Origin of the sequence: Nesterenkonia sedimenti (assembly GCF_012641515.1) — a bacterium.
GTDB classification, from domain to species: domain Bacteria; phylum Actinomycetota; class Actinomycetes; order Actinomycetales; family Micrococcaceae; genus Nesterenkonia; species Nesterenkonia sedimenti.
Genome location: NZ_JABAHY010000001.1, coordinates 398,501 through 452,628, shown reverse-complemented (window position 1 = coordinate 452,628; position 54,128 = coordinate 398,501). Strand labels below are relative to the sequence as shown.

58 protein-coding genes and 1 pseudogene (2 of these 59 running past the window's edge) are annotated in these 54,128 nt (G+C 63.6%); 37 read left to right on the top strand and 22 right to left on the bottom strand.

The genetic code is table 11. From position 1 onward, the window contains the following. Window positions 1-808: the 3' portion of an alpha/beta fold hydrolase gene (locus tag HGQ17_RS02215; protein ID WP_324615150.1), read on the top strand. The gene continues 2 nt to the left of window position 1, outside the view; only the last 808 of its 810 coding nucleotides appear in the window; only part of the start codon is in view: it crosses the left edge, with 1 base visible at window position 1; its stop codon occupies window positions 806-808. Next, on the top strand, window positions 724-981 hold the full coding sequence (locus HGQ17_RS15815) for a DUF4440 domain-containing protein (RefSeq protein WP_407670726.1): 258 nt from the start codon (window positions 724-726) through the stop codon (window positions 979-981). The genes HGQ17_RS02215 and HGQ17_RS15815 overlap by 85 nt, the downstream gene beginning before the upstream one ends. Here the strand turns inward: HGQ17_RS15815 and HGQ17_RS02205 are convergent. Further along, window positions 876-1,196, bottom strand: coding sequence for an NAD(P)H-dependent oxidoreductase (locus HGQ17_RS02205; protein WP_168886310.1), 321 nt, complete (start codon window positions 1,194-1,196; stop codon window positions 876-878). The genes HGQ17_RS15815 and HGQ17_RS02205 overlap by 106 nt on opposite strands. A gap of 70 nt (window positions 1,197-1,266) precedes the next feature. On the opposite strand from HGQ17_RS02205, the gene HGQ17_RS02200 reads away from it, so the two are divergent. The 5 genes from HGQ17_RS02200 to HGQ17_RS02180 are packed head-to-tail and all read left to right on the top strand — an operon-like array spanning window position 1,267 to window position 3,573. Beyond that, a complete protein-coding gene (locus HGQ17_RS02200; protein WP_211090334.1) occupies window positions 1,267-1,614 on the top strand; it encodes a winged helix-turn-helix transcriptional regulator in 348 nt (115 codons plus the stop codon). A gap of 10 nt (window positions 1,615-1,624) precedes the next feature. Further along, the gene (locus tag HGQ17_RS02195; protein WP_324615149.1) at window positions 1,625-2,194 is read left to right on the top strand and encodes a pyridoxine/pyridoxamine 5'-phosphate oxidase; all 570 of its coding nucleotides are present in this window, start codon (window positions 1,625-1,627) and stop codon (window positions 2,192-2,194) included. Between the two features lie 4 nt (window positions 2,195-2,198). Continuing rightward, window positions 2,199-2,825 carry a pyroglutamyl-peptidase I gene (locus HGQ17_RS02190; RefSeq protein WP_168886308.1) on the top strand — a complete coding sequence of 209 codons (627 nt, stop codon included), beginning with the start codon at window positions 2,199-2,201 and terminating at the stop codon, window positions 2,823-2,825. 28 nt (window positions 2,826-2,853) lie between these two features. Next, window positions 2,854-3,123: a hypothetical protein gene (locus HGQ17_RS02185; protein WP_168886307.1), complete on the top strand. Its 270-nt coding sequence runs from the start codon at window positions 2,854-2,856 to the stop codon at window positions 3,121-3,123. A 3-nt stretch (window positions 3,124-3,126) separates the two neighbouring features. Further along, the gene (locus tag HGQ17_RS02180; protein ID WP_168886306.1) at window positions 3,127-3,573 is read left to right on the top strand and encodes a peptidoglycan recognition protein family protein; all 447 of its coding nucleotides are present in this window, start codon (window positions 3,127-3,129) and stop codon (window positions 3,571-3,573) included. 5 nt (window positions 3,574-3,578) lie between these two features. On the opposite strand, the gene HGQ17_RS02175 is transcribed toward HGQ17_RS02180, so the two are convergent. Next, window positions 3,579-3,725, bottom strand: a complete 147-nt coding sequence (locus HGQ17_RS02175) for a RidA family protein (protein ID WP_211090333.1) — start codon at window positions 3,723-3,725, stop codon at window positions 3,579-3,581. Window positions 3,726-3,778: 53 nt separating this feature from the next. Beyond that, the gene (locus tag HGQ17_RS02170) at window positions 3,779-4,720 is read right to left on the bottom strand and encodes a GlxA family transcriptional regulator (protein WP_168886305.1); all 942 of its coding nucleotides are present in this window, start codon (window positions 4,718-4,720) and stop codon (window positions 3,779-3,781) included. 107 nt (window positions 4,721-4,827) lie between these two features. On the opposite strand from HGQ17_RS02170, the gene HGQ17_RS02165 reads away from it, so the two are divergent. From HGQ17_RS02165 to HGQ17_RS02155, 3 genes and pseudogenes are all read left to right on the top strand, one after another. Next, window positions 4,828-5,139 (top strand): putative quinol monooxygenase, encoded by a 312-nt coding sequence (locus tag HGQ17_RS02165; RefSeq protein ID WP_168886304.1) that lies wholly within the window; start codon window positions 4,828-4,830, stop codon window positions 5,137-5,139. 621 nt (window positions 5,140-5,760) lie between these two features. After that, window positions 5,761-5,916: pseudogene (locus HGQ17_RS15645) on the top strand (ISL3 family transposase); the annotation flags it as partial. Next, window positions 5,870-6,223, top strand: a complete 354-nt coding sequence (locus HGQ17_RS02155) for a DUF5979 domain-containing protein (protein ID WP_168886303.1) — start codon at window positions 5,870-5,872, stop codon at window positions 6,221-6,223. The pseudogene HGQ17_RS15645 and the gene HGQ17_RS02155, both read left to right, overlap by 47 nt. On the opposite strand, the gene HGQ17_RS02150 is transcribed toward HGQ17_RS02155, so the two are convergent. Continuing rightward, window positions 6,220-7,539 carry a DEAD/DEAH box helicase gene (locus HGQ17_RS02150; RefSeq protein ID WP_324615148.1) on the bottom strand — a complete coding sequence of 440 codons (1,320 nt, stop codon included), beginning with the start codon at window positions 7,537-7,539 and terminating at the stop codon, window positions 6,220-6,222. The genes HGQ17_RS02155 and HGQ17_RS02150 overlap by 4 nt on opposite strands. 257 nt (window positions 7,540-7,796) lie before the next feature. On the opposite strand from HGQ17_RS02150, the gene HGQ17_RS02145 reads away from it, so the two are divergent. Both HGQ17_RS02145 and HGQ17_RS02140 read left to right on the top strand, forming a co-directional pair. Next, window positions 7,797-8,879: a lipoate--protein ligase family protein gene (locus tag HGQ17_RS02145; protein WP_168886302.1), complete on the top strand. Its 1,083-nt coding sequence runs from the start codon at window positions 7,797-7,799 to the stop codon at window positions 8,877-8,879. Window positions 8,880-8,896: 17 nt separating this feature from the next. Next, window positions 8,897-10,057 (top strand): acyl-CoA dehydrogenase family protein, encoded by a 1,161-nt coding sequence (locus tag HGQ17_RS02140; RefSeq protein ID WP_168886301.1) that lies wholly within the window; start codon window positions 8,897-8,899, stop codon window positions 10,055-10,057. A 69-nt stretch (window positions 10,058-10,126) separates the two neighbouring features. Here HGQ17_RS02140 and glnA read toward each other — a convergent pair whose 3' ends face one another. Next, entirely contained in the window at window positions 10,127-11,551 is a 1,425-nt protein-coding gene (gene glnA / locus HGQ17_RS02135) for a type I glutamate--ammonia ligase (RefSeq protein WP_168886300.1), read from the bottom strand. A 140-nt stretch (window positions 11,552-11,691) separates the two neighbouring features. On the opposite strand from glnA, the gene HGQ17_RS02130 reads away from it, so the two are divergent. Beyond that, window positions 11,692-12,096, top strand: a complete 405-nt coding sequence (locus HGQ17_RS02130) for an RDD family protein (protein ID WP_407670722.1) — start codon at window positions 11,692-11,694, stop codon at window positions 12,094-12,096. A gap of 10 nt (window positions 12,097-12,106) precedes the next feature. After that, entirely contained in the window at window positions 12,107-13,384 is a 1,278-nt protein-coding gene (locus HGQ17_RS02125; RefSeq protein WP_168886298.1) for a YncE family protein, read from the top strand. On the opposite strand, the gene HGQ17_RS02120 is transcribed toward HGQ17_RS02125, so the two are convergent. From HGQ17_RS02120 to HGQ17_RS02110, 3 genes are read right to left on the bottom strand one after another with little or no spacing between them, the layout of a single operon-like run. Continuing rightward, window positions 13,360-14,331, bottom strand: a complete 972-nt coding sequence (locus HGQ17_RS02120; protein ID WP_168886297.1) for a COX15/CtaA family protein — start codon at window positions 14,329-14,331, stop codon at window positions 13,360-13,362. The two genes, HGQ17_RS02125 and HGQ17_RS02120, sit on opposite strands and share 25 nt — an antisense overlap. Beyond that, window positions 14,322-15,089 carry an ABC transporter permease gene (locus HGQ17_RS02115; protein ID WP_168886296.1) on the bottom strand — a complete coding sequence of 256 codons (768 nt, stop codon included), beginning with the start codon at window positions 15,087-15,089 and terminating at the stop codon, window positions 14,322-14,324. Before HGQ17_RS02115 ends, HGQ17_RS02120 begins: the two co-directional genes overlap by 10 nt. Further along, window positions 15,086-16,057, bottom strand: coding sequence for an ABC transporter ATP-binding protein (locus tag HGQ17_RS02110; RefSeq protein WP_324615147.1), 972 nt, complete (start codon window positions 16,055-16,057; stop codon window positions 15,086-15,088). The genes HGQ17_RS02115 and HGQ17_RS02110 overlap by 4 nt, the downstream gene beginning before the upstream one ends. A gap of 108 nt (window positions 16,058-16,165) precedes the next feature. Between HGQ17_RS02110 and HGQ17_RS02105 the strand changes: the two genes are divergently transcribed. The 3 genes from HGQ17_RS02105 (at window position 16,166) to HGQ17_RS02095 (ending at window position 18,326) form a co-directional block, all read left to right on the top strand. Further along, window positions 16,166-16,732, top strand: a complete 567-nt coding sequence (locus HGQ17_RS02105) for a hypothetical protein (RefSeq protein ID WP_168886295.1) — start codon at window positions 16,166-16,168, stop codon at window positions 16,730-16,732. A gap of 224 nt (window positions 16,733-16,956) precedes the next feature. Next, window positions 16,957-17,400: an NUDIX hydrolase gene (locus HGQ17_RS02100; RefSeq protein WP_168886294.1), complete on the top strand. Its 444-nt coding sequence runs from the start codon at window positions 16,957-16,959 to the stop codon at window positions 17,398-17,400. Continuing rightward, window positions 17,397-18,326 carry a GmrSD restriction endonuclease domain-containing protein gene (locus HGQ17_RS02095; RefSeq protein WP_168886293.1) on the top strand — a complete coding sequence of 310 codons (930 nt, stop codon included), beginning with the start codon at window positions 17,397-17,399 and terminating at the stop codon, window positions 18,324-18,326. The genes HGQ17_RS02100 and HGQ17_RS02095 overlap by 4 nt, the downstream gene beginning before the upstream one ends. On the opposite strand, the gene HGQ17_RS02090 is transcribed toward HGQ17_RS02095, so the two are convergent. Beyond that, complete coding sequence (locus tag HGQ17_RS02090) at window positions 18,323-18,811, bottom strand: hypothetical protein (RefSeq protein WP_168886292.1); 489 nt, start codon at window positions 18,809-18,811, stop codon at window positions 18,323-18,325. The two genes, HGQ17_RS02095 and HGQ17_RS02090, sit on opposite strands and share 4 nt — an antisense overlap. Before the next feature lie 85 nt (window positions 18,812-18,896). Here HGQ17_RS02090 and HGQ17_RS02085 point away from each other — a divergent pair, with 85 nt between their 5' ends. The 7 genes from HGQ17_RS02085 to HGQ17_RS02055 all read left to right on the top strand — a co-directional run bounded on the left by HGQ17_RS02085 (window position 18,897) and on the right by HGQ17_RS02055 (window position 25,526). Next, the gene (locus HGQ17_RS02085; protein ID WP_168886291.1) at window positions 18,897-19,799 is read left to right on the top strand and encodes a helix-turn-helix transcriptional regulator; all 903 of its coding nucleotides are present in this window, start codon (window positions 18,897-18,899) and stop codon (window positions 19,797-19,799) included. Beyond that, the gene (gene sufB / locus HGQ17_RS02080; protein ID WP_168886290.1) at window positions 19,796-21,274 is read left to right on the top strand and encodes a Fe-S cluster assembly protein SufB; all 1,479 of its coding nucleotides are present in this window, start codon (window positions 19,796-19,798) and stop codon (window positions 21,272-21,274) included. Before HGQ17_RS02085 ends, sufB begins: the two co-directional genes overlap by 4 nt. A gap of 71 nt (window positions 21,275-21,345) precedes the next feature. Beyond that, window positions 21,346-22,638 carry a Fe-S cluster assembly protein SufD gene (sufD, locus tag HGQ17_RS02075; protein WP_168886289.1) on the top strand — a complete coding sequence of 431 codons (1,293 nt, stop codon included), beginning with the start codon at window positions 21,346-21,348 and terminating at the stop codon, window positions 22,636-22,638. Window positions 22,639-22,699: 61 nt separating this feature from the next. Beyond that, window positions 22,700-23,464 carry a Fe-S cluster assembly ATPase SufC gene (sufC, locus tag HGQ17_RS02070; protein ID WP_168886288.1) on the top strand — a complete coding sequence of 255 codons (765 nt, stop codon included), beginning with the start codon at window positions 22,700-22,702 and terminating at the stop codon, window positions 23,462-23,464. Window positions 23,465-23,480: 16 nt separating this feature from the next. Beyond that, window positions 23,481-24,740: a SufS family cysteine desulfurase gene (locus HGQ17_RS02065; RefSeq protein ID WP_211090330.1), complete on the top strand. Its 1,260-nt coding sequence runs from the start codon at window positions 23,481-23,483 to the stop codon at window positions 24,738-24,740. A gap of 4 nt (window positions 24,741-24,744) precedes the next feature. Then, complete coding sequence (gene sufU, locus HGQ17_RS02060; protein ID WP_168886287.1) at window positions 24,745-25,203, top strand: Fe-S cluster assembly sulfur transfer protein SufU; 459 nt, start codon at window positions 24,745-24,747, stop codon at window positions 25,201-25,203. Further along, on the top strand, window positions 25,200-25,526 hold the full coding sequence (locus HGQ17_RS02055) for a metal-sulfur cluster assembly factor (RefSeq protein ID WP_168886286.1): 327 nt from the start codon (window positions 25,200-25,202) through the stop codon (window positions 25,524-25,526). Before sufU ends, HGQ17_RS02055 begins: the two co-directional genes overlap by 4 nt. On the opposite strand, the gene HGQ17_RS02050 is transcribed toward HGQ17_RS02055, so the two are convergent. Next, window positions 25,523-26,224, bottom strand: coding sequence for an energy-coupling factor ABC transporter ATP-binding protein (locus HGQ17_RS02050; RefSeq protein WP_324615146.1), 702 nt, complete (start codon window positions 26,222-26,224; stop codon window positions 25,523-25,525). The genes HGQ17_RS02055 and HGQ17_RS02050 overlap by 4 nt on opposite strands. A 22-nt stretch (window positions 26,225-26,246) precedes the next feature. On the opposite strand from HGQ17_RS02050, the gene HGQ17_RS02045 reads away from it, so the two are divergent. Beyond that, window positions 26,247-27,845 carry an ABC-F family ATP-binding cassette domain-containing protein gene (locus HGQ17_RS02045; protein WP_168886285.1) on the top strand — a complete coding sequence of 533 codons (1,599 nt, stop codon included), beginning with the start codon at window positions 26,247-26,249 and terminating at the stop codon, window positions 27,843-27,845. A gap of 12 nt (window positions 27,846-27,857) precedes the next feature. On the opposite strand, the gene HGQ17_RS02040 is transcribed toward HGQ17_RS02045, so the two are convergent. The 3 genes from HGQ17_RS02040 to HGQ17_RS02030 are packed head-to-tail and all read right to left on the bottom strand — an operon-like array spanning window position 27,858 to window position 29,427. Continuing rightward, window positions 27,858-28,772, bottom strand: a complete 915-nt coding sequence (locus HGQ17_RS02040; RefSeq protein ID WP_168886284.1) for an SURF1 family cytochrome oxidase biogenesis protein — start codon at window positions 28,770-28,772, stop codon at window positions 27,858-27,860. Next, window positions 28,769-29,005, bottom strand: a complete 237-nt coding sequence (locus HGQ17_RS02035; RefSeq protein WP_168886283.1) for an acetone carboxylase — start codon at window positions 29,003-29,005, stop codon at window positions 28,769-28,771. The genes HGQ17_RS02040 and HGQ17_RS02035 overlap by 4 nt, the downstream gene beginning before the upstream one ends. Then, window positions 29,005-29,427, bottom strand: a complete 423-nt coding sequence (locus tag HGQ17_RS02030) for a DUF3099 domain-containing protein (protein ID WP_168886282.1) — start codon at window positions 29,425-29,427, stop codon at window positions 29,005-29,007. The genes HGQ17_RS02035 and HGQ17_RS02030 overlap by 1 nt, the downstream gene beginning before the upstream one ends. A gap of 132 nt (window positions 29,428-29,559) precedes the next feature. On the opposite strand from HGQ17_RS02030, the gene HGQ17_RS02025 reads away from it, so the two are divergent. Together HGQ17_RS02025 and HGQ17_RS02020 are read left to right on the top strand one after the other, a co-directional pair. Continuing rightward, entirely contained in the window at window positions 29,560-30,267 is a 708-nt protein-coding gene (locus HGQ17_RS02025; RefSeq protein ID WP_168886281.1) for a beta-ketoacyl-ACP reductase, read from the top strand. A 2-nt stretch (window positions 30,268-30,269) separates the two neighbouring features. Beyond that, a complete protein-coding gene (locus HGQ17_RS02020; RefSeq protein ID WP_168886280.1) occupies window positions 30,270-31,025 on the top strand; it encodes an SDR family oxidoreductase in 756 nt (251 codons plus the stop codon). Window positions 31,026-31,040: 15 nt separating this feature from the next. On the opposite strand, the gene HGQ17_RS02015 is transcribed toward HGQ17_RS02020, so the two are convergent. The 3 genes from HGQ17_RS02015 to HGQ17_RS02005 all read right to left on the bottom strand — a co-directional run bounded on the left by HGQ17_RS02015 (window position 31,041) and on the right by HGQ17_RS02005 (window position 35,077). Continuing rightward, a complete protein-coding gene (locus HGQ17_RS02015; RefSeq protein ID WP_324615145.1) occupies window positions 31,041-31,988 on the bottom strand; it encodes a M56 family metallopeptidase in 948 nt (315 codons plus the stop codon). Window positions 31,989-32,130: 142 nt separating this feature from the next. Beyond that, on the bottom strand, window positions 32,131-32,469 hold the full coding sequence (locus tag HGQ17_RS02010; RefSeq protein WP_168886279.1) for a BlaI/MecI/CopY family transcriptional regulator: 339 nt from the start codon (window positions 32,467-32,469) through the stop codon (window positions 32,131-32,133). A gap of 79 nt (window positions 32,470-32,548) precedes the next feature. After that, complete coding sequence (locus HGQ17_RS02005) at window positions 32,549-35,077, bottom strand: DNA gyrase/topoisomerase IV subunit A (RefSeq protein ID WP_168886278.1); 2,529 nt, start codon at window positions 35,075-35,077, stop codon at window positions 32,549-32,551. A gap of 79 nt (window positions 35,078-35,156) precedes the next feature. On the opposite strand from HGQ17_RS02005, the gene HGQ17_RS02000 reads away from it, so the two are divergent. Continuing rightward, a complete protein-coding gene (locus tag HGQ17_RS02000) occupies window positions 35,157-37,877 on the top strand; it encodes a GNAT family N-acetyltransferase (protein WP_168886277.1) in 2,721 nt (906 codons plus the stop codon). 75 nt (window positions 37,878-37,952) lie between these two features. Here HGQ17_RS02000 and HGQ17_RS01995 read toward each other — a convergent pair whose 3' ends face one another. Further along, window positions 37,953-38,552, bottom strand: a complete 600-nt coding sequence (locus HGQ17_RS01995) for a DUF559 domain-containing protein (RefSeq protein ID WP_168886276.1) — start codon at window positions 38,550-38,552, stop codon at window positions 37,953-37,955. Window positions 38,553-38,994: 442 nt separating this feature from the next. On the opposite strand from HGQ17_RS01995, the gene HGQ17_RS01990 reads away from it, so the two are divergent. Next, the gene (locus HGQ17_RS01990; RefSeq protein ID WP_168886275.1) at window positions 38,995-39,546 is read left to right on the top strand and encodes a DUF4269 domain-containing protein; all 552 of its coding nucleotides are present in this window, start codon (window positions 38,995-38,997) and stop codon (window positions 39,544-39,546) included. Window positions 39,547-39,613: 67 nt separating this feature from the next. On the opposite strand, the gene HGQ17_RS01985 is transcribed toward HGQ17_RS01990, so the two are convergent. The 3 genes from HGQ17_RS01985 to HGQ17_RS01975 are packed head-to-tail and all read right to left on the bottom strand — an operon-like array spanning window position 39,614 to window position 44,516. Next, complete coding sequence (locus HGQ17_RS01985) at window positions 39,614-40,639, bottom strand: NAD-dependent epimerase/dehydratase family protein (protein ID WP_324615144.1); 1,026 nt, start codon at window positions 40,637-40,639, stop codon at window positions 39,614-39,616. Beyond that, a complete protein-coding gene (locus tag HGQ17_RS01980) occupies window positions 40,636-43,479 on the bottom strand; it encodes an alpha/beta fold hydrolase (RefSeq protein WP_168886274.1) in 2,844 nt (947 codons plus the stop codon). The genes HGQ17_RS01985 and HGQ17_RS01980 overlap by 4 nt, the downstream gene beginning before the upstream one ends. Beyond that, on the bottom strand, window positions 43,473-44,516 hold the full coding sequence (locus HGQ17_RS01975) for a 3-oxoacyl-ACP synthase III (RefSeq protein WP_324615143.1): 1,044 nt from the start codon (window positions 44,514-44,516) through the stop codon (window positions 43,473-43,475). The genes HGQ17_RS01980 and HGQ17_RS01975 overlap by 7 nt, the downstream gene beginning before the upstream one ends. A gap of 54 nt (window positions 44,517-44,570) precedes the next feature. Here HGQ17_RS01975 and HGQ17_RS01970 point away from each other — a divergent pair, with 54 nt between their 5' ends. Together HGQ17_RS01970 and HGQ17_RS01965 are read left to right on the top strand one after the other, a co-directional pair. Further along, window positions 44,571-45,188 (top strand): DUF5998 family protein, encoded by a 618-nt coding sequence (locus HGQ17_RS01970; protein WP_168885927.1) that lies wholly within the window; start codon window positions 44,571-44,573, stop codon window positions 45,186-45,188. Window positions 45,189-45,196: 8 nt separating this feature from the next. Next, a complete protein-coding gene (locus HGQ17_RS01965) occupies window positions 45,197-46,375 on the top strand; it encodes an alkaline phosphatase family protein (RefSeq protein WP_168886272.1) in 1,179 nt (392 codons plus the stop codon). A 15-nt stretch (window positions 46,376-46,390) separates the two neighbouring features. Here the strand turns inward: HGQ17_RS01965 and sepH are convergent, their stop codons facing one another. Continuing rightward, on the bottom strand, window positions 46,391-47,689 hold the full coding sequence (gene sepH / locus HGQ17_RS01960; RefSeq protein WP_168886271.1) for a septation protein SepH: 1,299 nt from the start codon (window positions 47,687-47,689) through the stop codon (window positions 46,391-46,393). Between the two features lie 248 nt (window positions 47,690-47,937). Here sepH and HGQ17_RS01955 point away from each other — a divergent pair, with 248 nt between their 5' ends. Next, the gene (locus HGQ17_RS01955) at window positions 47,938-48,237 is read left to right on the top strand and encodes a DUF4193 domain-containing protein (protein WP_168886270.1); all 300 of its coding nucleotides are present in this window, start codon (window positions 47,938-47,940) and stop codon (window positions 48,235-48,237) included. A gap of 10 nt (window positions 48,238-48,247) precedes the next feature. Here HGQ17_RS01955 and HGQ17_RS01950 read toward each other — a convergent pair whose 3' ends face one another. Beyond that, window positions 48,248-48,727 (bottom strand): DUF3093 domain-containing protein, encoded by a 480-nt coding sequence (locus HGQ17_RS01950; protein WP_168886269.1) that lies wholly within the window; start codon window positions 48,725-48,727, stop codon window positions 48,248-48,250. A gap of 6 nt (window positions 48,728-48,733) precedes the next feature. Between HGQ17_RS01950 and dut the strand changes: the two genes are divergently transcribed. From dut to HGQ17_RS01925, 5 genes are all read left to right on the top strand, one after another. Beyond that, on the top strand, window positions 48,734-49,213 hold the full coding sequence (gene dut, locus HGQ17_RS01945) for a dUTP diphosphatase (RefSeq protein WP_407670735.1): 480 nt from the start codon (window positions 48,734-48,736) through the stop codon (window positions 49,211-49,213). Window positions 49,214-49,259: 46 nt separating this feature from the next. Next, complete coding sequence (locus tag HGQ17_RS01940; RefSeq protein WP_168886267.1) at window positions 49,260-50,105, top strand: DUF3710 domain-containing protein; 846 nt, start codon at window positions 49,260-49,262, stop codon at window positions 50,103-50,105. Then, window positions 50,102-50,824, top strand: coding sequence for a DUF3159 domain-containing protein (locus HGQ17_RS01935; protein WP_168886266.1), 723 nt, complete (start codon window positions 50,102-50,104; stop codon window positions 50,822-50,824). The genes HGQ17_RS01940 and HGQ17_RS01935 overlap by 4 nt, the downstream gene beginning before the upstream one ends. Next, window positions 50,821-52,176 carry a class I SAM-dependent RNA methyltransferase gene (locus HGQ17_RS01930; RefSeq protein WP_168886265.1) on the top strand — a complete coding sequence of 452 codons (1,356 nt, stop codon included), beginning with the start codon at window positions 50,821-50,823 and terminating at the stop codon, window positions 52,174-52,176. Before HGQ17_RS01935 ends, HGQ17_RS01930 begins: the two co-directional genes overlap by 4 nt. Window positions 52,177-52,299: 123 nt before the next feature. Further along, window positions 52,300-54,128, top strand: partial view of an aconitate hydratase gene (locus tag HGQ17_RS01925; protein ID WP_168886264.1) — the 5' portion only. The gene runs 1,000 nt beyond the window's last position; only the first 1,829 of its 2,829 coding nucleotides appear in the window; it begins with the start codon at window positions 52,300-52,302; its stop codon lies off the right edge, out of view.

Sequence of the window (54,128 nt, the reverse complement as noted above, 5' to 3'; positions counted from 1 at the left end):
GTCGCTGGCGGTCACGGATATGGGTGGTCAGGGCAAACCCCTGATTCTGCTGCACGGGCTGGCAGGCAGTTCACGGGAGCTCATCCCCACTGCAGAGGCTCTTCGAGCAGATTTCCGAGTGATTCTCCTCGACCAGCGCGGGCACGGTCAGAGCACACGACGCCCAGCTGATTTATCCCGAGAGGCGTTCGTCGACGACGTCGTGCATCTCATGCAGACCCGCTTTCCTGGTGAACGGTGTGTGCTGATCGGCCAATCCATGGGCGCTCACACTGTGTTCCTTACCGCGGCCGCCCGCCCGGACCTCGTCGACCGGTTGGTGATGCTCGAGGGTCATGCGGCAGGTAATGAGGATCCCGCTTCGGTCGCCCAGATTGGCAAGTTCTTCGCCGCATGGCCCACACCATTTGAAGACGAAGCTGCCGCGCGCCGCTATTTAGGTGATGAGACTATAGCCGGGGCATGGATAGCCGACCTCGAGCCCACCGGAAATGGGCTGCAGCCCCGTTTCGACGCCGATGTTATGGAACAGGTCATTACGGCAGTACACAAACCCCGGTGGGCAGAGTGGGAGTCGCTTGAGGTCCCGGCACTGGCTGTTTTCGCCAAGGACGGGATGTTCGCCCATCAGGACAAAGATGAGTTGATACGACGCCGGCCAGAAACGACGCGTATAGACCTACAAGCTGGCAGCCACGATGCCCACCTCGATGCCTTCGATGAATGGATCAATGCCCTCCGACAGTGGCTCAACCCTCGGGCCAGGATGCCATCGCGGCGGCCTGGTCGGCTGAACGTCGATTGCTGAATCCGGCAGTGCGCTCTGACAGCGAAACGCTCCAGAAGCTGCTAGCTGCAGATTTCCACGAGATCGGTCAGTCCGGTAAGCACTGGACCCGAGATGAAATTCTGAATGTACTCATCTCAAACAGCTTCGCCTGCTCAGTGGCGACATCCACAGGCAGCCGGTCCTCGGTGTAGGCATCGCGAACAGCGGCGCTGACCCTAAACTGCTCGCCAGGTGCCAGACCCGCATCCGCAGGCTGTACCACCAGGTCCCAACCCATGGCGTAGAGATCCGACTCCACCACCCAGTAGCCCAGCTGCTGGAGGTGCTGAATGCCGTCATCGCGCAGGCTCCCATTCAGAGACTGAGGTTCAGGATGGGCGCTGAGCCAAAGAACTGTTCGCGTCATAAGGCTATCCTCGACCCCATAAACACACTGCGGAAGTACGGACATTTTTGTCCCTGAGGAGTAACCGAGAATGCGACTACCGGTGCAGCGTGCCATGGAGGTCTGCACCGTGGAGGTGGCCACCTCCGTATTGGGCGGCACCTGGAAACTGACCCTGGTAAAACATCTCAGCGAAGGCACTCTCCGTTTCGGTGAGATCAGCCGGCTGGTGCCCCTGGCAAACCGCAAGACACTCACCCGGCAACTGCGTGAGTTGGAGGAGGACGGCATTGTCCACCGCGCGGTCTACGCCGAGGTGCCACCCCGGGTTGAATACTCCCTGACCGAGCTGGGCCACAGCCTCACCGAGGTCCTGGATGCGGTCAATACCTGGGGTAAGACCTACAGCCAGAGGATGGGGATGGCACCGGCGCAGTAGGATGAACACTGTGACAGATGAAACTCGCCGCTTCCTGCGGTCCATACCGTCCCTGTCCGGCGCTGCCCCCGAGCTGAACCCGCAGGACCTCCCCGATGATCCCGCTGCAGCGTTTCTGCAGTGGCTGCAGGCCGGCATCGGGGCCGGGGTCCCCGAACCGCATGTCATGACCCTCTCCACCGTGGATTCCGACGGCGTTCCTGATGCGCGGACGCTGGTCCTCAAGGACGTCGACCAGCGCGGTTGGGCCTTCGCCAGCACCAAGAGCAGCCGCAAGGGCTCCCAGCTGGCCCACCGGTCCGCGGCAGCCCTGAGCTGCTGGTGGCAGCCTCAGATGCGAGCCGTACGCATCCGCGGTGAGGTCATCGAAGCTACCCCGGAGGAGAGCCTGAAGGACCTCCACGCCCGCTCACCGGTAGCCCAAGCCAGCGTGGATCCCGAGGACTGGACCCTCTGGTGGGTCCAGCCAGAGAGAGTGGAGTTCTGGCAGGGCTCCACCGACCGGCGGCACCAGCGCATCATCTACACCCGGGATCAGCAGGACTGGACCCGCGAAGTCCACCGAACGGAGGCTAGCTGAGGCGATGAAACGCGTTCTGATCTCGGGATTCGAACCCTTCGGCGGAATGGACTACAACCCCTCATGGGATGTTGCTGAGCAGCTGCAGAAGACCCATACCGGGGCTGAGGTCCATGCTGTCCGGCTCCCGGTGGAATTCGGCACCGCCGCCGAAACTCTGCTCCAGCATGCTGAGGCCCTGCAGCCGGATCTCATCATCGCCACTGGCCTCGCAGGTGGTACCGATGCTGTGCGTCTGGAGCGGGTGGGACTGAACCTGCGCGATGCCCGGATCCCGGACAACTCAGGTGCCCAACCGGTGGATGAAGCAATCGACGACGACGGCGCAGCAGCCCTGTTCTCCACACTGCGCCTGAAGGCTGCCCACGCCCGCATCAAGGAAGCCGGCATCCCTGTGCAGCTGTCGCTGAGTGCTGGCAGCTTCGTCTGCAATGACGTGCTCTACTCGCTGATGGCCGCTGTCGCCCGGATGCAGACCCCGGTTCCAGCCGGATTCGTCCACCTCCCAGACCTCCGGGATCCCGCTGTTTCCCTGACCACGGAGCAGTCCGTGGAGGCCCTGGGGATCCTGATCGAGGAGTCACTGGCCCCGGAACCGGATGCAACGATTATCGGCGGAACCCTTCACTAAATGCAGCAGCTGCCGTAGGTTGCTGTATATGCGCTTCTCACTGAGCTCACCGGGTGGCGTACAGCCCGGAGATCAGTCCAGTGAACATTCCGAGGCCAATTTTCCCCGCCGCAGCCTCCTCGGAGCAGCCGCCGCCGTGGTGACCGGAGGCGCGGTACTCGCAGCCCCGGCCACTGCCGCAGCCCAGGAGTCCACGCAGGCACGAACCCAGCGTTCATGGGAGACCGACTACGACCACCGCGGCAAGATGGAGAACCCGGCCAACCCGCTGGGCTGCCCCCTCGGGAAGGGGGTGTGACCGATGCCTACACCCATCTGGCGAACCACTGAGAACTACACCGCCGGGCGCGAAGGCACCCCGGTGGACCGCATCGTCATCCACTACATCGTCGGAACCCTGGCCGCAGCCGATGCCACCTTCGCCGACCCCGCCTCACAGGTGAGCGCCCACTACGGCATCGGGGAGGGAAACTTCCACCAGTACGTCAGTGAGCTCAACACCGCATGGCATGCCGGCAACTGGGCAATGAACCAGCGCAGCATCGGCATCGAACACTCCGCAGATCCCGACCGCGCACCGAGTGAATCCACCTACCAGACCAGCATCGACCTCTGCGTGCGGATCTGCCAGGAATACGGGCTGAACCCCCAGACCCAGATCATCCCGCATAGCGCAGTGGTGGCAACGGCCTGCCCCGGCACAGTGAATCTCCAGCGAATCCGCGACGCCGTCGCCGCTCGCCTCTGAGGAAACTAATCCGCGAGGACAGCTGTAGCCTCAACTTCGATCAGCAGATCGGGCTCACCCAGGGCGGCCACACCAACCAGTGTGATGGGCCGGACCAGGTCGAAGCCCAGCTTTTCTGCGGCACGCAATGCGCCGTCACCCAGCTGCGCCATCTTGGCCGATTCCCAATCCAAGCTAGGACACAAGCTACAGGCATGGCGATAGGTCAGGAACGGCGTCGCTCCCTGCGCAGGAGGGAGCGCAGAGTCTCGGCGTTTGCGTAGCCGACCCGTAGCGCGATCTCGGCGGAGGTGAGGTCCGTGGTTGCTGAGAGGTGCCGAGCTCGTTCGATGCGAAGCCGTTGGACGAAGCCGAGCGGCGTGAGGTTGAGCGCCGCACGGACTCGTCGTTCGAGGGTGCGCCGGCTGGTGCCGAGCGACTGCGCGACGAAGGCGACGTTGAACGGTTCGTCCAGTCGGGCGCGCACAAAGCGTTCGAACTCGATGACGATCGGGTCCTCGTGCCGGAGATGTTCGTAGGCGACGAAGGCCGCCTGCGACGGGCGCTCGTCGATGATGAGGAGCTTGGCGACGTGTTGGGCCAGGTCGGGGCTGATCGATCGCACGAGTGAGAGCGCGAGGTCGATGTGGGCGAACGCGGCGCCGGCGGTGACGAGGTTCCCGTCGACCACGACCATGGTGTCGAGATCGAGGGCGACGGTAGGATAGCGCTTCAGGAACTCCGGCCCCAGGAACCAGCTGGTCGTCGCCCGCCGATGATGCATCCGTCCGGTCTCGGCGACAGCGAACACGCCGGTGCACGCCGCGGCGATCCGGGTGGTCGCCTCGTCGAGGCGCCCGAGCGAGGCAATGACCGAACGAGCATCTCGGCTCTGGAGGACGTCGTTGGTAGCGTCGGCCGTAAGGGTTCCAAGCGCAGGGACGACGACCACGTCGAACTCTGCGGACTCCGACAGCGGGTGGTCCACCGACAGGGTCATCGATGCCGTCGTGGTCACTCGCCGTGTCGGTCCGAGGATGGCGAGTTCGATCGGGTCGATCCGCGGGTCGACATCGCCGCGGGCTCCGTCGGCCACCCGCACGATGTCGATGATCGACGCGATAGCCGAACCGAAGCAGCCGTCGATCGCGATCAGTCCGATACGCATGACGTAAACAATAGCAATATTGCCGTATACGCCACTTCCCGCCGGCCCTCGCTCGTCATACGCTGAACTCGTCCCACGAAGAACCCCGACGTCAAGGAGAGTCCCTCATGTCAACACCCGCATCACTTCCGTATGCCTTCGTCGCCAAGATCGTCGCGGCCGATGGACAGCACGACGCGCTCGCCGATCTGCTCGCCGGCGCTGTCGCGCTCGCCAACGAAGAAGTAGGAACGGTTGTCTGGTTCGCGGTCAGGACCCACGCCGACACCTTCTGGATCTTCGATGCATTCCCCGACGAGGCCGCTCGCGACGCCCACGCCAACGGCGCCATCGTCGCAGCCCTGAAGGCCAACCAGCACCTCCTCAGCGCAGCACCCGAGATCCTGCCGGCCGACGTCCTCGCGTCCAAGCTCCCGTAGTCCGCCAACGCACGAGAGGATCGCGCCCCGCCGAGCCGTCGCCAGGTCGCGACGCAACGCCATGCTGCGTTGCCGAGCGGTGCGAGGCCTATCGGCACACGGACAGGATGCCGGCCGCGAGCGCTCAGCCAGCGAGGGGTCCGTCGCAGAGGACAGCGACGTCGGTGTCGGGCAGAGCCGTGAGGCCAGCGCATCGCGCGACCACCAGAACCGAACAGCCCCTGCCCTGCGTTTCCGCAGGGCAGGGGCTGTTCGCCGGACTGTCGGAATCGAACCGACGACCTAATCACTTCGGCTTTGCGTCTATCGCTTGATGCGCCCACTGGGCGAACGAGCCGCTGACCTGCGCAAACGCCGAGCGTGGGGGGGGGACGCCGCCATCCGGTGGTGACCGACGACGACCGACCGTTTCACCAGAGCTTGCGGCGGCGTCGAAGCCGAGCAAGCTCCATTCCTTTAGCTCACCGCGCCCTCCTCCTCGCCGGTCCCGTCGTCGTCGAAGACGTTTCAGGGGTCTTCTCAGATGAAGGTGTAGGTCGGCCGGGCGCGTCGGTCCGCAGATAGACGTCGAGGTCTCCCGACGATGGAGGTTCCTACGCCATCCATCCGAAAGACCTCGATGTGTCCGACGCTACCCCGCCGGCCGGCTTCGGCCGCCCTGACCTGACCGCCTTCGCTCGACTCGACGGCCTCGGTCTGAGCGTGACCGGACAACGACTTGAACCGGATCGTGCGGTCCTCGCGTGCCGCGTGGTGGAACCAGATCGAGGATGGCGCACTGGATGAGGACACGGAATTCAGCTTCACCTGGGAATGCACCTTGTCCGATGGTTCCACGGTGCCGGAGGGCGGGCCGGGAACGGTCCTCCTCACCGGTGGTGAGGTCTGGGTCTCCGAGGAGATAGAGGCTGAGGCGCAATGCGCTGTGGAGGAGACTGAGCCCGAGCCCAGCCAGCCGGGAGCGCTGCCTGAAACAGGAACCTTTGCGGGCTGGCCAGCAGCCACGGCGGCTGTAGCGCTGCTGCTGATCGGAGTCAGTCTGCTGATCTTCAACCAGCGCCGGGACCGGAGCAGGACCAACTAACGACGACGGCGGCCGCCCTGGCCACGACCGTTCTGGCTACGTCCACCCTGTCCACGTGACTGCGGTGCGCCACCGCGGCGGGGTCCACCGGAGCGCCTGCCGCCACGGCCCTGTCCGCCCTGGTTCTGGGTCGGTGCAGGAGCCGGCTTCACGTAGGGAGCACGCTCGCCGACTAGCTCCACCACTTCAGGGGAGTCGCTGCTGACTGCCAGTGGCTGGACCTTGATATCGGCCTTACGCAGCAGGGCCTGAGTGTCTTTGCGCTGCTCGGGCAGCATCACGGTGGCCACATCACCGGCAGAACCTGCACGAGCGGTACGACCCGAGCGGTGCAGATACGCCTTATGCTCGGCGGGCGGATCCACATGGACCACTAGCTCGATACCGTCGACATGTACTCCGCGGGCGGCAACATCGGTGGCCACCAGCACATTGACCTCACCATTGAATGCAGCGAGATTCTTATCCCGCTTGGCTTGGGAGAGATTGCCGTGCAGGTCAACCGCTGGAGTCCCTGCAGCCGTCAGCTTCTTCGCGAGGTTCTTGGCCTGATACTTGGTGCGAGTGAAGAGGATCCGCTTACCGGCACCGGAGGCCAGCGTGGCCACCAATTCTTTCTTCTCCTCGGGCTGGACCTCGAAGACGTGGTGGGTCATTGCCGAAACATGGGAGGTCGCCTCATCCACGGAGTGGGTCAGGGGATCGCTGAGGAACCGCTTGACCAGCTTATCCACGCCATTGTCCAGGGTCGCAGAGAAGAACAGCCGCTGACCGGACTTCGGAGTCTGGGCCAGCAGACGGGTCACCACAGGAAGGAATCCGAGGTCAGCCATATGGTCGGCCTCGTCCAGCACGGTGATCTCTATATCTTCTAGGGTCAGGGCGCCCTGTTTCAGGAGGTCATCCAACCGGCCGGGGCAGGCGACAACAATATCGACACCGGCATCCAGCGCTTTGGTCTGCGGGCGCTGGCTGACCCCGCCGAAGATCGTGGTGGTGCGCAGCTTATAGGCAGCAGCCAGGGGCGCGAGCACGGCCTCAATCTGAGTGGCCAGCTCACGGGTGGGTGCCAGCACCAGGCCCAGGGGACGGCGCGGGCGCCGCTTAGCTGCAGCACCGGACTCACCGAGCCGGGCGACCAGGGGAAGGGAGAAGGCAAGCGTCTTACCGGAGCCGGTCTTTCCGCGGCCCAGCACATCCCGGCCGTTGAGCGTATCGGCCAGGGTCGCGGACTGGATGGGGAAGGCAGTGAATTTGCCGTCGGATGCCAGGACCTGGGTCAGCGGGGCAGGGAGGCCGAGTTCGGCGAAGGTCACCGGGGCGGTCTCGGTCAGAGTGGGTGATGCAGTAATGGCATAAGCCTTTCGGGATGCGCCAGTGGCACAGCGGCAGCCGCCGATGGTCTGGCAGGTGGCGAACGCACCGGTCGGTGCACTCGGTTCGCCGCGAGAAGATCACAGAAGCCCATGGGCGGTTGAATCACCGGGCTGAAAGGAGGGCGTTCCTACGACGCATGACGTCCACAGTAGGAACATCACAAGGGCACCAGTCTACACGCCGTAGGATTGGGGCCATGGCCCACGGTGAGTACAAGGTCCCCGGCGGCAAGCTGGTGGTCGCCGATCTCGAGCTGACAGATAACGACGACGCCGCAAGGATCGCCAGAGCGTCCATCAACGGAGATTTCTTTCTCGAACCCGATGACGCCCTGGAGGACCTCAACCGTGCCCTGACCGGCCTCCCAGTTTCTGCGACCCGGGAAGAGATCGCCGGAGCGATTACCGCCGCCCTCCCCGAGGGCACCCTGATGATCGGTTTCGATGAATCCGCCGTGGCCACTGCAGTCCGCCGGGCCCTGGGGCGGGCCACCGGATGGGAGGACCACCAGTGGGAGGTGCTGCCTGCGGTCAACCTCCCCATCCAGCTCAATGTCGCCCTGGACCAGGTGCTCACCGAGGAAGTCGGCGCAGGCCGGCGGCCACCGCTGATGCGACTCTGGGACTGGTCGGAGCGGGCAGTGGTCATCGGCTCCTTCCAATCCTTGGCCAATGAGGTCGATGCCGAGGCCGCCGCGGAGTTGGAGGCCGTCGTCGTCCGCCGTATCTCCGGCGGTGGGGCGATGTTCATGGAATCGGGCAACTGCATCACCTACTCCCTGTGCTTCCCACAGTCCCTGGTGGATGGGCTGAGCTTCGCCGATTCCTATCCCTTCCTGGACTCCTGGGTAATGGAGGCCCTGGACAAGGTGGGCGTGCAGGCTGAGTACAAGCCCCTGAACGATATTGTCTCCGCCGCCGAGGGCGAGGGGCAGGGCCGCAAGATCGGTGGTGCGGCGCAGAAACGCCTGGCCAATGGCGGGATGCTCCACCATGTGACCATGAGCTATGACATCGACGCCGAACGGATGACCCAGGTGCTGCGGATCGGCAGGGAGAAACTCTCGGATAAGGGGCACCGCTCGGCGGTGAAACGCGTTGATCCCCTGCGCAGCCAGACGGGTCTGCCGCGTGAGGAGATCATGGAGGTCTTCACCCGGACATTCGCCGAACGTCATGGGGCCAGTGTTGCCAGTATTCGGCCCCATGAGCTGGCCCGTGCTGAGCAGCTGGTGGCCCAGAAGTTCGGCACCGATGCCTGGACCGCCCGGGTCCCGTAGAGATAAGGAGTGGGCAGATGAGCGTTCATGAGGTACTAACCAGTCAGCTGTTGGAGCGTATCCGCCAGCGGGCTCCAGGGTATGACCAGCGCAATGAGTTCTGCGCCGAGGACTTAGCGGAACTGCAGAAGGCCGGTTATCTCAAGGCGCTGGTGCCTGAAGGCTTCGGGGGACTCGGCTGGAGCCTGCCGCAGCTGGTTGAGGCCCAGCGGCTGCTTGCTGCCTATGCTCCGGCGACTTCCCTGGCGGTGAATATGCACCATGTGTGGGTCTCCGTGGCCCGCCAGATGGTCGCGATGGGACATGCCGAGTTCGAACAGGTGCTCACTGAGACAGCCGAGGGGCATATCTTCGCCTTCGGGATCTCCGAGGCAGGTAATGACGCGGTCCTCTTCGACTCCACCACCCAAGCGCGGATCCACGACGACGGCGCGGTGAGCTTCACCGGGACCAAGATCTTCACCACCCTGGCACCTGCCTGGACCCGACTGGGGCTCTTCGGCAAGGATACTGCTGCCACCGGGGCTGAGGGGGAGAAGCCCCTGATCTTCGGTTTCCTGCCCCGGGAAGCTGAGGGCTGGGAGCTGATCGAGAACTGGGACATGCTCGGGATGCGGGCCACCCATTCACATGCCACTGCCCTCGACGGCGCCCGGGTGCCTGCCGAAAGGATTGTGCGCAGACTGCCCACCGGGCCGAACCAGGATCCGCTGGTCTTCGCGATCTTCTCCTCATTCCTGACCCTGTTGGCCGCGGTCTATACCGGTATCGGTGACCGGGCCCTGCAGCTGGGTGCCGAGCATGCCGCTGCCCGCAGCTCGCTGACCACAGGGGAGTCCCTGGACCAGGATCCGGATATCCGCTACAAGCTGGGAGAGGCGCAGCTGCAGCAGTTGGCTCTGGATACTCAGCTGCGCGGTGTCGCCCAGGATGTGGAGGCCGGTTCCGAGCATGGAGCCTCTTGGTTCCCGCGTCTGGTGACCTTACGCACCACAGCAACCCGGACTGCCCGGTCAGTGCTAGATGCAGCACTGGGTGTCAGTGGGGGAGCGCAGTATCACCGGACCTCGGAGCTCTCCCGGCTCTACCGGGATGCCCTGGCCGGAACCCACCACCCCTCCGATGACGAATCCTCCCACCGCACCCTAGCGAACTTCATCCTCGGACCCCAGCCCTAGATACGGGAAAACCCCCGCCCAGTTGAACTGGTGCGGGGGCTTTCCTCGAAAGGTGCGAGTCAGTAAGACTCAGACCGAGAAGTAGAGTTCGAACTCGGTGGGAGTGGTGCGCATGCGGATGGGATCGATCTCCTCCTCGCGCTTGTACTCGATCCAGGCCTCGATGAGGTCCTCGGTGAACACGCCACCCTCGAGCAGGAAGTCGTGGTCCTCCTCCAGAGCCTCCAGGGCCTCGTCCAAGGAGCCGGGAGCCTGCGGGATGTCCTTCAGCTCCTCCGGGGGCAGCTCGTAGAGGTCCTTATCGACCGGCTCATGCGGTTCGATCCGGTTCTTGATGCCGTCCAGGCCAGCCATCAGCATGGCGGAGAAGGCCAGGTAGGGGTTACCGGAGGCATCGGGTGCGCGGAACTCGATGCGCTTCGCCTTCGGGTTGGAACCGGTGATCGGGATGCGGATAGCAGCCGAACGGTTGCCCTGGGAGTAGACCAGGGAGACCGGAGCCTCGTAACCCTTGACCAGACGCTTATAGGAGTTCACGGTCGGGTTGGCGAAGGCCAGCACTGCAGCAGCGTGCTTCAGGATGCCGCCGATGTACCAGCGAGCAGTGTCGGAGAGGTTGGCGTAACCGGTCTCGGAGAAGAACAGGGGCTCACCCTCGTTCCACAGGGACTGGTGGCAGTGCATACCGGAGCCATTCTCCTCGAAGACCGGCTTGGGCATGAAGGTGGCAGCCAGACCGTAGGCAGCAGCGGTGTTCTTCACCACGTACTTGAACTTCTGGATGTCATCGGCAGCCAGAGTCAGGGTGTTGAACTTGTAGTTGATCTCCTGCTGGCCGGGGCCGGCAACCTCGTGGTGGGAGCGCTCCACGGACAGGCCAGCGCGCTCCAGGGCCAGAACGATCTCATCGCGGACATCAGCGGACTGATCCTGCGGGGAAACCGGGTAGTAACCGCCCTTGGTGGCCAGCTTGTGGCCGCCGGGTCCATCCTGCAGTGCATCGCCGGAGGTCCAGATGGCCTCCTTAGCGTCCAGGGAGAAGAAGGACTCGTTGGGGGTGTTCTTGAAGGCCACGCTGTCGAAGAGGAAGAACTCAGCCTCGGGGCCGAAGAAGGCGGTATCGGCGATGCCGGAGGCCTTCAGGTACTCCTCAGCCTTCTGGGCCACACCGCGGGGGTCGCGGCCATAGGGCTCACCGGTGCGCGGGTTGACAATGGAGAAGGTCATCACCAGAGTCTTGGCCTCGCGGTACTCGTCCAGGTAGGCGGTGGAGGGGTCCGGGATCAGCTGCATATCTGATTCCTGGATTCCCTGGAAACCACGGATGGAAGAGCCGTCGAAGAGCTGACCGTCCTCAAAGAAGTCGAGGTCTACGGTGTGTGCGGGGACGTTGAAGTGGTGCTGCAGACCGGGGAGGTCGGTGAAGCGGACATCAACAAACTTAACGTCCTCTTTCTTGATGAAATCGAGGACTTCCTGAGGGCTTGAGAACATGCGTCCGTTTGCTCCTTGTTCAGTGGTTTACTACAGGATCGGCTCAAGCCTATCCACTGGCTGGTTTCCCAGCGGTCACACAAATGTTTCTGGCATGTTACACACTTTGCACAGGGTGCTGGCGCGTAGACTAGATGGCCGTGAGTAACGACGCCGGCTACCCAGGTGACAGACTGGGACTCCCACCCAATGGCCCCGGATCACTGGCCCCCTGGGGCCGCAGGATCCTCGCTCTGTTCATCGACTGGGGATTAGCCTCCCTGATCTCCTGGACCTGGTTCAATTTCAACCCCTGGGTCACATTAGGCGTCTTCGTTCTGATGCATGTGGCCCTGACAGGGTTCCTCGGCGTCACCATCGGCAAACGACTGGTGCGTATCCAAGTGGTGCGCCTACAGCCCAATGCGCCGGTCTCAATCCCCGGACCACTTTGGGCTTTGGTCCGCACACTCCTGCTGCTGCTGATCCTGCCGGTCATCGTGATATCCCCGGATGGGCGCTCAGCCCATGACAGAATCGCAGGGACAGTCCAAGTCATTATGTAGAAGGGGAGCTATGGCTGACCAGCAGGTGAGCAGGCGGCGTCGTACTCAGTTCAGTGCTGCTGCAGCAGCCCTCCTCGTGGTGGGGACAGCCTGTGCAGCCGAGGAAGAGCCCCAGCAGGCCACCGATGCTGAGGATCAGACAGAAAACTCCGACGACGACGCCACAGCCGAGCAGGAGACCGAAGGCACCGAGGACTCCGACTCATCTGAAACGGATGAGGAAGATGACAGTGAGGCTGAGGATCCTGATGTGGAGGAACCCCCGGATTTCCCGGAGTCCAACACGACCACCTTTGAGCACACCGAGACCATCAGCGAACCGGTGATCACCCCGAAATCAGTGGTGGCCAACGGCCGTGGTCTGGCGATCGCCAACAACATGATGTACCAACATTCGGTGACCATCTACGACACCGAAACCGGTGAGCTGGTCCAGGAACTCGACGACACCATCAACCCCGGAGCCCTGGGTGTGGAGGGCTATCCCGACAACGTCGAAGGGGCACCGGTGGAGGCGGTCTGGACCGAGGATGGACAGCACGCATATGTCTCCCAGTACCGACTCGGGGACCTGGGCGCCACCGCCTATGATGACTGCCGCAATGGGGAGGATGTCGCGCCATCGGGGGTCTTCCGCTACAGCGTGGAGGACCAGGACTGGGACCAGTTCATTGAGGTCGGCCGGGTGCCGAAGTACCAGGCGCTGACCCCGGATGAGTCCCGACTGCTGGTGACCAACTGGTGCGATTTCGACCTCTCGGTGATCGATACCGAAACCGGTGAGGAGGAGATGCGGGTTCCGCTGAACTCCCAGCCGCGCGGTATCGCCGCGATGCCGGATAACCGCACCGTCTATGTCACCGCGATGTACGCCAATGAGCTCTGGAAGGTGGATCTGGAAACCGGAGAGGGCGAGGTCATCTACAACGAGGCGCAGTTCCCGCGCCACCTGGTGCTCTCACCCGATGCCGAGACCCTGTATGTGACCTTCTCTCGCTCCGATCTGCTGGTGGCCTTCGACACTGAGACCGATGAGGTCATCGGTTCCACCAGCACCGGGCGGGAACCGCGGACCATGGATATCTCAGCCGACGGCACCGCGCTGTATGTGGTCAACTATTACGAGGACAGCGTCTCCAAATTCGACGCCGAAACTCTGGAGGAGATCGACCGGCGGGATACCGGGCATCTGCCGATCGGGGTCAGCTATGACGCGATGACCGGCAGTGTTTGGGTTGCCAATTACTCCGGATCGTTGTCGATCTACGACGACACGGTCTCGCGCTGAGCGGCCTCAACGCCGAGTCCGCGGGTGCGGTAGTCGGCACGGTACCGGTCGAAGACCAGGGTCGCGGCCACCATCAGAACTGCTGAGCCGAGCATATGGAACCACACCAGCAGGATCGGCAGGCCGGTCCAGTGCTGCCAGTAGCCGATCACGCCCTGGGCCAGGATCACCGCAATGAGGAACCAGACGGCCTTCCGCTGAGCCGGTGATGTCTGCGTCCGGAACTGCTTGATCGCCAGCACAACAGCGGTCGCGCAGAGCATGTAGACCGGGATGACATGCAGCTGGGTGACCAGTTCGGCGTCGAAATCATGCCGCGGTGAGCCGGGGTCGCCGGCATGCGGGCCGGTTCCGGTCACCACAGTGCCCAGTACGACGGCGGCCCAGCTGGTGGCCAGAGCCACAACGGCCAGCTGCCGGGAGGTGCCATCCGATGCACCATCGGCAAGGGGAACGCCCTGCAGTCCGCCCTGCTTGAGCTCGAGGGTGACCCGTCCCAGCAGCATGGTCGCGACCATCACCAGTCCGGCTGAGGCCAGGAAGTGCAGGGCTACCACCCAGGGGTTGAGGTTGGTCCAGACGGTGATACCGCCGATGACACCCTGCAGGGGGATGCCGAAGCCGATGATCATCGACATCACCACCAGGGGCCGGTGGGTTTTCCAGAGCCGGACCACTGCCAGGAACATGGCGACACTGATGGCGATCAGCACATAGGTCAGCAGCCGGTTGCCGAACTCGATGGCTCCGTGGATGCCCATCTCCGGGGTGGAGATCCAGGAGTCGGCGGTGCACCGGGGCCATTCGGGGCAGCCGAGGCCGGAATCGGTCAGCCGCACTGCACCACCGGTGAGGATGATCCCGATATTGGAGATCAGGGTCGCCCAGGCCAGTGCCTTGGTCACACGGGTGATACGGGTGGGAAGTTTTTGGACGATCATGTCCATCGGAACCATCTCCTTGCGGCGAGGACACCGGCCAACGCCCAGCCGGCCAGAATCAGCAGCGGAACCAGGGCGAGGCTGCCCTGGGTGGTAGCGGTACGCATGGTCTCGCCCAGTGCCGCAGAGGGCAGGGCGAGCAGCAGTGCCCCGGTGCCCTCATGGTTCAGCGGCAGCACAGCGCCACCGCCGGCGCCCATAAGCACCCAGGCGATATTGGTCAGAGCAAGTGTTGCCTCGGCCCGCACGGTGCCGGCGATCAGCAGGCCCAGGGCGGTGAAGGCGGCAGCACCGAGGACTACGGCGACCAGCAGCCAGATCAGCCCCAGCGGATCCGGTGTCCAGCCCAGGCCCAGGGCCGCACCGCCGAGGACCAGCACCTGGATGAGCACCACGCAGAGCACAGCCAGGGCTTTGCCGAGGATCAGTCCGACGGGGCCCAGGGGAGTAGTGGCCAGATAGGCCAGGACCCCGTATTGGCGCTCGAAACCGGTTGCGATGCCCTGTCCGGTGAAGGCGGAGGCCATCACCGCCAGGGCCAGGACCCCGGGGGCGATGGTGTTGATATCGGGGACGATATCGGTGGCCGCGTGCACCCGGTGCAGTCCCACCAGGACCAGCAGCGGCAAAATCAGCGAGACCAACAGCTGCTCGCCATTGCGCAGGGTATTGCGGGCCTCATACAGCCCGTGGGCCAGCACCCGGGTGATCGGGGGTGCAGGACGGGAGGGGGTCGGCGTCGTCGTGGTCTGGTTTGCGGTCACGGGACGGACACCTCCCAAAAGACGTCTTCAAGAGTGCGGGCTTCGAAGCTGACCTCAGCGGGCATGAGGTCGATCTGGGACCACCACTGGCTGAGCTTGGCGAAGTCTTCAGGCCCAGCAATACCGGTGACATTCCAGCGTGCGCCGGCACCATTGCTGCCGCTGGCCAGTTCAACTGGCAGGGGAGCGGTGGCCAGTTCCTCCCGGGTGATGATTCGTGGGGAGGCGAAGGTCAGTGGCCGGGTCTCGGTGGGCAGAGTTCCGTTGGTCTCAGCGGTGGAGCCGGTGAGTTCCTCCACAGTGCCGGAACGTACGACGACGCCGTCTTTGAGGATGAACACCGAATCGGCGAGGCTCTGGGCCTCCTCGAGGAGGTGGGTGGTCAGTACGATGCCGATGCCCTGGGTGCGCAGGTAGTTGATGAGTTCGAAGACCAGCTGGCGCGATTGGGGGTCCAGTCCGGCGGAGGGTTCATCGAGGAAGACGAGCTCGGGGTTGCCGATCAGGGCTGCAGCCATGGCGATGCGCTGTTTCTGGCCCCCGGAGAGGCGGCGGATATTGGTCTGTAAGAACCCGGAGAGATCCAGGCGTTCGATGAGGTCATCCAGGGGCCAGGGGTTCTGGTGCAGGCTGCTGATATGCCGCAGGAGTGTGCGGGGTTTCACCGATTGGGGGAGGCCGCTGTCCTGGAGCATGACTCCGACTCGGGCGCGCAGATCGGCCCCGGCCCGGTAGGGGGTCTGGCCCAGCAGTTGGACAGTTCCGGCTGATGGTTTCAGCAGTCCCTGGGCGATGCCGAGGGTGGTGGTTTTGCCAGCGCCGTTGGGTCCGATGATCACGGTGACTTCGCCGCGGTTGGCGGTGATATCGACACCGGAGAGGATTTCGGTCACGCCCTGGGCGGAGCGGGCGGATCCCACGGCATAGCGCACTCCGGCCAAACGGAGGCAGGCGGCGGATGAGGGCACCCCACTAGTCTACCGTTTTCTACGCAGTGTAGAAGTTGCAGATGTCAGGCGAATGACCTCGCCTGTGGCAGGTGGGGGAATTCGACAAAAGGAGCCTAGTCGGAACCGGTGTGGTCTGAGACACTCTTGGCTATACCTGATTCTCTTTCTCGCCGGGATAAGTATGTCTTTGCGCCGCTGGCCGGGGTGCTGTTGTTCGCTGTGGGATGCAGTGGAACCCCTGGTGGGGATCTGGAACAGATTTTGGAGAATGAAGACGCCGGCGCCATTGGCCTCGACTGTGACCGGCTCGGTCCCGATGAGGGTGACTCTGTCTACTGCGAGGCGGATGAGTGGCCGTTGTCTGTTCCGGGGCGTGTAAATCGGGTTTCCGAGATCGAGATGGAAATGCGTGGGGCTGAGGGCGGTTATGAAATCACTGTTGATCTCGAGGGGGAGCCGGGAAGCGTATGGCATGAAGTTGATGCTGATTACTTCCGTATGGCGCCAGGTAATCGGAGCACGTCCACCGATAGCGATTCATTCAGTCCCATCGACGTGGATTTTCATGATGGGGTGGTTCTCACGCCGGCGGGACTCGTGGGCGCCTCAATCACGGCCGGCGGCCCTGCGATGTATCCGCCAGAGGATAGCGATGATAGAGACCATATGACGAGGATCATGGCACTGAACTAGAAGTATGTTCGGCGTACCAATTCTGGGAAGCAGAGCTGTCCGGTTGGTCACCAGCCGAAGGGTGGGCAGAACCCGGACGGGGTTGGTTTGCATTCGAATTGCGACCTAGGCCTTATGTCTACCACCAGTCTGATCCTATTGACGGATACGAGATAGGCGATATGAGTCGAAACAGGCCTCGTCTACTGATTCTGCGATGACGTGGAGTCGGTAGGCTTCTGTCGGTGAGCGATGAGAACATCATCCGGGTGGCCGCCGTCGTAGTCCTGGATGCCCAGCAGCGAGTACTGACCGTCCGCAAACGAGGCACCAGCCGGTTCATGCAGCCAGGTGGTAAGCCCGAACCGGGGGAGAGCGGAGCAGCCACCGCCATCCGGGAGGCCCAGGAAGAGATCGGCCTGACACTCACTGCTGATCAGCTGAGGCCGATGGGAAGTTTCAGTGCGGCCGCGGCGAACGAAGAGAAGTTCACTGTTGTCTGTGAGAATTTCCTCGTGCAGTTCCACGAGGAGGCTGAAGCCATTCTCACCCAGCTGGAACCGGCTGCCGAGATCGCGGAACTGCAATGGATCCCCCTAGACGAACTGCAGCCCCGAGAGGATCTCGCCCCCTTGCTCACCGAAGAGGTCGCCCCAGCTGTCGGCACGCTCCTGGTCGATAACGCATGAGGCGGGCGCTTACCGGCGTCGTCGTTCTTGGGTTTTTGGCCGCGGGTGCCGCTGCGGGGAACGCTCAGGATGAGACCACATATGAGCCTGCTGTGGAGGTCCTGGCGCGGATCACCGTGGCCGAAGACGCCTCCATGGATGACTACGAGCGGTCTGACTGGGGAACCTCTTGGACCGATGCCGATGGCAGTGGCTGCGATACCCGCAATGATGTGCTTGTCCGCGACCTTGACCCCGACACGCTCAGCGTCCGTGAGGACTGCGCGGTCGAATACGGTGAAACCACAGACCCCTACAGCGGCGAATGGATGGAACACGTCCTGGGGGAGTCCCAGGTGGATATTGAGCATGTGGTCGCCGTGGGACAGGCCCACCGCAATGGTGGACACGACTGGACCGAGGAACAGCGCCAGGAGTTCTACCAGGACAAAGAGAACCTCCTGGCAGTTTCGGCATCCGAGAACCGGTCCAAAGGCTCACGCGATGTCACCGAGTACATGCCGCCGAACCAGGGCATCTACTGCGAGTTCGTCGGAACCAAGATCTATATCAAGGACAAATACGAGCTCAGTATGACACCGGCTGAGCACCAGTTCATCGAGAACGTACTGGCCGATCCTGAATGTGCCGACACCCCGGCAGCCCCGGCTGTGGCCATGACCGACGCTGGCCCTGAAGAGGCTGCTGCCGCTGAGGCTGCACCGACCGAGCGGGAAACTGAGGAGCCTGCCGAAGAGCAGGAAACCGAGAGCCCAGAGGCATCACCCGATGCTGCAGAGGAACAGCCCCAGTCTGAGTCCGAAGACGGCGACGACGACGAAGTGCCGCGTGCGGTCGGCCTCGTACTGCTGGGCGCTATCGTGGCCGGTGCCATCTGGTGGAGGAAGCGCAGCCGGGCGCGGAACCCCCAGCGCCGTCGCTCCTAAAGACCCAGGGTGCGGTAGGCGTGGAGTGAATACAGAGTCTGGGGACGGGCGTCGTCGCCGTGTTCCTCCGCCCATTTTCGAAGGGCAGCGGGCGTGCGTTTGATCGGCTGCAGGCGCGAGACCTCCTGGAAGAAGTCATGGAAGGTATCGGGCAGAACATCCTCGGTATGCGGGAACTGGTTGGCGTCCAAGCCGGTCCGCAGATCCTGCGGGGGAGAGAGGAAGAAACTCTGCGGCCGGATGCTGGCCCGGATATTCTCCCGGTTATCGCTCCAGTCGATGGGTGGGACGAAAGGCGCCAGGGTAGTGATCCGGGTATCTTCCTCGATCTGGTTCTGCCGGCGGGCCTGTTTCCGGCGGGAGGAGATCTTGAATGACCGGGCTGTTTTGTTCCACCCGACATCCACAACGCGCTGCGCAACAGCACCCAAGATCGCCCCTAGAATAAGTGTGACAGCAGGGTTGGTGAAGAGGTCGCTGAGCATCCACCCAGTATTTCAGCGAAGACTCCTTGCCGATGTTAGGTGGGCCTTGCTAGACGCCTTAATCTGAATAGGTCAGAATAGAGTCATGAAATTCGAGGCCGAGACTACTGCGGAAGTCCCCGAAGAGGGCATCACCGCCGAGTCGGACGGGTCTACCCGTGAGCGGGTCCTGCAGCTGGTGGTGGAAGAAGGTCCCATCAGCGCAGCACAGCTCGGCCGGAAACTGAATCTCACCGCCGCCGCCGTGCGCCGCCACCTCGATGCGATGACCGAACAGGGCGTCGTCGAAATCAAAAACATCAGCGGCCGGCGCAAAGGTGCCGGCCGGCCCTCCCGCCGCTACGTCATCTCCTCCCGTGGGCAGGAGGAACTCGGTGATGACTACCTCAACCTGGTCCGCACCGCGCTGTCGGTTCTGGAGAAACATGCCGCCGAGGACCACGGTCAGACTGAGCCCACAGAGCTCGACGCCGCCGGTATCGGCGCAGGGGAGTCCCATACTGAGGACTCCGAGGCAGCTCGAGCACTGGCCCAGGCATACTTCACACAGTTCGAACAGCGATACGTCGATGAGCTCAACAACATCGAGGACCTAGACGAACGCACTGAGAAGCTCTCCGCGCTGTTCAATGCAGACGGATTCGCCGGCTTCACCCGGTTGGTCGGACGGGATAACCCGCTGCTGGCCATGCAGTCCACCCAGCTCTGCCAAGGTCACTGCCCCATCCGGGAAATAGCAGCAGCCCATCCGGTGTTCTGTGAAGAAGAGACCGCGATGATCGCCCGGCTGCTCAACGTAGACGTCCGGAGGCTCTCCACCCAGGCAGCTGGCGCCCACGTCTGCACCACACACGTCCCCGTCGGGCGCGAAAAACTCGCCGCCGAACGAGCAGCACAAAAGGACGGAACCCAGACTTCGCCGGCAGGCACGAAAGCCGGTCGTAAGAGAATCGTGATTTCCCCGCGTCAACAAGAGAGGTTGTCATGACCGAGCAGATCGCCAAGGCCGAAGAGACTTTGCGCAACACCAACGACCCCGGTGTCATCCAGAAAGTTCTGGATGACAACCCTGAACTCCAGGGGCTGGGCAACTACGAGTACGGCTGGGCCGACTCCGACGACGCCGGCGCCAGCGCCAAGCGTGGTGTCGATGCCGACGTCGTCGCCGATATTTCGGCCAAGAAGGACGAGCCTGAGTGGATGCTCAAGCTGCGCCAGAAGGGCCTGAAGTACTTCGACCGCAAGCCGATGCCGACCTGGGGTGCTGACCTCTCCGAGATCGACTTCGACAACATCAAGTACTTCGTGCGCTCCACCGAGAAGCAGGCCCAGACCTGGGAAGACCTGCCCGAGGACATCCGCAACACCTACGAGAAGCTGGGTATCCCGGAGGCAGAGCGTGAGCGTCTGGTCGCCGGTGTGGCCGCCCAGTACGAATCCGAGGTCGTCTACCACCAGATCCGTGAGGACCTCGAGGAGCAGGGTGTCATCTTCATGGACACCGACACCGCCCTGAAGGAGCATCCCGAGTTCTTCGAGGAGTACTTCGGTTCGGTCATCCCCGTCGGTGACAATAAGTTCGCCGCGCTGAACACCGCCGTGTGGTCCGGCGGCTCCTTCGTCTACGTCCCCAAGGGCGTGCACGTCGAGATCCCGCTGCAGGCCTACTTCCGCATCAACACCGAGAACATGGGCCAGTTCGAGCGGACCCTGATCATCGCCGATGAGGACTCCTACGTCCACTACATCGAAGGCTGCACCGCCCCGATCTACAACACTGACTCCCTGCACTCGGCAGTGGTCGAGATCGTGGTGAAGAAGAACGCCCGCGTTCGCTACACCACCATCCAGAACTGGTCCACCAACGTGTACAACCTGGTGACCAAGCGTGCGGTGGTAGACGAGGGCGGCACTATGGAGTGGATCGACGGCAACATCGGCTCCAAGGTCACCATGAAGTACCCCGCTGTCTACCTCACCGGTGAGCACGCCAAGGGCGAGACCCTCTCGGTTGCCTTCGCCGGCGAGAACCAGCACCAGGACACCGGCTCCAAGATGGTGCACATGGCGCCGAACACCTCCAGCTCCATCGTGTCGAAGTCGGTGGCACGCTCCGGTGGCCGCGCCTCCTACCGAGGACTCGTCCAGGTCAACGCAGAGGCCAAGAACTCCGCGAACTCCGTGGTCTGTGACGCCCTGCTGGTGGACACCATCTCCAAGACCGATACCTACCCCTACATCGACATCCGCGAAGACGATGTCACCCTGGGGCACGAGGCAACTGTCTCCCGGGTCTCGGAGGAGCAGCTGTTCTACCTGATGTCCCGTGGCCTGGCCGAGGACGAGGCAATGGCGATGATCGTGCGCGGCTTCATCGAGCCCATCGCCCGTGAGCTGCCCATGGAGTATGCCCTGGAGCTCAACCGGCTCATCGAGCTGCAGATGGAGGGCTCCGTCGGCTAATACGCCCGACGACGCCGTCTGCATCATTTCGCATACCTAAAGCATCCAGTCCTGCACACAAGAAGGAAACGATGACCAATACTGAAGAGAAGGTCGCCGGCGTCGACGTCGGCGAACGCCGGATCTCCATTCCCGGCTTCACCGAGGAGGGCGAACAGCTCGCCGCCGCCAAAGTGGACACCGAGCACAGCCACGGCGGCCTGGGCGAAACCCAGAGGAAGACTGTGGCCTCAGCTGGCTCCCGCGCCAACCGCCACACCGGTTTCGACCTCGCTGAATTCCCCCAGCCCAACGGTCGGGAAGAGGAGTGGCGGTTCTCCCCGCTGAAGAAGCTCGCGGGAGTCCTCAGCGATGAGCCCACCGCCAACGCCGGCACCGAGGACGAGCCCGTCGACTACCAGGTCAAGGCACCTGAGGCAGTGGTGATCTCCACCCTCAAGGCCGACCAGGCACCGCGCAACACCGTGCTGCAGCCTGCCGACCGGGCCGCCGTTCTGGCCACCAAGCACACCGAGGATGCCCTCTACATCCAGGTGCCCGCCGATGCCGAACTGGACGAACAGGTCAAGATCGACATCACCGGGATCAAGGCCGGACTGCGCGGCAATGCGCATATCGTCCTCGAGGCCGGGGTCAACTCCAAGGCGACCTTCGTGCTGGAGCACCGCGGCTCGGCCAACTTCAACGGAAACGTGGAGATCAAGGTCGGCGACGGCGCAGATGTGAAGGTCATCAGCCTCCAGCGCTGGAACGACGACGCCATCCACGCCGGGCAGCACGATGCCGAAGTCGGCCGCGACGCCAGCTACAAGCACGTCGCTGTGACCCTCGGCGGTGAAGTGGTGCGCCTGAACACCAACTTCCGCTACGCCGCAGAGGGTGCCGAGGCCGAGATGTACGGTCTCTACTTCGCCGACTCCGGCCAGCACCTCGAGCACCGGACCTTCGTGGACCACAACACTCCCAACAACACCTCCAATGTGCTCTACAAGGGCGCACTGCAGGGCGAATCCGCACGCACCGTGTGGATCGGGGATGTGCTCATCCGCAAGGCCGCCGAGGGCACCGACTCCTACGAGAAGAACGAGAACCTGGTGCTCACCGACGGCGCCCGCGCCGACTCCGTGCCCAACCTGGAGATCGAAACCGGCGTGATTGAAGGAGCAGGCCACGCCTCCTCCACCGGACGCTTCGACGAGAACCACCTCTTCTACCTGATGGCCCGCGGCATTCCCGAGGACATCGCCCGTCAGCTGGTGGTTCGCGGCTTCCTCAACGAGATCATCCAGAAGATCGAGGTGCCCGAGCTCGAGGAGAGCCTCCAGGAGGACCTCGAGAACGAGCTGAAGATCCACGGCAACTGACGTTCCGGCGTCGTCCCCCTAATCGTTAAGACCTTTTAGAACCAGTAAAGGACACCACGCAATGTCTACCCTTGAGATCAAGGACCTTCACGTTTCCATCGAAACCGACCAGGGCACCAAGGAGATCCTCAAAGGCGTCTCCCTGACCATCAGCTCCGGTGAGAAGCACGCCATCATGGGCCCCAACGGCTCCGGCAAGTCCACTCTGGCCTCCACTATCGCCGGCCACCCCCGCTACGAGGTCACCTCCGGCTCCATCACCCTCGACGGTGAGGACGTCCTGGAGATGGAGCCCGATGAGCGCGCCCAGGCAGGCCTGTTCCTGGCCATGCAGTACCCCGTGGAGGTCCCCGGGGTCACCATGACCAACTTCCTGCGCACAGCCAAGACCGCCATCGACGGCGAAGCTCCCAAGCTGCGCACCTGGACCAAAGAGGTCAAAGACGCCATGGAGAAGCTGCGCATCGACGCCGACTTCGCCAACCGTAACGTCAACGAAGGCTTCTCCGGCGGTGAGAAGAAGCGCGTGGAGATCCTGCAGCTGGAGCTGTTCAAGCCGAAGATCGCCGTCCTCGACGAGACCGACTCCGGTCTGGACATCGACGCACTGCGCGTGGTCTCCGAGGGTGTCAACCGTGCCCACGAAGAGAACAACATGGGCACTCTGCTGATCACCCACTACACCCGCATCCTGAACTACATCAAGCCTGACTACGTCCACGTCTTCGTCGACGGCAAGGTCGCCGAGCAGGGCGGGCCCGAGCTGGCCGACGAACTCGAGGCCAACGGTTACGACCGCTTCCTGGCAGCCGTCTCGGCCGCCTGAAGTACTTAGGAGCATTTTGACCCAGACTTCCCTCAACGTCGCAGGCGACTTCCCGCTGTTGGGCCGTACGGTCCGGGACGGGAAACGCCTGGTCTACCTCGACACCGGGGCCACCGCGCAGAAACCCACTGCGGTTCTGGACGCCGAGCGGCGCTTCAACGAGAAGCACAACGCCGCCGTGCACCGCGGCGCCCACCAGATCGCCGAAGAGGCCACTGAGGCCTATGAGGCGGCACGGGCTGCCGTAGCGGGGTTCGTCGGTGCCGAGTTCTCCGAGATTGTCTGGACCAAAAACGCCACCGAGGGGCTCAACCTGGTGGCATACAGCTTCCTCAACGCCACCCTCGGGCTGGGCGGGACCGCAGCAGAACGGTTCCGCCTGGCCGAGGGGGACGAAATCGTGGTGACCGAACTCGAGCACCACGCCAATCTGGTGCCCTGGCAGGAGCTGGCCGCCAAGACCGGGGCAAAGCTCCGGTGGATCTCCGCCACCGAGGACGGCCGCCTGGACCCTGCCAGCTTCGACGTCATCGGTGAGAAGACCCGGATCGTGGCCTTCACCCACGCATCCAATGTCACCGGGGCAATCACTGATGTGCCCGCCGTCGTCGACCGTGCCAAGGCCGTCGGTGCCTACACCGTCCTCGATGCCTGCCAGTCAGCGGCCCACCTGCCGGTGAACTTCACCGAACTTGGTGTGGACTTCGCCGCCTTCTCCGGACATAAGATGCTTGCTCCCACTGGGATCGGGGTGCTCTACGGTCGTGGCGAGCTGCTCGAAGCCATGCCGCCCTTCCTCACCGGAGGGTCCATGGTGGAGATTGTGACCATGGAGGAGACCACCTTCATGCCCCCGCCGCAGCGTTTCGAGGCCGGCACTCAGATGGTCGCCCAGACCGCTGGCATGCATGCGGCCATCGACTACCTCAACAACCTCGGCATGGACCGGCTGGCCGCTCATGAGGACCAGCTGGCCGAGCGGATGCTCGAAGGCATCGCAACTGTCCCCGGGATCCGCGTGCTGGGCCCCACCACACCGGAGAACCGGCTGGCCGTGGTCGCCTTCGACGTCCCCGGGGTCCACCCCCACGATGTCGGGCAGGTGCTCGATGACCAGGGAATCGCGGTGCGCGTCGGCCACCACTGTGCGCAGCCGGCTCACCGCAGCTTCGGAGTCCATGCCTCCACCCGCGCCTCAGCCGGGGTCTACAACACAAACGACGACGTCGACGCCTTCATCGAGGGCCTCAAACAGGTGGTGAAGTTCTTTGGCTAATGCGATGGAACAGCTCTACCAGCAGGTGATCCTCGATCACTCCCGGGAACGCTCCGGGGAGGGCACACTGGAGAACCCCGCCGGGCAGTCCTTCCAGGTCAACCCCACCTGCGGGGATGAGTGCAATGTTCAGGTCAACACCGCCGAGGGCAAGATCAGCGAACTTGCCTGGACCGGAAAAGGCTGCTCGATCAGCCAGGCCTCACTGTCACTGATGTACGAAATGGTCGACGGCGAACCCGTCACCGAGGTCGAGGAACTCGGCGAGACCTTCCGTGAACTCATCCACAACCGGGGCCAGGAACTGGACCCCGAAAAGATGGACCAGCTCGAAGATCTCGGTGCCTTCACCGGGGTAGGGCGCTACTCAGCACGGGTGAAATGCGCACTGCTTGGCTGGATGGCCTTGCGGGACGCGCTCATCCAAGCGCAAGATGGAAGTAAAGAAGGGAGTGGGGAATGACTGACACCACCACACAGACACCCCTAGAAGACATCGAAGAAGCCCTCAAAGAGGTCATCGACCCCGAACTGGGCATCAACATTGTCGACCTCGGGCTGCTCTACGGGCTGCACTACGCCGAGGACGGCGCCCTGATCATCGATATGACCCTGACCACTGCGGCATGCCCGCTCACCGATGTGCTCGAAGAGCAGGTCGGTCAGCATGTGGGAACTATGGTCGATGAATGGCGGCTGAACTGGGTATGGATGCCGCCATGGGGCCCGGAGAAGATCACCGAGGACGGCAAGGAGCAGATGCGCGCCCTCGGGTTCAACATCTAGCCCAGAGCCAAGCGCCGGTAGTGGGCAACGGCCGGGGCAGGTGCGCCGTCGAAGGCCAGATGGCCCTCATGGAACACCAGCACCCGGTCGGCCCGCGCCGCGAACTCCAGATCATGGGTGGCCACCACTAACGGCACATCCAGGTCCAGCAGCCGGTTCTGAAACTCCGCAGCATTGCGGAGATCCAATAGCGTGGTCGGCTCATCCGCCAGGACCAGACCCGGCTCAGTGGCCAGAACACCAGCCAGGGCGACCTTCTGAGCCTCCCCGGAGGAGAGCTCATAGACACTGGAATCAATCCGGTCGGCCAACCCCAGGCCCCGCAGAATCTCCTCAGCACGACGCCGACGCTCAGCACGCTGTTTGATCCGCTGCCGCAGGGAAAACTCAATATCCTCACCCACCACCGGCATCACCAGCTGGGCCTGCGGATTCGCGAAGATGAACCCTGTCGAAGGCCTCGTGGGGGAGAACCGCACCTCACCAGCAGTGGGCTGAGCCAGACCAGCCAGCAATCGCAGCAGCGTGGACTTCCCCGAGCCATTCGAACCGATCACCGCCACCCGCGACTCGGTGATCTCCAGCTGAAGCGGATGCAGAATACGCCGCTGGTCGCCTGCGGCCGTTTCGACATCCAGGCATAGATCATCGACCCGGATCGTTAGACTGTCCTGGTTGTCCAATAACTTCTCCATCATCTACATCTAAGGAAATTCACCGTTGATCAGCGTATCCAACCTTGAGCTGCGTGCCGGTGCTCGCCTGCTCATGGACCAGGTGAACTTCCGGATCGACGCCGGCGATAAGATCGGTCTGGTCGGCCGCAACGGCGCCGGCAAAACCACCATGACCAAGGTCCTGGCCGGACAAGCCCAGCCGGCCGCCGGTAATGTCGACCGGCGCGGCTCCATCGGGTATCTGCCACAGGACCCGCGGGTGGAGAATATGGAACAGACCGCCCGGGACCGGATCCTCTCCGCCCGGGAGCTGGACGTCATCTCCCGCAAACTCACCCAGGCTGAGGCAGATATGGCCTCCGAGGACGACCGAGCCCGGGAGAAGGCCATGAAGGCCTATGACCGGCTGCAGTCCCGCTTCGAGGCAGCCGGAGGCTATACGGCTGAATCCGAGGCTGCCATCATCTGCAAGAACCTGGACCTGCCCGAACGTATCCTCACCCAGCCGCTGAAGACCCTCTCCGGAGGTCAGCGCCGGCGTGTGGAACTGGCCAGGATCCTCTTCAGCGATGCCGATACCCTGCTGCTGGATGAGCCCACCAACCACCTCGACGCCGACTCCATCGTCTGGCTGCGGGACTACCTCCAGCGGTTCCCCGGTGGTGTACTGATCATCTCGCACGATGTGGACCTCATCGAGACCACAGTCAATAAGGTGCTCTACCTGGACGCGATGCGGATGACGGTCGATGTCTACAACATGACCTGGAAGAAGTACCTCGCCCAGCGGGAGCAGGACGAGGCGCGGCGCAAACGCGAATTCGCCAATGCGGAGAAGAAGGCCAGTGCGCTGCGGGCCCAGGCTGAGAAGATGCGCGCCAAGGCCACTAAGGCAGCTGCCGCGCAGTCCATGTTCAAACGTGCCGAGCGCATGATGGCCGGTGTTGAAGGGGAGCGGCAGGCCGATAAGGTCGCCAATATCCGCTTCCCCTCACCCCAGGCCTGCGGCAAAACACCTCTGATGGCTGAGGGACTGTCCAAGTCCTATGGCTCCCTGGAGATCTTCACCGGGCTGGACCTGGCCATCGACCGAGGATCCCGGGTTGTGGTGCTCGGTTATAACGGTGCCGGTAAGACGACCCTGCTGCGCATGCTCGCCGGAGCATCCGAGCCGGACTCCGGAGAAGTGATCCATGGTCATGGGCTGAAGCTGGGCTACTTCGCCCAGGAGCACGACACCCTGGATACCGAACGCTCCGTCTTGGAGAATATGAAGACGGCAGCGCCGTTCCTCTCCGATACCGATCAGCGCAAGATCCTCGGCAGCTTCCTGTTCTCCGGGGATGACACCTCCAAGCCTGCCGGGGTGCTCTCCGGCGGTGAGAAGACGCGGCTGGCCCTGGCCACTCTGGTGGCCTCCAGTGCCAATGTGCTGCTGCTGGATGAGCCCACCAATAACCTAGACCCAGCATCCCGTGAAGAGATCCTGGCCGCGCTGCGCACCTACGAAGGCGCAGTGGTGCTGGTCAGCCACGACCCCGGGGCGGTCGAAGCGCTGGATCCCGAACGAGTCGTACTGCTGCCCGACGGCATCGAGGACCTCTACACCAAGGAATACGAAGACCTCGTAGAACTCGCCTGAGCCAGCCGCAGCTCAGCGGTTCAGAAGACGTTCCTCAACCCAGGCGTCTTCGGCGTCCTCATCTGAGTACTTGCCAGACTGCTGGCGACGGATGCGTTTCAGCTCGCGCAGGCGCTCCTGCTTCGACAGGGAGACCGCAGGGGAACCGGCCAGGGCGCCGTCGTCCTCTGCGTCCTCCAGCAGCTCCATGTCACGGTTGCGGGCGTGGACCCGGGCCGCATAGCCCCAGCCGACAAAGCTGAGCAGGCCGAAGGCCACCCACTGCATGGAGTACCCCAGGTGAGGGCCCTCATCCAAGGCAGGGCGAGCCAGCTGATAGGGGACATCTGCCGGCTGAGGCGACTCCTCGGCCATGAGCCCATAGGCACCCTCGACCACCGAATAGTCGACCACAGAGGCATACTCCTCGAGGTCCACTGAAGCCAGCTGGCCTTCCGGGGCGCCACGGTCGATGGCCGGCTCAGCCGGTTTCAGACGAACCGTGATCTCGGCATCCCCCTCCGGAGGATCCGGGTTGAAAGAGGGTTGAGAGCCATCCGTGCTGGAGGTCGGCAGCCAACCGCGAGAGACCACCAGAACATCGCCGGTGGAATCCTCACGGAAAGGCACCAGCTGCTCATAGCCCACCTGGCCGCCATGCCCCCGGTTACGGGCCAAAAGAGAGTCCTCCGGCATGTATTGACCAGACATGGTCACCACAGTCCACTCATCCTCATCGGCACCCTCAACGAAAAGTTCGCGAGCCTCAGAGTAGGGGATGGGGTCCTCATCGTAATTGGAGACCACCCGGTTGATCTCCTCCAAGGCACCCTCACGGCGGTCCAACTGCCACTGGCCCAGCAGATAGCAGACCGCGCAGAAGATCACACAGGCCGCCAGCCAGCCCAACCAGACCGGGCTGATCAGGAAGGAGTAACGCTCTTTCACGCGGCCTCCTCCATCGGTTCAGTGCTGCGCCAGAACATCCGCTGGCGCAGGAAATTCTCCAACCAGTCCCGGTGCTCGGAGCAGGCCAGCCAGATCTTCCTGCGCTCGGGGTCATGGATCTTGGGATTGTTCCATTTGATCTGCCACTGAGCCTCGGCAGTGCAGCCCTTGCGTGAGCAAGTAGGGGTCTCCGGGCCAGCCTCACCGGAGCTGAGCGCACCGAGCAGATCCATCAGTGCTGTCTCCCTGAGGATCGCTCCTGCACCAGCTCACCAGAAATCACCGTAGAGCTGTTCTGCTGGTCAGCGGCATCGGCAGAGTCCTCGGCCTCCCACCACTGGGGCTGTTCGTCGACCACGGGATCCTCGTGTCCGGTGGTCAGCTGAGGCTGCGCCTCAGGGGAGACCGGCTGGCGTGCAGCCTGATAGCGGTCCCCACCGGCATTGGCATCGACCACAGCCACATAGGGCAGTACGACGGCGGCGGCCACCAGAGCCAGGGCCCACCAGCTCTGCCACACCGCCCCGACAACAGCAGCCAGCACGAAGCACACGATACGGATAGACATGGCGATGGTGTAGCGAATCATCCGGCTGTGCTGCTCGACGCTGTGCTTCAGCGGGGCGTCAGTAATGGAGTGGACCTGATCGGTCATCCCTCTATTCTACGCGCGGTAGAACTCCCTGTCAGGGACGGGGTGTGAACCCGCCGGTAATAGGCCGTGTCGCGTAGGGTGTATTCGAGCAATTTTCGCAATAAGCACTTCGAGCAGCACAAAGGGAGCCGTATGAGCCAGAGATCGGTACTTGTCACCGGAGGCAACCGGGGCATCGGTAAGGCCATCGCCGAGGCGTTCATCGCCAATGGCGACAAAGTGGCGGTCACCACCCGTAACGGCGATGCACCCGAGGGCGCACTCGGAGTCGCCGCAGATGTAACCGACTCAGCCTCCATCGACGCCGCCTTCAAACAGGTGGAGGAGGCCCATGGGCCGGTGGAGATCCTGGTCGCCAACGCCGGGATCACCCGCGACACCCTGCTGCTGCGGATGAGCGAGGACGACTTCAGCGATGTGCTGGACACCAACCTCACCGGAGCCTTCCGCGTGCTCAAGCGCGCCTCCAAGGGCATGCTGAAGCTGCGCAAGGGCCGAGTGGTGCTGATCGGCTCCGTGGTGGGCCTCTACGGCTCCCCGGGCCAGATCAACTACTCCTCCTCGAAGGCAGCCCTGGTGGGTATGGCCCGCTCGCTGACCCGCGAACTGGGCGGGCGCGGGATCACCGCCAATGTGGTTGCCCCCGGATTCGTTAAATCAGATATGACCGATCAGCTGGATGAGGACACCCAGAAGAAGTACCTGGAGAACATCCCCGCCGGACGCTTCGCCGAGGCAGAGGAAGTAGCCCGGGTAGTGCGCTGGCTGGCCAGCGATGACGCCGGCTACATCTCCGGTGCTGTCATCCCAGTTGACGGCGGACTAGGAATGGGACACTGAACATGAGCAAAGATCTAGAAGGCAAAGGCGCAGTCATCACCGGCTCCTCCCGGGGTATCGGTGCAGCCACCGCGCAGCTGATCGCTGAGCGCGGCGCCGGCGTCGTCGTCAACTACCGTGCCAAGGCGCCCCGAGCGAGAAAGGTCGTCAAAGGCATCGAGGAGGCTGGCGGCAAAGCCGTAGCAGTCCAGGCCGATCTCACCGAGGCCGCCGGGGCCCAGGCGCTGGTGGATGCTGCAGTGGAGAACTTCGGGTCCCTGGATCTACTGATCCTCAACGCCTCCGGCGGTATGGAGGCAGACCGCGGGGAGGACTACGCCCTGCGCCTGAACCGCGACGCCCAGGTCACCATGGTCAAAACTGCCATTGAGGTGATGCCAGCCGGTTCGCAGATCGTCTTCGTCACCAGCCACCAGGCGCATTTCATCAAGGAAGTCACCACCCTGGATGCCTACGAGCCGGTAGCCCGCTCCAAACGTGCCGGGGAGGACGCTCTGCGGGAACTGGTCCCGACCCTGGATGAGAAGGGCATCAAGCTCACCATCGTCTCCGGTGACATGATCGAAGGCACTATCACCGCGACCCTGCTGGACCGCGCCGAGCCCGGTGCCATCGAATCCCGCCGGGAGGCAGCCGGCAAGCTCTACACGGTGGAGGAATTCGCCGCCGAAATCGCCCAGCTGGTCAATAAGCCCGGCCTGGAGCAGGAACACACTGAGCTGGTCGGCGGAGCCCAGGACTTCCTCTCCCGCCAGTGAACCAGACTGCTGGCCTCAGATCAGCAGCAGCAGTGAGGTTGGCACCGCCAGCAGAGCAGCTGCACAGAAGACGACGCCGGCTATGGCGCTGGTGCCCAGGGGAGCCTTGGGCACCAGCAGCCGCTGCAGACGCACCCCGGTGATGAGACTGGCCTCAGCCGTAGGTTTCAGATCCTTATCCGGGGAACCCTCCCCAGATACAGCCAGTGCGCGGAGGAGATCCTCTCGGGAATGAGTGGCCAGAGCGCCGTCGTCGGCGAGCATCTCGGTGATCTCCAGAACGGCCTCCCGCCCGTGGCGGGTGGTCGGCAGCCAGGGCAGGGCCCGATACCAGGCCTCAAAGGCCATGGTCAGCAAGTGATGGCGCTGGCGCAGATGGGTCTTCTCATGAGCCACCACGGCTGCCAGTTCCTCCTCGGTCAGCGTCTCCAGCAGACCGCGGGAGAGCACTGTCACTGAACGGGCATTGGTCCGCCCGGGCAGACAGTAGGCCAGCGGAGTCTCGTGTTCGATGACTTGAGTGGCCTCGCTTCCGCCATCGGAGGCCGGCAGGGGAGTCGAGAGCAGGGAGACCAATTGGCGGTGGCGGCGTCGTGCCGAGAGGACCCGGAGGTAGGTGCGCACCACAGTCAACACCAGATGCCCAGCCAGAAGCAGTCCCAGACAAAGTGCGAAGATATGCCAGGGATGGACCTCCAACTCGCCCAGGGCAGGGTAGTCCTCGCTGAGAGTCAGGCGGATCGCAGTGTTGATCGCCTCCGGCAGCGCATCACCGAAAGGCGCCAGGCCATAGACCATCGGTGCCCCGACCATAGAGAGCCCGCCGGCCAGGGCGATGGCCTGCCAGAGCAGCATCGCAGCCCAGGGGGAGCGGGCACGGAAACGCGCCTCATGCAGCAGCATCGGCACGGGGACAGCCAGGACAACGGCCAGTCCAGCAAGGAAAAGGGCAAGTGGTTCCACTAGGGGAAGAGTTTATCTACTCCGACGCCACTGTGAGACCTACCCACGGTCCGTGAGCTGCAAGCGTAGCGAGCAGCGACTTCAGGCGTGAAGTTCCGCGCAGCGGAACGAGAGCGGCCGGGACATGTGCCCGGCCGCGGAACTAACCCAGTATCTTGCGCAGGGCGGCGGCCTCGTCCTCGGAGACACTGCCGATGAACTGCGCCAGTACGGCCTCACGGTCAGGAGCAGTGCCCAGGACCTCATTGAGCATCTCCACCGTGTGCTCCTCACGGGAAGCAGTAGCGGAGTAGCGGTGCGGCCGGGAGGTCCGCTCCCGGTGGACCATGCCCTTCTTCTCCAGGCGGGCCAGCACGGTCAGCACGGTCGTCACGGCGAGGTCCTCATCCAGCTGTTCGCAGACCTCATTAGCGCTCAGCGCCTGCGTGGAATCCCACAGCAGGGTCATCACTGAACGTTCAAGCTCACCGAGGCTTGCCATAGTCGTGCTCCTTGTGCCAAAAGACTGTTCTGACTTTTACGATACTCCCCAGTGAGACAGATTTCTACGTGATGTAGAACTATGTCGCAATCGTGACGGAAATCGCAGTCTCAGCCATGGCCTGGGGAGAGGAAGCAACCGCCTCAATGGACTGCTCCACCGGCACACCAGAGGCATCCCGACGGGCCATCTCAGCCGGAACTGTCCGGGCGGCCCCGCGCTTATCCGCAGCCAGCGGCGGCGACATCACGGCAGCGCCCAGGGTCAGCTGATCCTCACCGCGCAGGAACCGGTGGGCTCGCACACCCCCGGTGGCCCGGCCCTTGACCGGGAACTCGCTGAGATCGCTGACCTTCACGCTCTCGCCTCCGAGGCCATCCAGAGTCTCAGAACCGGTGGCGCAGGTGACCACAACAGCTCCACCAGGTTCCTCGGCAGCTGCGGCCGGAAGGACCTGAAAGCCGATGAGCGCGTCGTCGTCGGCCAGTTTCATACCGGCAACCCCGGATCCGGTCCGACCCTGCGGGCGGACATTCTCCGCCGAGTAACGCAGCAGCTGGGCGCCCCGGGAGATGAAGACCAGCTGGTCGGAATCCCCGGCGGCCACCGCGGCACCGACCACCGTGTCCTTATCCTTCAGGGAGATGACCTCCCAGTCATCACGGTTCTGCGGGTAATCGGGGTTGACCCGCTTGACCCGCCCGGCAGCAGTACCCAGGGCGATTACCGCATCCAGAGGTACGAGTCCGATAAGTGTCTCGCGCTTCTCCAGATTCAGGAAGTCCTTGATCTTCGCGCCCTGATTGAGATTCACCGTGCCGCCGGCGACCTCCAGAGCCGGCATATCGATAACAGGCACCCGGATCATCCGGCCGGTGGAGGTCACCGCGCCGATATCCCCGCGGGCAGTGGCAGCAACCACAGAGCGCAGAGCATCATGACGACGACGCCGGGTGGGATGGGCCAGGGCACTGCGATCAGTGGTGCGGGCCAGCATCCCGGAGGTGGACAGCAACACCCAGCAGGGGGAGTCCGGGATCTCCAGGGAACTGCCCGCATCCTGGTTGGCCTTGCCACTGGCAGGGGCGGCGGCCTCAAGCTCGGCAGGGGCAGAATCGGCCAGTTCGGTCCGGCGATCATCACCGTACTGCTGGGCGACCTCGGTGAGCTCATCGGCCACCGTGCGGCGCAGCATCTCATCAGACTCCAGGATGGCGGTGAGCTGTTTGATCTCCTCCTCGAGCTTCTGCTTCTCCTGCTCGAGCTCGATAGTGGAGAACCGGGTCAGCTGGCGCAGTCGCAGCTCGAGAATATGCTCTGCCTGTGGCTGAGAGAGATCGAAGATGGTCATCAGCCGCTCACGGGCGGTGGCCGTGTCCTCCGCGGCGCGGATGATCTGAATGACCTCATCGATATCCAGGATCGCGATCAGCAGACCCTCCACCAGGTGGAGGCGGTCCTTGCGCTTACCCAGCCGGTGGGTGGTGCGGCGCCGGACGACATCGATCCGGTGATCCACATAGACCTGAAGCAGCTCCAGCAGCCCCATAGTCCGGGGCTGACCGTTGACCAGTGCCACGTTATTGATCCCGAAGCTGGTCTCCAGGGGTGTGTGCTTATACAGCTGGGCCAGCACCGCCTGCGGATTGAAGCCAGCCTTGAGCTCGACGATCATCCGGGTCCCGTGCCGACGATCGGTGAGGTCCAGGACATCGGAGATCCCGGCAAGCTTCTTAGCCTGCACCGCCTCCTTGGTCTTGGTGATGATGGACTCCGGGCCGACCATATAGGGCAGCTCAGTGATCACAATCCCGGTGCGGCGGGCCGATACCTGCTCGATGGAGGTCTTGGCACGGATCTTGAAACTGCCGCGACCGGTCCGATACGCATCATGGACCCCCTGCAGGCCCACAATCTGGCCCCCGGAAGGCATATCCGGCCCTGGGATATGGGCCATGATGTCCTCAAGGGTGGCCTCGGGGTTCAGGATCAGATGGATCGCCCCGTTGACCACCTCCCGCAGGTTATGCGGGGCCATATTGGTGGCCATGCCCACCGCGATACCGGAGGCCCCGTTGACCAGCAGGTTCGGCAGAGCCGAGGGCAGCACCTCCGGCTGGGTGAGCTGGTTGTCATAGTTGGGTTCGAAATCGACGACGTCCTCGTCGAGATCAGCAGTCATCGCCAGGGCGGCAGGTGCCATCCGCGCCTCGGTGTAACGGGCCGCAGCCGGGCCGTCATCGAGGGATCCGAAGTTGCCGTGACCGTCCACCAGCGGCAGCCGCAGCGCCCAAGACTGGGCCATCCGGACAAGGGCGTCATAGATGGCGGCATCGCCATGCGGGTGAAGCTTACCCATCACCTCGCCGACCACACGGGCGGACTTCACATGACCCTTCTCGGGACGCAGTCCCATCTGGGACATCATGTAAAGGATTCGCCGCTGCACCGGCTTCAGGCCGTCCCGGGCATCCGGAAGCGCCCGGGAGTAGATCACCGAATAGGCATACTCCAGGAATGACGTCTCCATCTCAGAGGAGACATCGATATCGATGATGTTGTCAGCACTGGTGGTGGGCACCGTGGCATCGGTTGAGCGGCGGGCCATAAGCGGGGAACGTGATCCTTTTCTGCGTGATCGTTGCGATCTCTAGGTCTAAACAATTTCTCTGGTTAGTCTTGATCCTATGGGTGAGACGGCGAAAACCAGCGGATATCCGGCCCACTGGGAAGCAGATGTTGTGCTGCGCGATGGTGCAGCAGCCCATCTGCGTCCGGTACGGCCCGATGACGCTGACCGTTACGCCCGGATGCACCGACGCCAGTCGGAGTCCTCGATCTACCTGCGCTACTTCACCTATAAGTCGGCGCTGACCGAGAAGGAACTGGAACGGTTCACCACTGTGGACCACGTCAACCGGGTCTCCCTGGTGGTGCTGCTGGGTGGTTCCTCCGGTGAGGAGGAGATCATCGGCGTCGGCGGTTTCGACCGCATCGATGACTCCACTGAGGCTGAGGTCTCCTTCAATATTGCCGATCAGCACCAGGGCCGTGGGCTCGGTTCGATTCTACTGGAGCATCTCACCGCCGCCGGGCGTGAGGTCGGCATCGAGAAGTTCTCCGCCGAGGTGCTGCCGGAGAACCGCAAAATGCTCACTGTCTTCTCCGAGGCCGGCTACGAAGTCCAGCGCAAATACGAGGACGGTGTGGTGCTGCTGGAGTTCTCCATCGACCCCACTGACCGGTCCAGGGCGGTGATGGAGGCCCGCGAACACCGCGCCGAGGCCCGCAGCGTCCGTGAGCTGCTCAACCCCGACCAGGTTGCCGTCATCGGGGCCTCCCGGGAGTACGGTTCAGTGGGCTACCACCTGCTGCAGAACATCATCGAGGGTCAGTTCTCCGGGGGAGTGCACTCGGTCAACCCCGAGGCCTTTGAGGTCGGCGGGACCCCGGCCTACTCGGCCTTGGAGCACATCAAACAGGACATCGACCTCGCCGTAGTCTGCGTCCCCGCCGAACATCTGGCCGAGGTGGTCAGCGACTGCGGGCGCAATGGGGTCAAAGGCATTTTGGTCATCACCGGCGGAATTGACGGCACTGACCAGCGCGAACTGGTCAGTCAGGCCCGGCGCTGGGGGATGCGGGTCATCGGACCGGCCTCAGTGGGCCTGATCAACACTGACCCCGATGTCTCCCTGAACGCCTCGCTGTCACCGACTATGCCCGTGCCCGGGGGAGTGGGACTGTTCAGCCAATCGGCCTCCATCGGTGTCTCTCTCTACGCCCAGGCGCACCGCCGGGAGCTGGGGCTCTCCTCGGTGATCTCGGCGGGCAACCGTGCTGACCTCTCCGGCAATGACGCCATGCAGTATTTCGAGGACGACGACGCCACCCGCGCCGTCGGGGTCTATCTCGAGTCCTTCGGCAACCCGCGTAAATTTTCCCGGATTGCCCGGCGGCTCTCGCTGACCAAACCTGTTGTGGTGGCCACCGGTGACCTCAGCGGACACCGGCTGCCCCCGGGCCATGAGGTCCGTCTTTCCCGGGCTCCCAAGGGTGCGGTGGATGCGATGCTGAAGAACTCCGGGGTTATCCAGGCCGGTAACCACGATTCCCTGATGGACATCCTCGAAGTCCTGGCCACCCAGCCGCTGCCGGCGGGTAACCGGCTCGGCATCCTGGCCAATTCCGCGGCCATGGGCCGGCTGCTGGCCGATGCCGCCGAGTCGCACGGCCTGGAACCCACCACGGTGATCAGCGACCTCGATCTCGAGGGCACCAGGGCTGTTGCCCAGGAGAATCTCACCACCGCCCTGGCCCAGCTTTTCGAGGACGACGACGTCGACTCCGTGGCTGTCTGCCTGCAGCCCTCGATCACTGGGGACCACCACGACCACTCCCGGGCGATCTCGATGACCGCCCAGCAGTACACCAAACCAATGGTGATGTCTCTGATCGGGATTCTGGATGCCGATGTTCCGCTGAACTTCATCGGCAATGCCGGACCGGTGATCGAGACCTCCGCCCTCCAGCAGGGAGTCCCGGTCTTCTCCTCCCCGGCCCGCTCAGTCTCGGCACTGGCCAAGATCGTCAGTTATCACCGCTGGCGGTCCCAGGGCGTAGGGGAGTCCTATATCCCCGAAGGGCTCGAAGGAACCAAAGTCGCCCGCCAGGGAGATGCCCTGCTCGATGGGTGGCTCCAAGATGTCGACGGCGCGGCACTGCACCGGCTCAATGATGAGCAGCTGAAACAGCTGCTGGGACTCTACGGGCTCGAGGTTCTGCCCTCGGTGGGCTTTGAGACTGTCGACGCCGCCGCGGAGGCAGCAGCTGAACTGGGCTATCCGGTGGCAGTGAAGTCCACCAACGCGTATCTGCGCCATCGTCTGGACCTGGGCGGGGTGCAGCTGAATATCGACTCCGAGGATATGCTGCGCCGGGTGGTGGCCGATATGCGCCGTCAGTTGGCCAAATACGGCAGCCCCGGACTGGAGGTCCAGGCCATGGCCCCCACCGGGCAGGGCTGTATTGTCCGGGCGATTGAGGATCCCATGATGGGCCCAGTGCTGTCCTTCGGCATCTCCGGGGACGCAGTGGATCTGCTGGAGGACTGGGCCCATGGGGTGCCACCGCTGACCGACCAGGACCTGCACCGGCTGCTGCATGCCCCGAAGGCCTCCCAGAAGCTCTTCGGCTACCAGGGGCTGCCCGCGGTGGACTATGAGGCGCTGCGGGATACCGTGCAGCGAGTGGCCACGCTGAAGGACAACCACCCGCAGGTGGCTTCCCTGCAGCTCTCCCCACTTCTGGCCTCTCCGGAGGGTGTGAGCATCCTGCATGCCACAGTGGATATCGCCAACCCCGAGCAGCGCACCGATTCCGCCCGCCGCGCCATCAGCAAATACTGACCTCCTGTTCGGCAACGATTTTCATAGAGTTATTCGAGATTCAGACCCCTATAGCCATCTGCGGCATCAACAGCTCTATGAGGATTGGGTAGGCACTCCCGCGCGCTGAAGCTTGCGTCTGAGCTGCTCGGGGTTCTGGAGGTCCTCCCAGTAGATGCGCAGGACAGTGAAACCGAGGCTGCGAATGGCATCCTCACGCAACTTCTCTGCCCTCAGGGCTTCACGACCCTCTGTCTGGTACTTCATCCACCCATCGAACTCCCCGACAACGCCGGCCTCCTCCCAGAGGAAGTCCACCCGGTACCTCTTGCCCTCAGTGGTTAGGGAAACCTGTAGCTTCGGGGTCCTGAAACCCAGCTCTTCATAGAGAGCACGGGCCCAGGACTCTCCGGGGGACTCAGATAGTGGACTTGCGGTGTTGAAGGCTTTCTCCCACCGAAAGCGAGCTGGACGGGACCCCATTAACTCCGAGGCCAATGATTGCAGAAGCTCGGTCGAGACGGGGGAGTGCTGGTCAGTTCCACGCAGGGCTGCATCAAGGGCCACTACCCCGTCAGCGAAGCTGAGGCGTGGAAGCGGAGTCACATACCGAGTGCCGAAACCGCGAAAAGCTGCCGGTGAGACCAACTCCTTACGGATATCAGTGCACTGACGCAGGAATGCATCGACAGTCATCCTGACTGTCATCCTAGGCTGGGGTATCAGGCGCACCTCACCCCGGTTCTTAGCCCTAACCTGCACTGCTTCTGGCATTCGAAGCAGCGGTATACCCCATATGTGCAAGGCTGTCTCACGGCAGAAGATAGGCCTTTCCAAATGAGCGGCTACAGCCTGAATAGCGTAACTGAACCGTTCAGAAGGATGAGCTTCAAACCAAGTTATGGTGGGCACATATATACCCCGTCGGAGTTTGAGCAGTTCGCCACGCTTCACCTGGCGGCCGTAGTGGAAGGCCAGATGAGTCCCATCTTCTAGAGCGCGGCTCAGCTTCAAAACGGTGTTCTGGGCAGAGTTCCCGGACGCCATGTCCTCATGATGTCCGTGATTCCGAAATTCTGCAGACGTTTTCCACAGCTGGGGGCCGAACCCCCTTCCGACCAGCCGATACAGTGAACTTATGCCACATGATGTCATTGCTGCCACGGAGAAGCTCCTCGATCGAAGCTACCTCTTGGCCGGCTCACAACGGCAGCAAACCGCAGCCGAAGCACTGCAGGATTTGGGTTTGGACTCCATACCAGAGATCGAAGAATGGGTGCTCGCCGGTACTCTCCCGCTGGGAATAGATGTGGACACTTCAGACCTGGACATTCTGGTGTCCAGCCGTGATCCCAAAGCTGCACGGGACGCCGTCGTCGAGTGTTTCTCCCAGGCTCCAGGGCTGTCAGTGTGGCCACACAGCAGAGAAGAAGAGACCTGGTGCGTAGCCTTCGAAGGGGATGCTTTCCCGATTGAGTTCTTCATTCAGCAGACTCCTGTCCGGGAGCAGAGAGCCTTTAGGCACCTGGTGGCGGAGTACGTTCTGCTGCAGCGCGGAGGTCCAGTCCTCGCAGAGCAGGTCCATCAACTCAAGGTCAGCGGTATGAAGACTGAACCTGCCTTTGCCCATGCATTAGGGCTGGAAGGCGATCCCTATCTCGCTCTGCTGGATGAAGGTCTGCTTGCATAGAGCTGTTGACCTATCAGTGAGCTATAGCGCTCTGAGGAACCAACAGGTCTATGAAAATCGGGAGGGGTTAGAGGACGCTGCCGGTTCTCTGGACGTGGTCGGCCAGGCGGGCCAGACCCTCCTCCACGTTGACTGATGGTCTCCAGTCCAAGAGCTCGCGGGTGCGGCGCTGATCAAACCAGTGGGCAGTGGAGAGCTGTTCAGCCAGGAACTTAGTCATCGGCGGCTCGCCGTCACCGGGCATCTGCACAAAGCGTGAAGCCCCAGCCCAGACCTTCTCAATGGCCAGACCAGCAGCCTTGGCCACACCCGGGGTCACCCGCAGCCGCGGGCGGCGAGCGCCTCCGGCCTCAGCGATCCCGATCAGCAGCTCCCCGATCGGCCGGGGCTCACCATTGGTGACCACCAGGCGCTCACCGGCCAACTGGGGCAGCCTGCGCAGGCCCGCGGTGAAAGCATCCACCGCATTATCGATATAGAGCGTATCCACCAGGGCAGCACCATTGCCCAGCAGAGGAAGCCGCCCGGAACGGGCACGGGCAACAATCCGATGGGTCAGCTGGCCATCACCGGGGCCCCAGACCAGATGCGGGCGCATGATCAGCACATTCGTGCCCAGGCTGGTCCGTTCCTGAGCAATCAGCTCAGCCGCAGCCTTGGTCTGGGCATAGTTCCCCTGGGCATGCACTGGATCCGGTGCACCCGCAGAGGCACCGACCAGGGATTCACCGGCATGGGCCACCGAGGGGGAGGAGACATAGAGGATGTTCTCCACTCCAGCCGCCCAGGCGGCGTCGAAGATCTGCTCAGTGCCGCGGATATTGACGTTCTCGAACTCCTCACGGGCACCGGAGACCGAGACCTTGGCCGCCATATGGATGATCGCATCCTGACCCTCCACAGCACGGGCGACCGCATCGGGGTCGGTCAGCGAGCCCCGCAGCTCACGCACCCCGGTCAGCCCCGAGGCACTGCGCTGCATGGTGGTGACCGCATAGCCCAATTCGGCCAGGCGAGCGGCAACACTGCGACCCAACAGTCCAGAGGCCCCAGTGATCAGAACCTTCGACGGCGGCAGCAGTTCAGTGCTCACGGAGCGCTCACCTTCTTCCCGGCGACAACCTGCTCAGCCCACTGGGCCAGGGCGGAACGATCGATCTTGGAGTTATGCCGAATATCAGTGGGCAGAGAATCCACCACCAGCACGGTGGAGACCTCCTGGACATCAGCACAGGCAGCGCGGACCTCCCGGGCGAACTCCGGTCGGGCCAAAGGAGTCCCGGGCAGATGCAGCTTCTGACCCCGCTCAGCCTCCACGATGACAACCACCGACTGGGTGCCCACAGGCCCCACACCCACAGCGGCACTGCGAGCCACTTCCGCCAGGGCATCCACGGGAGTCTCTACGACCCCGGGGCCGATAGGACCAGCCGGGGTAGTGATCACATGCTGAAGCCGGCCCTGAATCCACAGCCGGCCCTGGGCGTCGAAGGCGCCGATATCACCGGTGCGGTGCCAGATCAGCTGATCCTTGGTATCCCGGCGGGACTGCTGATCGGTGAACCACAGCCGGTCGTAGCGTTCCTTCAGATGCGCAGCTGAGACCACCAGCTCGGAGAGCACTCCGGGGGCTTCGGCGGGATCCAGCAGTTCAGTTTCAGCGGGGCGTCCCAGCTGATCCAGGGGAGCAAGGCTGAAATGAACTCCGGAGACTGGACGGCCCACGCAGACCCCGGCCTGGCTGCGGGGTGAGGCTGACTCCTCAGCGGCCTGGTGGATCTCCTCACGGGTGAAATCTGCCTGCAGCAGACCCTCGGTCATCCCGTAGGGGGTGTGCAGCTCAGCCTCCGGGAAGATCTCCTGAACGGTGTCCAGCAGGGCCGGATGCACCGGAGCGCCGGCGGAGAGGACCAAACGGATCCGGCGCAGCGCCTCACGCTGCTCATCGGTGAGCCGATGGGCAGTGGCAGCAACATTCTTCAGTGCCGCCGGGGAGCCGAAGAACATGGTGGCCTGGCCGGCAGCAGCGGCCTCCGCCACTGCCGCAGCAGTCAGGGTTGCCGGTTTGGTGACCACCATATCCGGGGTCACCGAGGTGGCGCCGATGGCTGGGCCCAGCAGCGCGAAGGGTGCGAAGCCGGCGATCAGAGAAGCGCCTGGGGCAACGCCGAACTGTTGACGCAGCAGTGCCACCAGCGCACCCAGCCTGCCATGGGTGTAGACGACACCCTTGGCTGGGCCGGTGGAGCCTGAGGTGAACAGGATCGCGGCATCGTCCTGGGCTGCGGGGGCGGGGATCTCCTGCAGGGCCGCGGCAGTGGAGGCTAGTGAGCCGGCTCGGCGCAGCAGGCGTTCCACACTGGCCTCAACACCGAGCATCTTTGTGGCCCTGGGGGAGAGGGCATCAACACTGATTCGGCGGCCCGGCCAGCCCAGCACCCGGGCAGCGGTGAGGCCGGTGCGCTGACCGATCACCCAGTCTGGGCGGGCACTGCGCACAGCGCGGGTCAGCCCCTTAATGCCCAGTCCGGCATCGGCGACCACGGCCACCGCACCCAGGCGCAGGCAGGCGTAGAGAATGACGGTCAGCGAGTTCCCCGGTTGGACCAAAAGGCTGATCCGGTCACCGCGGCTGACTCCGAGCTCATACAGGCCCGAGGCCAGGGCGTTGACCTCCTCCCGCAGCTGGGACCAGCTCACGGTAACCGGCTGTTCCCCGGGGGCAGCAAGCTCCACCGGTGGCATCTCCACAGCCGCGGGCGTCTCCCGGCGCCAGGAGGCAGCCATCTCCTCCAACTGGTCATGCAGGCCCATGATCTCAGCGGCAGGCTCGGGGGAGGCCAGGCTCTGATCCTGAGGCTCGTCGAAGCGCTGCCGCAGCCAGGTGAAGATGACCTCGCTGATGTCCTTATCCTCACCGACGAGATGACCAGCACCCTCAAAGCGGTGCAGATCAGCCCCCTGACCATCGGCAGCATTTCCGAGCCGGTCGAGGAGGTCATGCAGATAGCGGTCCTGGAAGACAGGATCCTTCGGTCCCCAGATCAGCAGGGCGGGATTGGTCCATTCCCGAAGTGCCGCTGAGGTCTCCTCCAAGACAGTGCGGGAATCATGTTCGGCCAGGGCTGGGATATCTGCGACGAAACCGCCGATGCCGCCGCGACCACGGCGAGAGACATAGGGGGAGCGGAATGCCCGGCGGGTTTCATCATCCATATCCTCGGCCAGCGAGAGGGTCACCTTGAGGAATCCATCGGTGGTCACTGTGGATGCCGGCAGTACACCGGGGGCCATGGCCGCACGCAGAGCAGCCGGCACCGGCTCCCCGGAGGGATGATCCACTGCGGTGTTGAGGCTGATCGCAGCATCCACTGCCTGGTGATGCCGGGTGGCCCAGGCCAGGGAGATGATGCCGCCCCAGTCATGACCAAGGGTCACCAGGGGCTTATCGGTCTCGACCTCAAGGGCGTCCATCAGGCCATCAAGATCAGTGATCCGCTGCTCCAGCTTGCGGTAGCTGGGCGCACCGGCTGAGGGTGCCTCGGGGTGAGCCAGCCGCTCGGAGAAGCCCATATCCAGCTGATCGGGGGCGATCACCCGCCAGATCCGGCCAGAGCCGCCATTGAGTGCCTGCTGGGCCTGCCGAACTGATTCAGCCAGCACCTCCCGCCACATATAGGACCAGGTGGGATTGCCGTGTACGGCAAGGATGGTGCCCTCCGGAGCCACACCGAGCTCCTCGAGCACCGGGCCGGTGTCCAGAACATGGAAACTGCGGCGGCCGTCGTCGGTCTTTGCCTGCACAACCCGGGACCAGACCGGATCCAATCCGGGCAAGGGCGTTTTGGTCAGAGCCTGGTGGGGGTTCTGGGCGGGGCGGGCGCTGATCGGACGCCAGCTGCCCAAACCGGGGATACGGGGAAGTTTCACCATTGGATCTCCAGCATGGCAGTGTTCAGCCCCGAGCCGACACCCATGCACAGTACGCGGGATCCGCGCTCCAGGCTGGGCGCCTGTCGGGCGAGTGTGATCGGCAGTGAGGCCGGGCCCACATTTCCGAGTTCGGGGTAGGTGATCGGCACTCGCTTCTTATCCAGTTTGGCGGCCTTGATAATCGCCGAGGTATGCAGCTGGGAGACCTGGTGGGTGATATAGGCGTCCATGGACTGCCAGTCGAAATCGGCTTTGGCGTCCTGCCAGGCATCCATCACCAGTTCCAGGCCACCGTCGAGCAGGCCGCGGGCGTCGGTGAACATGCCCTGATGGTCACCTACACAGAGTTCGTGGTGTTGGGTGGCAGCCCGGGTGACCCCGCCGATGAGCTGGTGGCCCTCCGGATGCTTATCCGCGGGGCCGATCACCGCGGCGGCGGCACCGCAGCCCAGGGTCAGGGAGGCGAACTCACTCATGAAGTTCTCCCGGGAGAGACCGTCGAGATTATTGATCCTCTCCACCGTGGCGTCCTGGACCCGGCGGGCATCCTCACCGTTGACGATCAGCACGTACTCCGCCTGACCGGAGTCGATCAGGGTGGCAGCAAGGGTCATCGCGTTCACAAAGCCTAGGCAGGCGTTGGTGATGTCGAAGTTCATCGCCGAGCTGGGCAGCCCCAGCTCATGGTGGACACCGACTGCCACGGAGGGCTCGAGGTGGTCGCGGGTCACCGAGGTGTTGATCAGCACACTGATGGCCGAGCGGTCCACACCGGCAGCCTCCAGGGCCTTGCGGCCGGCCTCCACGGTCCCGGTACGCATATCGCCGTCGCGGCGCCAGTTGCGCCGGGAGCGGACACCGGCCACCCGCTGCAGCAGACCGGTGGGCAGCTTCAACCGCTTCAGCGCGTCGGCAAGCCGCCGGTCTAAGTCCTTGGAGGTTAACACCTCCGGAGCCTCTACCTCGGCCACCGACAGAAGGGCAGCATTGCGGTGATGGAAGGTTGCGTTACCCCGGCTGGCTTGGTTTTGAAGCACCGGACCATTATCCAGGATCAGATTGCTCCCTGCGAATCGATACGATGGGTAGTTATGGGCACATCCACCGTATCGCTTAAGGCCGCCATTGAACGCGGCGGCTTCTATCCCTCCCTGGTGCACCACACGGTCACCGATGCATTGGACGGGCGCGAACCCACTCATCAGATTGTGCATGTGGACACCCATTTCGATATGGAGGAAGTCCACCGGCATATCACTGTCCTGGTGCTGGCTGAGGAGGTCATGGTGGTCGCCCACCTCGACGACCACGACATCTACGAGGGTGAGCCGGGGACCTTCAGCCATCAGGACTCGGCAGCACGGTCCGGATCCGAAGTGGTAGCCCGAATCTCCACCGAAGTGGTCCCGGTGGCCAGGATCCGCTCACTGATCCTCTCCGAGGTCCACCGCAAGCCCGATGACTTCCGCCCCGACCGGGGGCTCGCTGAGGTCACCCTGAACATCAACTGGACCGGCGGAGCCCGTTTCGACTCCATGCCGGCCGACTGCGGAAACCCCGAATGTATGGCCGACCACGGTGATACCGGCAGTGTGGTGCCAGAGGACATCACCCTACGGATCGCCGCCACTGCCGAAGGGGACACCGCGGTGGAAGAGGCTCGCAGCTTTGTGCGGGCACTGCGCCGGGCAACGATCAAACACGGCTGAGATCACACATGGCTGAACCTCTCCCGAGTGCCCCGGACTACGACGGCGCCCATCTGCGCCATGTACTGACCTCCGCGGCATCCTCCCTCGGGATCAGCGGATTCAGCAATCGGCTGAATCTCCCCGAGGCAAGTATTGCAGTGGTGATCCTGGCCGATGGGCTGGGGGAGCAGCTGCTGGCCCGCTACACCGGTCATGCACGTTTCCTCGGCTCAGCCTGGCGGGATATGGACCGGGCACGGGTGCTGGACACCGGAACCCCGACGACGACCTCAGCCTCCCTGGCATCACTGGGCACCGGCCTCAGCCCCGGCCAGCACGGTCTGGTCGGCTATGACGTCTACTCACCCCAACTGCAGCGGGTAGTCAATATGCTCGGCAAATGGGATGAAGAAGTCATCCCCGAGCAGTGGCAGCCCCATCCCACGGTCTTAGAAACAGCAGAGGCTGCAGGTGCCCGGGTGCTGACCGCCTCCCGCGGAAAATTCCGCACCTCGGGGCTGACCCGGGCGGTGCTGCGCGGGGGTGAACACCGCGGGGCAAACCGGATCGAGCACCGCTTCGCCTCGGCGGCTGAGTGGATAGATGAGGCCCGCGGCGGCTCGACTGCCACCCGGTCCGGGGCACCACAGCCGCTGTTGGTCTACCTCTACGTGGATGAACTGGATAAAACCGGGCACAGTCAGGGTGCAGGTTCCGCCGACTGGTTGAAGATGTTGGAGTCCCTGGACTCCGCGGCAGCCGATTTCGTCACCCGTCTGCGTACACGCTTCGGCTCACAGGTCTCGGTAGTGCTGACCGCCGATCACGGAATGGTCAACATCGCCGAGGAGAAACGGATCGATATCAGCGAGGACGTCGAACTCCTACAGGGCGTCAGTTATACCGCCGGGGAGCCTCGTTTCGTACAGCTGATGAGCGATCAACCCGAGGCCGTTGCCCAGCGTTGGCGAGACCGCTGGGGAGACGATGCCTGGGTGATGACCAAAGCCCAGGCCATTGATACTGGGCTGTTCGGCCCCATCGATGGTGATGTCTCCGGCCGGATCGGTGATGTGCTGGTAGCCCTGCGCGGGGACCACGCGATCTTCCACACCGAGCGCACCGGTACAGATCCACTGAAGATGATCGGCCACCACGGTTCGCTGACCAGGGCAGAACGGGAAGTCCCACTGCTGCAGCTCTAAGGCGTGTCTAGGCGATCAGTCCTTGCTGCCGAAGAGAATGTCATCCCACCGCGGCATCGTGGGCCGTTTGGAGGAGGACTTCTTCTTCGGCAGGTCCTTCTTCTGCGCGGGGTCATCCTCAGGCTGAGGCTCAGGCTCCGGCTCGGATTCCTCCGGCTCAGCGAGGTCATCGGCGGAATCCTCATAGCTGAAGCCCCAGGCATCAATTCCGCTGTCCTGCTCCTCGACCTCCCGGCTGGTGTATTCCGGCTGGTCCTCCTCGCCCGTCTCAGTGGACTCAGCCTCGGCATCCTGCCGCGGCTTCAGGGAGTGACCGGCCAGACCGGGAAGTTCCTCGGTGGTCTGCTCATTGGCCGGCTGGCGTTTCGGCCGCCGCTGCGAGGTCTTGGCGTTCTGCCCGGGGCTCGGCTCAGCGGCTGCCCGTTCATCACGGGTGAGCAGACTGGCCAGTTTGTCATCGCCTCTCTCATCGGCGCCCAGACGTTGGCCACGGCGGGCACGCAGAATATCCAGCAGATCCTGATGATCTTCACCCTCGGCGTCGTTGTCGTTGGTTCCAGGCGCCGGGGCAGTAGGGGAGGGGACCGCCGGTGCGGGGGTCGTGGCAGGACCATCGACGTCGAAGGGTTCCTCCACTGCAGCCAGCCGGCGTCCCAGCCGGCGGGGCCGAGTGGCGGTATCGGGCAGGGTGGAGAGGGACTCAGCCCATTTATTCTCGGCGCGGACCTGTCGGGAGGAGGGATCGAAGGTCCACTCAGCAGGCGGACGCTGTCCAATTCCTCCGGCCTGTGCCTTGGATGTTTCGGCGTCGAAATCGCAGATGATCGCCCACTGGCCGTTCTCCCGGCGCCAAGCGTCCCAACTGATCGTCTCCAGGGAGACACCCATGGAGCGCAGGCGGACCTTGACCATCGCCTCAAGCGTGGCCGGACTGTCACCGAAGGCCAGCTTATGCTGCTCGGCCGAGGAGGCCCGGGCGACTTGAGTCTGCCGAGCGCGAGTGGCGTAGAAGGCACGCTCATCGGCAACCGGACCGGCATAGCGCAGTACATGCTGACGGCTCAACCCGGAGGCCTCAATGACCTCATCAACTGTGGCGCCGGCACGCAGACGAGCCTGAATATCCCGGGGGGAGAGCTGAACCTGCTTGGCGGAGTCCTCCGCCGGCGGTGCGGCCTGCTGGGCGATGGCAGTCTTCAGTGCCTCATCTATAGGCAGCGCGTACTCTGCGCCTTCAGCATCGGAGAGCAGAAGGCGCGGGGAATCTTTCTGGTCGCCTTCGGCATCGACCCCCACGATCCGCAGATCCTGCATCGGCGGCGTCCTCCAGCTCGTCTGTCGGTGTACTGGCAATTCTTTGACCGCAACTGTACCCCCCTGAAGCTTGGAGAAGCCCGAGACCGCTCAAGCCGAGGTCGAGGCTGAGCGCCTATGCAACACTCGCTTCACAGATTTGTGCCCAGCCAGGTTCTACGACACAATCTGTGCGACCTGATTTATCTGTGTACCAAAAATGGTGCTCAGATGACGCCAGATATCACGAGTGGGAGCGCCCTCTAGCTATGGCTACCGATTACGATGCACCGCGGAAGAGCGACGACGACGTCAATGAAGACTCGATCGAGGAGCTGAAGAACCGCTCAACCAACCGGCAGTCCGCCGTTGTTGATGAGGACGAGGCTGAAGCCGCCGAAGGATTCGAGCTGCCCGGCGCCGATCTTTCCGATGAAGAACTGCAGGTGCGGGTGCTGCCTGCGCAGTCCGATGAGTTCACCTGCGCCTCCTGCTTCCTGGTCCGTCACCGGTCCCAGGTAGCCCGTGAGGAGAACGGAATGTTCTACTGCACGGACTGCGAGAGCTGATTCGCAGACTTCACTTCACTGAGATGCCCTCGGTGCGGACGGGTTCGTCGGCGCCGAGGGCTTTCAGTATCTCCTCCGGATGACGGGTGGAGAACAGCCAATACGGCTTGGGGTCGCGGGGATCGGTGATCTCGGCAGTGACCACCGGATTGATCCAGCCACGAATGCACTGATAGCTGCGCGCATCGAATCCTGGGCCCAGCTGCTCACGGGCAGCATCTTCACGATGGGCCACAACCCGGCCCACATGCTCACGCTCAATCCGAGCCCGGCCCACCTTCAGCCATTTCTCGGTGACCTCAATCTTTGGGGTGGTGCCCACCAGAATGAACACGCCCAGGGCAATACCGCCCAGCAGGGTCACCACACCCCAGATCACGTCAATGGGAAAGATCGCGGTGGAGAGCGTGGCTCCGCCGATAGCAACGACAGCAACCCACAGCCACCAGGCCGGCCACAGCTTCTCCGAGTACAACACTGAATCGGTCATATGAATATGATCCCATGCCCCGCCGGTAGACTTCCTGCTGTGAACAGGATTCAGGTCCCCATCAAACAACTGGACCCCGATGTGCCCCTGCCCCAATACGCCCATCACGACGACGCCGGCGCGGATCTGCACTCCGCCGAGGACTTCACCCTCGCCCCCGGCGAACGGCGTATGGTGCCCACCGGGCTGGCTATCGCCATCCCCGAGGGCTGGGTCGGGCTGGTGCACCCACGCAGCGGCCTGGCCGCCAAACACGGCATCAGTATGGTCAACGCCCCCGGCACCATCGACGCTGGATATCGCGGTGAGCTGAAAGTGCTGCTGATCAACACGGACACCTCCGAGACCGCGAGCTTCCAGCGCGGAGACCGGATCGCTCAGCTGGTCTTTCAGGAAGTCGCCCAGGCCGAGTTCAGCCCGGTGGAGGACCTCCCGGAGACTGTCCGTGGCGCCGGCGGATTCGGCTCCAGCGGTCTGAGCAGCTAGGTCACCTGCGAGCACGTACCTACCCCACGAGGAGACAAGGAGAGTAATGCTCTTCGGCAAGAAGAAAAAGAAGGCAGCCCAGGAACCGGCCACCATCAGGGAAAAACTGGCCAAAGAGGCTGAGAACCCTGCTGATGAGGTGGAGATCACCGAGGGCGAGGCCGGTGAGGACGGCGGTGACGTCCTGGCTGATGGCGCCGAGGAGACTGCCGCCGAGGACACAGAGCAGACCTCCGAGGAAGACAGCACCCCCGCTGCGCCCTCCGGTGAAGTGCCCAAGGACTTCAGCGAAATCGAATCCAAGAAGGGTTACCTCGACTTCGGGGCGATCCTGGTGCCTGCGGCGAAGAACCTCAAAGTCCGCCTGGACATTGATAAGAAGTCCAAGCGAGTGGTCTCCCTGACCATCGCCATGGGACAGGCCAGCATCCAGCTGCAGGCCTTCTCCGCACCGAAGTCCGGCGGCATCTGGGAAGATGTCCGCGGTCAGATCGAGGAATCGGTGCTCAAGCAGAAAGGCCGGGCCAAGATCACCGACGGCCGGTTCGGCAAGGAACTCCACGCCCGAGTGCCCACCACCCTGAAGGACGGCCGCAAAGGCTGGCGTGCCGCCCGGTTCATCGGCTTCGAGGGCAAACGGTGGTTCCTGCGCGGGGTCATCGGTGGCCGCGGCGCCATCGACGCCAAGGCCGCCGCCGCGGTGGAGGAACTCTTCGCCCGGATCGTCGTCGTCCGTGGGGATGAGCCCATGCCGCCGCGTGAGCTGCTGAAGCTGCAGCCTCCGGCCGGCGCCAAGCGAGTCAGCGTCCCGAAGAAGCAGAACCCCTCAGCAGCACCGGCGAATAAGACCAATGGTGTGCCCAAAGCAGCCCAGCAGAAGCCGGAGCAATGAGCGGATCCTCCGCCAATGACGATGTAGGCCGGCAGATCTCGGCCAGTGCCGGCAAGCGGATCTCCACCCGCGAGGACGGTTCCCTGGACGTGATGGCCTCTGTCGGTGGCGTCCGCGGTATTGCCGAGGCCGCACTGCCGGCAACAGCCTTCCTCACCGCCTATCTGCTCACCGATGAGCTGACCACTGCGATCCTGATCTCGGTGGGCATCGGGGCAGTATTCACCATCATCCGGCTGGCCCAGCGCGGCAGCCTCATCCAGTCCTTCTCCGGGCTGATCGGGGTGGCCATCTGTGCGGCCTTCGCCCACTTCTCCGGAGAAGCCCGCGGCTATTACGTGCCCGGATTCTTCGTCAACGCCGGGTACATCCTGGCGCTGAGTGTCTCCATCCTGGTCCGCTGGCCCCTACTGGGGGTCCTTTTCGGGACCCTGGTCCGCGGTGAAGGCTTTGACTGGCGGCAGGACAGGAGCCGACGACGCCGCTACGCCTTGGCCACCTGGATCATCACTGCAGTGCTGGCCTCCCGGCTCATCGTCCAGGTGCCGCTGTATTTCGCTGATAACGAGACCGCACTCGGAGTCACGCGTGTGGTGATGGGCGTACCGCTGTACGCCTTCGCCCTCTGGATCGGTTGGATGATCACCCGACCGGAGGTGCTGGCAGCCGATACCGCCTCAGCAGTTGAGGAACTCGAGAAGGAAGAGGGACAGCGGTGATACTGACCCTCACCGTCGGGCCGATGTCCCATGGCGGACACTGTGTGGCCCGACATGAGGGGCGAGTGGTCTTCGTCCGGCATGCAGTACCGGGGGAGACCGTCCGGGCGGTGGTCACCGACGGCGGCGAGAAAGCCCGGTTCTGGCGGGCCGACACCATTGATGTGCTCGAACCCAGCGACCACCGCCGCCGCCACCCCTGGAAGCAGGCCGATGCCCTCAGGGCCTATAACCACGGCCAAGTGCCGGTTGGCGGGGCCGACTATGGCCATATCACCGATGTCCACCAGCGTCGGCTCAAAGCCCATGTCTTCCGGGACACCCTGCAGCGCATCGGCGGAATCGACATCTCAGCCCTGGACCTCCCGGAGCTGGGTCCGGAGGGGGAGCTGACCACCCGGCAGCTTCCCGGTGCCGATGCCTCGGGTATGCACTGGCGAACGAGGGTGAGCTTCGGCGTCGTCGAGGGTTCTCTGGGGATGAAACCCCACCGCTCCCATGATCTGATCCCGCTGCGGGCAATGCCCCTTGCCGTGGAGGCAGTCGGGGCCTCCGGCATCTTCACCTGGGACTTCAGCGGAGCAGCCAGTGTGGATGTTGTGGCACCCGGGGGAGAAGGCCCGCTGAGCCTGATCATCACCACCGAGGACCCCAGCCGACTGCCAAAGGGCTTGCAGAAGCTCGCCGAGGAGACCCCAGAGGTGGCCAGCATCCTGCTGCGCAGCCCCGAGGGTCAGGACTATCAGGTGCTCACCGGGGAGCGCGAGATCACAGAGGAACTGCCAGTGCCCGTCGTCGGTGACTCTGGAGATATTCAGGAGTCAGTCCAGCTGGCCCCTGAGGGTTTCTGGCAGATCCACCGGAGGGCCCCCGAACAGTTGGTCAGCACCGTGGACCGCATGGCGAAGCTGGGAACCGGAGGAACCGCCATCGACCTCTACGCAGGGGCGGGGCTCTTCACCGCATGGGCGGCGCATAGGGTCGGCCACAGCGGCCAGGTGCTCTCCGTGGAGGCCGCCGAGGGCTCATCAGCTGCAGCCGAGCGGCTATTCGCCGCACGCGCCGGGGTCGAGGTCGTCTGCGCCGCCGCAGAGAAGATCGCCCGCCGGCTGGAACGCAGCGATCTGGTGGTCCTGGACCCACCGCGGACCGGAGCCTACCGGAAAGTGTTGGAGGGAATTGATCAGGCCGGACCCGGGCAGATCATCTATGTCTCCTGCGATCCGGCCTCCTTCGCCAGAGACGCCAAGGGACTGCTGCAGTTGGGCTGGCAGCTGCGCGGGCTCGAAGTACTGGATATGTACCCGAATACACACCATATGGAGTCTGTTGCACTGTTTGAACGCAGATGAGTCTGACGTGTCGCAGTGAGTCTCACCTAAGCAAACACAGTCACAGTAATGAGTAGGATGGATGACGATTAGCGCGCACCCAAGCGCTGTGTCGCCCTGCCTGAGAGACTAAGGAGTCGAAGCATGAGCACAGTGGACAGCTTCGGAGCAAAAGGCGTTCTCAACGTCAATGGCGCCGACTACGAGATCTACCGGCTGAACAAGGTTGAGGGCTATGAGTCCCTCCCGTACAGCCTGAAGGTCCTTCTGGAGAACCTGCTCCGCACTGAGGACGGTGCAAATGTCACCGCCGACCACATCAAAGCCCTCGGAAGCTGGGATGAGAACGCCCAGCCTGATACCGAGATCCAGTTCACCCCCGGCCGCGTGCTGATGCAGGACTTCACCGGTGTGCCCTGCGTCGTCGACCTCGCCACCATGCGCGAGGCCGTGGCCGACCTCGGCGGTGATCCCTCCACGATCAACCCGCTGGCACCGGCTGAAATGGTCATCGACCACTCCGTGCAGATCGACTCCTTCGGCAACTCGGATGCGATCGAACGCAACATGGACATCGAGTACCAGCGCAACGGCGAGCGGTACAAGTTCCTGCGCTGGGGCCAGACCGCCTTCAACGACTTCAAGGTCGTCCCCCCGGGCATGGGCATCGTCCACCAGGTCAACATCGAGTCCCTGGCCCGTGTGGTCATGACCCGTGAGGTGGAGGGTTCGCTGCGCGCCTACCCCGACACCTGTGTGGGCACCGACTCCCACACCACCATGGAGAACGGCCTGGGCGTGCTCGGCTGGGGCGTCGGAGGCATCGAGGCGGAGGCCGCGATGCTCGGCCAGCCGATCTCCATGCTGATCCCGCGCGTGGTCGGCTTCAAGCTCTCCGGCGAGATCCCCGCCGGCGCCACCGCCACCGACGTCGTGCTGACCATCACTCAGATGCTCCGCGAGCACGGGGTGGTCGGCAAGTTCGTCGAGTTCTACGGCGAGGGCGTGGCCGAGGTCCCGCTGGCCAACCGTGCGACCATCGGCAACATGTCCCCGGAGTTCGGCTCCACCGCTGCGATGTTCCCGATCGACGACGTCACCATCGACTACCTGCGGCTGACCGGCCGCACCGAGGAGCAGCTCGCCCTGGTGGAGGCCTATGCCAAGGAGCAGGGCATGTGGCACGATCCCTCCCGCGAGCTGCGTTTCTCGGAGCACCTGGAGCTGGACCTGTCCACCGTGGTCCCCTCCATCTCCGGTCCGAAGCGTCCGCAGGACCGCATCGAGCTCACCGATGCCAAGGAGCAGTTCCGCAAGGACATCCACAACTACGCCCAGGACACCTCCGACGGCTCCGTCAACGGTGACCTGGACGAGTCCGTGGCCGAGACCTTTCCGGCCTCGGACGCCCCCAGCTCCACCCCGGGAGACAGCCAGTCCGCCGCGGACAAGCCGCGTCCGATGGACGCCGGCGCCGAGCCGGTGGTCGGCAGGCCCTCTAAGCAGGTGCCGGTGAAGATGCCCGACGGCCGTGAGTTCACCCTGGACCACGGTGCGGTCTCCATCGCATCGATCACCTCCTGCACCAACACCTCGAACCCGAACGTGATGCTGGCGGCCGGCGTGCTGGCCCGCAACGCTGTGGAAAAGGGTCTGGTGCAGAAGCCCTGGGTCAAGACCTCCATCGCTCCCGGGTCCAAGGTCGTGACCGACTACTACGAGAAGTCCGGTCTGATCGAGTACCTGGAGAAGGTCGGCTTCTTCGTGGTCGGCTACGGCTGCACCACCTGCATCGGCAACTCCGGTCCGCTGGAGGAGGAGATCTCCAAGACCGTCCAGGAGGAGGACCTGGCGGTCACCTCCGTGCTCTCCGGAAACCGCAACTTCGAGGGCCGCATCAACCCGGACGTGAAGATGAACTACCTGGCTTCCCCGCCGCTGGTGGTGGCCTACGCGCTGGCCGGGACGATGGA

Bases quoted from the DNA above. Each gene is read 5' to 3' on its own strand.
- HGQ17_RS02000 (WP_168886277.1), top strand. From the start codon at position 35,157: ATGGGTGAGACGGCGAAAACCAGCGGATATCCGGCCCACTGGGAAGCA.
- HGQ17_RS01980 (WP_168886274.1), bottom strand. From the start codon at position 43,479: ATGGTGAAACTTCCCCGTATCCCCGGTTTGGGCAGCTGGCGTCCGATC.
- HGQ17_RS02170 (WP_168886305.1), bottom strand. From the start codon at position 4,720: ATGCGTATCGGACTGATCGCGATCGACGGCTGCTTCGGTTCGGCTATC.
- glnA (WP_168886300.1), bottom strand. From the start codon at position 11,551: ATGTTCTCAAGCCCTCAGGAAGTCCTCGATTTCATCAAGAAAGAGGAC.
- HGQ17_RS02140 (WP_168886301.1), top strand. From the start codon at position 8,897: ATGAGCGTTCATGAGGTACTAACCAGTCAGCTGTTGGAGCGTATCCGC.
- HGQ17_RS01970 (WP_168885927.1), top strand. From the start codon at position 44,571: ATGGGCACATCCACCGTATCGCTTAAGGCCGCCATTGAACGCGGCGGC.
- HGQ17_RS02095 (WP_168886293.1), top strand. From the start codon at position 17,397: ATGAGGCGGGCGCTTACCGGCGTCGTCGTTCTTGGGTTTTTGGCCGCG.
- HGQ17_RS01990 (WP_168886275.1), top strand. From the start codon at position 38,995: ATGCCACATGATGTCATTGCTGCCACGGAGAAGCTCCTCGATCGAAGC.
- HGQ17_RS01940 (WP_168886267.1), top strand. From the start codon at position 49,260: ATGCTCTTCGGCAAGAAGAAAAAGAAGGCAGCCCAGGAACCGGCCACC.
- HGQ17_RS02200 (WP_211090334.1), top strand. From the start codon at position 1,267: ATGCGACTACCGGTGCAGCGTGCCATGGAGGTCTGCACCGTGGAGGTG.
- HGQ17_RS02165 (WP_168886304.1), top strand. From the start codon at position 4,828: ATGTCAACACCCGCATCACTTCCGTATGCCTTCGTCGCCAAGATCGTC.
- HGQ17_RS02085 (WP_168886291.1), top strand. From the start codon at position 18,897: ATGAAATTCGAGGCCGAGACTACTGCGGAAGTCCCCGAAGAGGGCATC.
- HGQ17_RS02090 (WP_168886292.1), bottom strand. From the start codon at position 18,811: ATGCTCAGCGACCTCTTCACCAACCCTGCTGTCACACTTATTCTAGGG.
- HGQ17_RS02010 (WP_168886279.1), bottom strand. From the start codon at position 32,469: ATGGCAAGCCTCGGTGAGCTTGAACGTTCAGTGATGACCCTGCTGTGG.
- HGQ17_RS01995 (WP_168886276.1), bottom strand. From the start codon at position 38,552: ATGACTGTCGATGCATTCCTGCGTCAGTGCACTGATATCCGTAAGGAG.
- HGQ17_RS02035 (WP_168886283.1), bottom strand. From the start codon at position 29,005: ATGGATCTGCTCGGTGCGCTCAGCTCCGGTGAGGCTGGCCCGGAGACC.
- HGQ17_RS02125 (WP_168886298.1), top strand. From the start codon at position 12,107: ATGGCTGACCAGCAGGTGAGCAGGCGGCGTCGTACTCAGTTCAGTGCT.
- HGQ17_RS02055 (WP_168886286.1), top strand. From the start codon at position 25,200: ATGACTGACACCACCACACAGACACCCCTAGAAGACATCGAAGAAGCC.
- sepH (WP_168886271.1), bottom strand. From the start codon at position 47,689: ATGCAGGATCTGCGGATCGTGGGGGTCGATGCCGAAGGCGACCAGAAA.
- HGQ17_RS02120 (WP_168886297.1), bottom strand. From the start codon at position 14,331: ATGGACATGATCGTCCAAAAACTTCCCACCCGTATCACCCGTGTGACC.
- HGQ17_RS02185 (WP_168886307.1), top strand. From the start codon at position 2,854: ATGCGCTTCTCACTGAGCTCACCGGGTGGCGTACAGCCCGGAGATCAG.
- HGQ17_RS02190 (WP_168886308.1), top strand. From the start codon at position 2,199: ATGAAACGCGTTCTGATCTCGGGATTCGAACCCTTCGGCGGAATGGAC.
- HGQ17_RS02020 (WP_168886280.1), top strand. From the start codon at position 30,270: ATGAGCAAAGATCTAGAAGGCAAAGGCGCAGTCATCACCGGCTCCTCC.
- HGQ17_RS02050 (WP_324615146.1), bottom strand. From the start codon at position 26,224: ATGATGGAGAAGTTATTGGACAACCAGGACAGTCTAACGATCCGGGTC.
- HGQ17_RS01950 (WP_168886269.1), bottom strand. From the start codon at position 48,727: ATGACCGATTCAGTGTTGTACTCGGAGAAGCTGTGGCCGGCCTGGTGG.
- HGQ17_RS02025 (WP_168886281.1), top strand. From the start codon at position 29,560: ATGAGCCAGAGATCGGTACTTGTCACCGGAGGCAACCGGGGCATCGGT.
- HGQ17_RS15815 (WP_407670726.1), top strand. From the start codon at position 724: ATGGATCAATGCCCTCCGACAGTGGCTCAACCCTCGGGCCAGGATGCC.
- HGQ17_RS02005 (WP_168886278.1), bottom strand. From the start codon at position 35,077: ATGGCCCGCCGCTCAACCGATGCCACGGTGCCCACCACCAGTGCTGAC.
- HGQ17_RS01965 (WP_168886272.1), top strand. From the start codon at position 45,197: ATGGCTGAACCTCTCCCGAGTGCCCCGGACTACGACGGCGCCCATCTG.
- sufB (WP_168886290.1), top strand. From the start codon at position 19,796: ATGACCGAGCAGATCGCCAAGGCCGAAGAGACTTTGCGCAACACCAAC.
- sufD (WP_168886289.1), top strand. From the start codon at position 21,346: ATGACCAATACTGAAGAGAAGGTCGCCGGCGTCGACGTCGGCGAACGC.
- dut (WP_407670735.1), top strand. From the start codon at position 48,734: ATGATCCCATGCCCCGCCGGTAGACTTCCTGCTGTGAACAGGATTCAG.
- HGQ17_RS02180 (WP_168886306.1), top strand. From the start codon at position 3,127: ATGCCTACACCCATCTGGCGAACCACTGAGAACTACACCGCCGGGCGC.
- HGQ17_RS01955 (WP_168886270.1), top strand. From the start codon at position 47,938: ATGGCTACCGATTACGATGCACCGCGGAAGAGCGACGACGACGTCAAT.
- HGQ17_RS02145 (WP_168886302.1), top strand. From the start codon at position 7,797: ATGGCCCACGGTGAGTACAAGGTCCCCGGCGGCAAGCTGGTGGTCGCC.
- HGQ17_RS01935 (WP_168886266.1), top strand. From the start codon at position 50,102: ATGAGCGGATCCTCCGCCAATGACGATGTAGGCCGGCAGATCTCGGCC.
- HGQ17_RS02175 (WP_211090333.1), bottom strand. From the start codon at position 3,725: ATGGCGCAGCTGGGTGACGGCGCATTGCGTGCCGCAGAAAAGCTGGGC.
- HGQ17_RS02205 (WP_168886310.1), bottom strand. From the start codon at position 1,196: ATGACGCGAACAGTTCTTTGGCTCAGCGCCCATCCTGAACCTCAGTCT.
- sufC (WP_168886288.1), top strand. From the start codon at position 22,700: ATGTCTACCCTTGAGATCAAGGACCTTCACGTTTCCATCGAAACCGAC.
- sufU (WP_168886287.1), top strand. From the start codon at position 24,745: ATGGAACAGCTCTACCAGCAGGTGATCCTCGATCACTCCCGGGAACGC.
- HGQ17_RS02030 (WP_168886282.1), bottom strand. From the start codon at position 29,427: ATGACCGATCAGGTCCACTCCATTACTGACGCCCCGCTGAAGCACAGC.